This is a genomic window from [Empedobacter] haloabium, assembly GCA_008011715.2.
Lineage (GTDB): Bacteria > Pseudomonadota > Gammaproteobacteria > Burkholderiales > Burkholderiaceae_D > Rugamonas > Rugamonas haloabia.
Genome location: CP136508.1, coordinates 4479618 through 4536622 on the forward strand (window position 1 = coordinate 4479618; position 57005 = coordinate 4536622).

Consider the following 57005-nt stretch of genomic DNA (forward strand, 5'->3'; position numbering starts at 1 on the left):
GAGGATCATCGGCAGGCCGATGGCGACGGCCAGCGCCAGCGCGATGGCGCCCACCAGGCGGCGGCGCGCGCGTTTCTTTTCGGGCAACACGGGATCGGGCACATCGCGCCCGGCGGCACGGCCGCGGCCACGGGCGGCGGCGGCCTCGGCGCCGGCATGCGCCGCGCGCTTGGCGCGGGCACGTTCGGCGAGATTCCTGTCGTCGGCGGCCCGGTAATAGCCGCTGTCTTCAACAGACTCCTGCTTGTTTTTACCAAATTTCGAGAACAAGCCCATGCGTGAATTTCTCAGTGGAGTGAGGATTTACGTGCGGCCATGACGCCGGCAACGGTCAGGAACGATCCAAAGACCACAATTCTATCATTCTCCCCAGCCCTACTCATTGCATTTGCAAAAGCCGCGGCGGGATCGTCGAACACGTTGACGGTGCGGTCCTGCTGCTCCTGGCCCGCCAGCATCTGCACTTTCGCCGCCAGTTCGGAGGCGCTCGCCGCACGAGGCGACGGCAGCGTCGTCAGGCACCAGTGATCGACGTGCTCGGACATCGCCTTGATGACGCCATCGATGTCCTTGTCGTGCATCGAGCCGAACACGGCGAACGTATAGGGGTGGTAGCCCATATTCCCCAGGTTCTGGTTGAGCGCGGCGGCCGCGTGCGGGTTGTGCGCCACGTCGAGGATGACGGTGGGGCGGCCCGGCAGTACCTGGAAGCGGCCCGGCAGCTCGACGGTGACGAGACCGTGGCGCACTTCCTGCGCGCCCACCGGCAGCTCGTTCTTCAGCACTTCCAGCGCCGCCAGCGCGGCCGAGGCGTTCAACAACTGGTTGGCGCCACGCAGGCTCGGGTAGGCCAGCGAATTGCGCCGCTGCGAGCGGCCGCCGTAGTTCCACTGCTGCTTGTCGCCCGCGTAGTTGAAGTCGCGGCCCATCAGCCACAGGTCGGCACCGATGGCGGCGGCGTGGTCGATCAGCGCCTGCGGCGGCACCGGGTCGCTGCAGATGGCGGCCTTGCCCGCGCGGAAGATGCCTGCCTTCTCGAAGCCGATCTGCTCGCGCGTGCCGCCCAGGTAGTCGACGTGGTCGATGTCGACGCTGGTGACGATGGCAACGTCCGCATCGACGACATTGACGGCATCCAGGCGCCCGCCCAGGCCCACCTCGAGGATCACGACGTCCAGCGGCGCCTTGCTCATCAGGTGCATGATCGCCAGCGTGGTGAACTCGAAATACGTCAGCGGCGTATCGCCGCGCACAGCCTCGACGGCATCAAAAGCCTCTACCAGCTGCGCGTCGCTGGCCAGGTCGCCGTTCAGGCGGGCACGCTCGTTGAAGTCGAGGAAGTGCGGCTTGATGTACAGGCCCACCCGGTAGCCCGCGCGCAGCAGGATCGATTCCAGCATCGCGCAGGTGGAACCCTTGCCGTTGGTGCCGGCCACCATGATGACGGGGCAGGAGAACCGCAGCTGCAGGCGCTCCTTGACGGCGCGCACGCGCTCCAGGCCCATGTTGATGACGGTTTCGGCATGGCGCGACTCGAGCAGCGCCAGCCAGGCTGGGAGGGTGGTGGGAGTGGACATGACTTCAGGAATGCGAGGAAAGGCGCCATTCTATCAGCGCCCGGTGACACTGGGGACAGGCACCTGTCCCCGCGGGTTGAACCCTGCTGACGGCTCAGGCCAGCACTTCGGCAGCCTGGTTCTGCAGCAGCGCCAGCAGGCGCGCGATTTCCTCGCGCATCTTGCGGCGGTCGACGATCATGTCGATCGCGCCCTTGGTCAGCAGGAACTCGGAGCGCTGGAAGCCTTCTGGCAGCTTCTCGCGCACGGTGTTCTCGATGACGCGTGGGCCGGCAAAGCCGATCAGCGCCTTCGGCTCGGCCATCACGACATCGCCCATGAAGGCGAACGAGGCGGACACGCCACCCATCGTCGGGTCGGTCAGCACGCTGATGAACGGCAGTTTCTTTTCCGACAGCTTGGTCAGCATCGCGGTGGTTTTCGCCATCTGCATCAGCGACAACAGGCCTTCCTGCATGCGCGCGCCACCGGTGGCGGTGATGCAAATGAACGGCACCTTCTGCTCGACGGCCACCTGGGCCGCGCGGGCGAAGCGTTCGCCGACGACGGAGCCCATCGAGCCGCCCATGAATTCGAATTCGAAGCACGCGACGACGACAGGCAGGCTCATGATCGAACCGCCCATGCAAATCATCGCATCGGTCTCGCCGGTGGCTTCCATCGCCTGCTTCAGGCGATCGGGGTATTTCTTGCTGTCCTTGAATTTCAGGGTGTCGACCGGCAGGCTTTCCTGGCCGATTTCATAGCGGCCGCCGGCGTCGAGCAGCGCATCGAGGCGCTCGCGGGCGCGGATGCGCATATGGTGGTCGCACTTGGGGCAGACGTGCAGGTTCGATTCCAGATCGGTCCGGTACAGGACGGCCTCGCAGGAGGGGCACTTGACCCACAGACCCTCGGGCATCGTCTTGCGAGCGGCAGCTTCCGAGCGCTGAATGCGCGGTGGCAGCAATTTTTCCAACCAGCTCATATTTTCTCCTGTTGCTCTGACTGAGGGGCGAAGTGTAGCCTGTTCCGCCACACCTGTCGAACATTCCAATTTGCCAACTTTTCGCACGACCGTCAGATTTTATGCGGCTTCCAGGCCCTATAACGGCCGAGCCCGTGTTCCACATCGGTACCAGTCACCATATGCGACACGGGCTCGGCTGTGTTAGCGCTTACTCGTCCAGCGCGCGGCGGATGCCGGCCACGAAGCCCTGGACGGCGGCCGGGGCGTTTTCGGGCGTGCTGGCCTCGATTTCCTGGATGACACGGCTACCGATGACGACCGCATCCGCCACCTTGGCCACTGCCTTGGCCGTGGCGGCGTCGCGAATGCCGAAGCCGACGCCGATCGGCAGGCTGACGTGCTGGCGAATCGCCGCAATGCGCTCGGCCACCTGGGCCGTATCGATATTGCCGGCGCCCGTCACGCCCTTCAGTGACACGTAATACGAGAAGCCGCTGCCCACCTTGGCGACCTGGGCGATGCGCGCATCCGTGGATGTGGGCGCCAGCAGGAAGATGACGTCAAGCCCGGCAGCGCGCATCTTGCCGGCGAATTCCTCGCACTCTTCCGGCGGGTAGTCGACGACGATGGCGCCGTCCGCCCCCACCTCTTTCGAGGCGGCGATAAAGGCGTCGACGCCGATCCGTTCGATCGGGTTGGCATAGCCCATCAGTACGACCGGCGTGGTCTGGTTGGTCTGGCGGAACTCACGCACGTGCTCGAACACGTGGCGGATGCCGACACCCTGGGCAAGTGCGCGCTCACACGCGCGCTGGATGACGGGCCCCTCGGCCATCGGGTCGGAAAACGGCACCCCCAGCTCCAGCACATCGGCGCCGCCGGCGACGAGCGCGTGCAGCAGGGGCACGGTGAGCGCTGGCGACGGATCGCCGGCGGTAATGAAGGTCACGAGACCGGTCTTGTTCTGTTCTTTCAGGGTGGCGAAGGTTTGGGCGATACGGGACATTTTTATTCTCGGCAAAGTTTCTCAATGAATGGGACAGCCGGTGCGCCGGACCGCCCCAATTTTCAGGCAATGTTTCTGAAAAAATGGGGTCTGTCCCCATTTTTCAGGCAACTTAGCCAAAGTTCAGCCCCATCCGCTCGGCCACCGTGTGCATGTCCTTGTCGCCCCGCCCGGACAGGTTGGCCAGCACGATCTTGTCCTTGGGCAGCGTGGCGGCCAGCTTGGCCGCGTATGCCAGCGCGTGCGACGATTCCAGCGCCGGGATGATGCCCTCGATGTGGCAGCAGTCGTGGAAGGCCTGCAGCGCCTCCTCGTCCGTGACGGACACGTATTGTGCGCGGCCCGAGTCCTTCAGCCAGGCGTGTTCCGGGCCCACGCCGGGATAGTCGAGGCCGGCGGAGACCGAGTGCGTCTCGATGATCTGGCCGTCGTCGCTTTGCAGCAGGTAGGTGCGGTTGCCGTGCAGGACGCCCGGGTAGCCCTTCGTCAGCGACGCCGCGTGCTTGCCGGAATCGAGCCCCTCGCCCGCCGCCTCCACGCCGATCAGCTGCGTTTCCTTCTGGTCGATGTATGGGTAGAAGATGCCCATTGCGTTCGAGCCGCCACCGATGCATGCCAGCACGTAGTCGGGCTGGCGGCCCGTCATTTCCGGCATCTGCACCAGGCATTCCTCGCCGATCACGGACTGGAAGTCGCGCACCAGCATCGGGTACGGGTGCGGTCCCGCCACCGTGCCGATGATGTAGAACGTGTTTTCGATATTCGTGACCCAGTCGCGCATCGCCTCGTTGAGCGCGTCCTTCAGGGTCTTCGAACCGGACTCGACAGGCACGACGGTGGCACCCAGCAGCTTCATCCGGTAGACGTTCTGGGCCTGGCGCTTGACGTCCTCGCTGCCCATGTAGACCACGCATTCCAGGCCGAAGCGGGCGCAGATCGTTGCCGTGGCGACGCCGTGCTGGCCGGCGCCCGTCTCGGCGATGATGCGCGGCTTGCCCATCCGCTTCGCCAGCAGGGCCTGGCCGATGACGTTGTTGATCTTGTGCGCGCCCGTATGGTTCAGGTCCTCGCGCTTGAAGTAGATCTGGGCGCCACCCGCCATCTCGGACCAACGGCGGGCGTGATAGATCGGCGAAGGACGGCCGACGAAGTGCTTCAGCTCGTAGCGGAACTCTTCCAGGAACTCGGGGTCTCGGCTGTAGCGCGCATACGCTTCGTTCAGCTCGGCCAGCGCGTAAGTCAGCGTCTCGGCGACAAAGGAACCGCCGTACGGGCCGAAGTGGCCGGTCGGGTCGGGCAGGTGGTAATCGGTGGCGTGAAACAGGGCGGCTGGGCCGTTGGCGATCGGGGATTTCATGGCAAGCTCTCTCGTCTTGGACCTCGCCTGCCGGTGGCGGCGCCCCACGGGCGCATGGATGAGTGGCTAGGCGGAGGTCGCGGTATCGTCGGCTGCCCGCACCGCGGCAACGAATTGCGCGATCAGGCGGGCATCTTTGATGCCCTTCGCGGCCTCGACGCCACTGCTGACGTCAACCGCGTAAGGGCGCACGCTGGCTACGGCGCCAGTCGCGTTGTGTACGCTCAAGCCACCACTCAAAACGGCCCGATGCGCGAGATCTTTTGGAATGAGAGACCAATCGAAAACCTTTCCTGCGCCGCCATAGGCATCGACAAACGTATCGAGCAGCACGCCCGCGAACAGGCGGGACGATGCGCGGCATTCTGTCTCGTATTCTAGCAGCTCATTCCCGGCCGTGTCCCCTTTTACGCGGAACACGCGCAGGAACGGCCGGTTCGCGGCCGCCGCCGCCGCAGCGCACTGCGCGGCCGTCTCGTCGCCATGGAACTGCAGCAGGCCGACCGGTGCCACGGCCACCGTCGCGGCCACTTCCTCGGCCGTGGCGTTGACGAACAGCCCGACCGCCGTGACGAACGGCGGCAGCAGCGCGATCAGCTCGGCGGCGCGCGCCGGCGTCACGTAGCGCGGGCTTTTCGGGTAGAACACGAAGCCGACGGCGTCCGCGCCGGCGGCCACTACCGCCCGCACGTCCTCCTCGCGGGTCAGGCCACAGATCTTGATGCGGGTGCGCTGCATGATGGTCCTCGTCAGAAAGCGGGCAGGATGCGTGGGGTCTCCTGCGGCAGGCCCCACTTGGCATCGTATTCGATATTGGCCAGGTACAGGCCATCGGGCATGAACGTGGGCGCCGCCAGCGTGCGGTCGCGCCCCGCCAGCAGTTCGCCCAGCCAGGTCGTGTCCTCGCGGCCCTGGCCCACGTAGATCAGCGCGCCGACCAGGTTGCGCACCATGTGGTGCAGGAAGGCGCTGGCGCGCAAGGTGAACAGGATCATGTCGCCGTGGCGCTCGATGGTGATCTCCTGCATGTCCTTGACAGGTGTTTTCGCCTGGCAGCCGGAGGCACGGAAGGCCGAGAAGTCGTGCGTGCCGATCAGTGGCGCGACAGCCGCGCGCATGCGCGCCACGTCCAGCGGCCGGTGCGTGAAACCGGCGCGCCCGGCCAGCAGCGGCGCACGCACGGCGTGGTTGTACAGCAGGTAGTGATAAGTGCGCGAGCGCGCCGAGAAGCGCGCGTGGAAGTCGGCCGCCGGGTCGAACTCGGCCTCGCCATACGCGACGACCTCATGCAGCTCCTTGGCCCAGCGCACGCCGATCGAATCGGGCAGGAAGGCGTTGATGCCTCGCACCCAGGCGTGCGGCTCGCGCTGCAGGTCCGTGTCGAAATGGACCACCTGCCCCAGCGCGTGCACGCCCGCATCGGTGCGGCCGGCGCACGTGGTGCCGATACGCACGCAGGCGAACTTCTCGATCGCCTGCTCCAGCTTGTCCTGCACCGTGCAGCCGTGCGGCTGCACCTGATAGCCCTGCCAGTCGGCGCCGTTGTACTGGACTCCCAATGCGATGCGTTTCAATGCCTGCTCTTTATTAGCTGATGTGCGGAGCCGGCATTATACGCGCCGTGGCCCGGCCGGGCTTCAGCCCAGCTGCGCCAGCATCTGGTTGGCGCGTGCCACCTGGTCGTCCGTGCCACCGCGGATGACTTCGTCGAGCAGCTCGCGCGCGCCTTCCTTGTCGCCGATCTCCTGGTAGGCGATGGCCAGGTCCAGCTTGGTGTCCATCTCCATCTGCAGCGCCGACATCGGTTCGGCCGTCGGCGCCTCGATGGCTTCGGCTTCGGCCGCGGCGGCTTCCGCTTTCGCCTGGGCGGAGGTCGCATACGGGTCCGGCGCGGCCGTCTTGTCCTCGTCCAGGTCCAGGTCGATGCCGGACAGGTCGAACTCCGGCGGCGGCGCGGCCGTCACGGCTTCCTCGGCCTGCGGCAGGTCGGGCAGCGCGAAGTCCTGCTCGTCCAGGCCCAGCGTCGGCTCCTGCGCCGGTTGTGCCGCGGCCTGGCCCGGCGGCACGTCGGCCGGCAGGTCGAAGTCCATCAGGTCCAGTTCGGCCAGCGGATCGGCTGGAGCGGGTGCCGCTGCTGTTGCCTGCACTGCGGGCTGGTCCGCGCCCGGCAGGTCCAGGTCGAAATCCATGCCCAGTTCGTCCAGCCTGGACGGCGTGGCCGTTTCGGCGGCCGGTGGCGTGTCGCTGGCGTCGAACGCCAGGTCGAGGTGATCGGGCGCGGCTTCCTCGGCCGCCTGCGCCTGCGGCGTACCAGCCGCGGGACGCTCGTCCGCCAGGCCGCCCAGGTCGAAGTCGAGCAGGTGATCGCCATCGCTTTCGGCCACGGTGGGCGCCGGCGCTGGGGCCAAGGCCGAGGCCGAGGCCGGAGTCGCCGTGCGTTCGTCGGCGAAGTCGAAGTCCATCAGGTTGGCCGCCGGTTCCTGTTCCGCGTGCGCGGCCGGCTTGTCGTCGGCGAAGTCGAAATCGAGTGGGTCGGCCGTGACGTCGTCCGTGCGGGCCGGCGGCGGGCTGGCCAGGTCCAGGTCCAGGCCTTCGTCGGGCGCTTGGGCATCGCGTGCCTCGCGCCGCTCGTCCAGCATGCTGCCGAAGTCGGACATGCGGTCCGCCTCGCCAGCCGCATACGCCGCGGCGCCCGCCGCCACCGCGGCCGCACCGGCCGCCGCGGCATACCCGCCGCCGATGGCAGCGTCGCCGCCCGCGTACAGCGGATTGCGCGGGTCGATCGTGCGGCCCAGTGCCGCCGCCTGGGCCCAGTCCTCGCCCTGCCCCTTCGTCATGCCATACAGCTCGCTGGCCTGCGCTTCGAACGCGCGCGTATCCTTGCGCGTCGCGTAGATCTCCATCAGCTTCAGGCGCACCGCGTGACGCTCGGGATGCGTGCGCAGCGCTTCCTTCAGAATCTCCTCGGCCTGCAGGTCGCGGCCGTAGGCGATGTAGACATCCGCTTCCGCCACCGGGTCCACCTCGTTGGTGTCGAGCTGGCTCGCCGACGGCGCGAAGTTCGAATTGAACACGCTGTTGCTGGTGTCGACGCTCTGGCCGCCCGCCTCCTCGTGCAGCGGCTGCGCCGGGATGCCTGGGTCGGCCAGCGCCGCCACTTCCTGCTTGGCGACGACGACCTTCTTCTCCTGCGCCTTGCGGCGGCGCGACAAGGCCAGGCCGACGGCCGCCAGCAAGGTGGCCAGCGCCACGCCGATCAGCGGCATGTTTTCCGTCACGGTGTCCATCAGGCCCGGCTCGGGCTTGGCAGGCACGGTCGGCGGTGTCACCGGTGCCTTGACCGGCGCCTGCGGCGTCAGGTCGACCGGTGGCGGCACCGGCGGCGCGGCGGCCGGCTTGTCCGCCTGGGCCACGGCGGCCTTGCCTTGCGCATCGGCGGCCGGCTCGTTCTTCACCGTCATCAGCTTTTCCAGGTCGCTGACGTTCTTCTCCAGTTCCTTGACGCGCGCGGCGGCATCGGCCACCTGCTGGTCCTTGGCGATCTTGTCCTCCACGGCAGCGGCGGCGCCGCTCTTGCCGGAGCCCTCGCCCGCCTTCGACAGCTTCAGCTGGTCCTTGGCCTCGTTGACGGCGGTCGGGCGCTCCTCCACCTTGGTGGTGATCTTGCCCGTCGCGCTTTGTGCCGCTTCCGGCTTCTTCGTCGGCGTGCTGGCGGCGACCTGGCCGGCCAGGCGCTCGCGATAGGCATTGAAGTCGGCCGCGTGGGCGACGACGATGCGGCGGGCCTCGCGCGCGGTGGTGCTGCGCACGGCGTCCGCCCCCGGCACAGACAGGATCGTGCCGGACTTCAGCCGGTTCATATTGTTGCCGCTGAACGCTTCCGGATTGGCGCGGAACAGCGCTACCAGCATCATGTCCAGCGAGACGCCGGCCGGCTTGATGTCGGTGGCGATCTCGCTCAGCGTGTCGCCGCGCTTGACGCGCACGTCCGGCTGGTTCTGTTCCTCGCGGCGCTGCTGCGCCGTCGGCGCCGCCGGCTGTGTCGCCGGCTGCGCTGGCGCGGCCGTGCTGCTGCCCGGCGTGGTCGTGCCCTGGCGGGCCTGGCCGCCGCGAGCGACGTCCACCGGCGCTGCCACCTGCGGTGCCTGCGTCGCGCGCATCTCGGCGGGATCGAGCAGGAAGGTGTATTCGCGCACCAGGCGGCCCTTGGCCCAGGTCAGCTCCAGCAGCATGTCGACGAAGGGCTCGTTGACGGGCTGGGTGGACGTGACGCGGATGAAGTGCCGCCCGCCGCGCTGCTCGATCTCGAAGCGCAGGTTCAGCAGCGCGGGATTGAAGTCGATATTGGCGGCCTTGAAGGCCTCGGCCGGCGCCAAGCGCGCCGTCAGGTCGGCCGCTTCTTCCGGCGTGACGGCGCTCAGCTCGATCTCCGCCCGCAGCGGCTGGCCCAGCGCGGACAGCACCGTCAGCTTGCCAAGGCCGGCCGCATCGGCCGCAGGGCCCAGCAGTGCCGTGCCGAGCACGGCGCAAGTCATGGTGTGCAGCGCGAACGAGGCGATCCGGGAGCGTTTTTGTGCGGGCATATTGTGTCGTATAAAGTTGGCAACGGGAAAAAAGTTACTTTCCCAGACGTCTCAACATAACACCATGCCCCCTCGGCGCGCAAGTTCCGCACCTCTGCGGTGAGCGCCCGGTGTGGACGGCTCGACAACACCGAACGAGGGAGGCCGCATCGACCTTTGCTCCTGTTCGCGCCGTCGAACCGCCTCGACTGTGCATAGGGCGGGAATCAGCCCTGCTTGCGGCGCCGTGCCACGGCGGTCGTCAACAAGAGGCCGGCAACCAGCATGGCGTAGGTCGCCGGTTCCGGAACCGGGGCGATCGTACCCGCCGCGCCGACGTCCACATTGAAGCGGCCATACAGGTCGGTATCGCCGTTATTGAAAAACTCGAGGCGCACGCGCTCGTTCATGGTATCGACCGGCACAGGCGTATAGCTGTAGACCCCACTGCTGTAATAGACCTGTTGGTTATAGGGTCCCGTGAACTGGTTGTCGAGCAAGCTCACGTACACGTAGGCGCTGCCATAATCTTTTGGGTAGTCAGCACCGAAGCCGGTATAGCTGGCTGAGGCCGTACCAGTGAAGATCAGCTTGGTGTGGGCGCTCAGCGTAAAGTTGGCCCCCCAGTGGGTGTTCGCGTAAAACTCCCCGTCGCCCTCGACGGCACCACGCGAGATGATTTCGCCGTCGATAACGCTGCCGGATGCCTTGGCATTGCGCGCGCTCGCCTGGGCAAGAATGTCGCCGTACCAAGTCGACCAAGCGTGGTCGTATTGCATCAAGCCTTCACCAGCGATCGGCGCCACCCCTGCATAGCTGTGCGCCTCTGCGCTCGTGAACGTAATCGAGGGTGCGATACCGTCGTAGGGGTTCAGGTCGACGAGGCGAAAGCCGTAGTCGCTCAGGGTGGCAACCGAACTGGCGGCCTGGACGGCGCCACTGGACAGTGCGGCAAGTGCAAGGGAAAGGGCAGCGAAGCGTTTCATGACATCCTCTGTGATTGTGATTTTTGAATTATCAGAATAACAGTTTCTTTTATTCTGGGCAATAAAAAAGGCCGAGCCCCGAAGAGCCCGGCCTTGCGCTTCCACCCCGCCGGATTACTTGTCCAGCACGATGCGCAGCATGCGGCGCAGCGGTTCGGCGGCGCCCCACAGCAGCTGGTCGCCCACCGTGAACGCGGAGATGTATTCCGGGCCCATCGACATCTTGCGCACGCGGCCCACCGGGATCGTCAGGCTGCCGGTGACGGCGGCCGGCGTCAGGTCGCGTACCGACGCTTCGCGCGTGTTCGGCACGAACTTCACCCACTGGTTGTCGTTCGCGATGATGTCGTTGATCTCGTCCAGCGGCACGTCTTTTTTCAGCTTGATCGTCAGCGCCTGCGAGTGGCAGCGCATCGCGCCGATGCGCACGCACAGGCCGTCCACCGGAATCACCGAGGAGCCGAAATCGGCGCCGCGGCCCAGGATCTTGTTGGTCTCGGCGCCGCCCTTCCACTCTTCCTTCGACTGGCCGTTGTTCAGGTCCTTGTCGATCCAGGGGATCAGGTTGCCGGCCAGCGGCACGCCGAACTGCTTGGTTTCTTCAGCCGACAGGCCGTGCTGGGTGGCCAGCACCTGGCGGTCGATCTCGAGGATCGCGGAAGCCGGGTTGTCCAGCAGGCCCTTGACGGCGCCGTTGATGGTGCCGAACTGCGTCAGCAGCTCGCGCATGTGCTGCGCGCCGCCGCCGGAAGCGGCCTGGTAGGTCATCGACGTCATCCACTCGACCAGGTCCTGCTTGAACAGGCCGCCCAGGCCCATCAGCATGCACGACACGGTGCAGTTACCGCCGATGAAATTCTTCACGCCCTTCGTCATCGCGTCCTTGATGACGTTCAGGTTGACGGGGTCCAGCACGATCACGGCGTCCTTCTCCATGCGCAGCGTGGAGGCGGCGTCGATCCAGTAGCCGTTCCAGCCGGCCGCGCGCAGCTGCGGGAACACCGCGCTGGTGTAGTCGCCGCCCTGGCAGGAGATGATGATCTCGCAGCGTTTCAGCTCGTCGATGTCCATCGCATCCTTCAGCGTGGTTTCGTTCTTCGCCATCGCCGGGGCCTTGCCGCCCGTGTTCGACGTCGAGAAGAACACCGGCTCGATGTGATTGAAGTCGCCCTCTTCCTGCATGCGTTGCATCAGGACCGAACCGACCATGCCGCGCCAACCTACCAGACCTACTAGTTTCATTTGGAATCCCTCGGATTATTTTGTGTGTTCTCGTGTAACGCCGCGCGGGTCCGTCCGGCTGACCGGAACGGGCCCGCGGCGCTCAAATTATTTCGCCAGTGCGGCGACCACCGCGTCGCCCATCTGCTCGGTGCCCACCTTGGTGGTGCCTTCTTCGAAGATGTCCGGCGTACGCAGGCCCTGTGCCAGCACGGCCTTGACGGCGTGCTCGATGCGGTCGGCCTGCTCGGCGCGGCCCAGCGAGTAGCGCAGCATCATGGCGGCGGACAGGATCGTCGCCAGCGGATTGGCGATGCCCTTGCCGGCGATGTCCGGTGCCGAGCCGTGCGACGGCTCGTACAGGCCCTTGTTGTTCGCGTCCAGCGAGGCCGATGGCAGCATGCCGATGGAGCCCGTCAGCATGGCGGCGGCGTCGGACAGGATGTCGCCGAACATATTGCCGGTGACGATGACGTCGAACTTCTTCGGTGCCCGCACCAGCTGCATGGCGGCGTTGTCGACGTACATATGATCCAGCGCCACGTCCGGATACTCCTTGTGCACATCGGTGACGATGTCCTTCCAGAACTGGAACGTCTCCAGCACATTGGCCTTGTCCACGGAAGTCAGGCGCTTGCCGCGCTTTTGCGCCGCCTGGAATGCCACGTGGGCGATGCGGCGGATCTCGCCTTCGGCGTAGCGCATCGTGTCGAAGCCTTCGCGCTGGCCCTGGAACGGGCCATCCGGGCATGTGCGCACGCCGCGCGGCTGGCCGAAATAGATGTCGCCGGTCAGTTCGCGGATGATCAGGATGTCCAGGCCCGACACCACTTCGGGCTTCAGCGTGGAGGCGCCGGCCAGTTCCGGATACAGGATGGCGGGACGCAGGTTGGCGAACAGGCCGAGGTTCTTGCGCAGGCCGAGGATGGCCTGCTCGGGACGCAGCGGACGGTCCAGCGTGTCGTACTTCCAGTCGCCCACGGCGCCGAACAGCACGGCGTCGGCGGCCTTGGCCAGCGCCAGTGTGGCTTCCGGCAGCGGGTGGCCGGCGGCCTCGTAGCCGGCGCCGCCGACCGGCGCGGTCTCGAGTTCGAACTGTTCGTCCAATGCGTTCAGGACCTTGACGGCCTGGGCGACGATCTCGGGGCCGATGCCGTCGCCCGGCAGGATTGCGATTTTCATAGTTGTTCTCAGATCGAGTTGGCCAGCCAGGGCTGGCTTGCCAGATGACGCTCCTCGAAGGCGCGGATGCTGTCGGCATGACGCAGGGTCAGGCCGATGTCGTCGAGGCCATTCATCAGGCAGTATTTACGGAAGGCGTCGACCTGGAAGGGGTAGGAGATCTTGCCGTCCTGGGAGCGGATGACTTGCTGCTCAAGGTCCACCACCAGGCGGTAGCCGGGGAAGGCCTTGACTTCGTCGAACAGATGATCGATCTGCGCTTCGGTGAGCACGACGGGCAACAGGCCGTTCTTGAAGCAGTTGTTGAAGAAGATGTCGGCGAAACTGGGCGCCAGGATCGCGCGAAAGCCGTACTGCTCCAGCGCCCACGGCGCGTGCTCGCGCGAGGAGCCGCAACCGAAGTTCTTGCGCGTCAGGAGGATCGAGGCGCCCTGGTAGCGCGGCTGGTTCAGCACGAAGTCGGGATTGACGGGGCGGCGCTCGTTGTCCATGCCCGGCTCGCCGTGATCCAGGTAGCGCCACTCGTCGAACAGGTTGGGGCCGAAACCGGTGCGGCGGATCGACTTCAGGAATTGCTTGGGAATGATGGCATCGGTATCGACGTTGGGACGGTCGAGTGGAGCGACGAGGCCTTCATAGACTGTGAATTTTTCCATGGTGCTCTGCTGGTGGGCGGCGGCGCTGCCGTACGGGCGCGCCGCCGCGGTGTTATTTTCTGCCGGCGCCTTCGACGACCTGGCCGACCTTCTGCACGTCCTTGCCGATGCCGGCGATGGTGTTGCAGCCGGTTAGGATGAGGGTGGTGAGGGCGATGGCGAAGATGGTTTTCATGGTTGCTGTTTATGCTTGAGTGTCCGGGCCCGATAACGAACCCAAAGGCGTAAATCTGGGGTCAGACCCGGCGGGTCTGACCCCGGCCTGTCGCCGTTGGGTGAAACGGCAAACCTGCCCCTTACTTAATACAACGTTCAGCGGATCGCGCGCACGTCGACAAAATGGCCGGCGATACCGGCGGCGGCCGCCATGGCAGGCGATACCAGGTGGGTACGCCCGCCCTGGCCCTGGCGGCCTTCGAAATTACGGTTCGACGTCGAGGCGCAGCGCTCGCCCGGCTCCAGCCGGTCGGCGTTCATCGCCAGGCACATCGAGCAGCCCGGCTCGCGCCATTCGAAGCCGGCCGCCTTGAAGATGGCGTCCAGCCCCTCGCGCTCGGCCTGCTCCTTGACCAGTCCCGAACCCGGCACCACCATGGCCAGGCGCACGTTCGACGCGCGCCGCTTGCCGCGCACGACGGCGGCCGCGGCGCGCAGGTCCTCGATGCGCGAGTTGGTGCACGAGCCGATGAAGACCTTGTCGATGCGGATGTCCTCGATCGGCGTGTTCGGCTTCAACGCCATATAGGTCAGCGCCTTTTCCATCGCGTCGCGCTTGACCGGATCTTTTTCGTGATCGGGATCGGGCACGCGGCCGTCGATCGACGTCACCATCTCGGGCGACGTGCCCCAGGTGACCTGCGGCTTGATCTCGGCCGCGTTGAGCGTGACCACCATGTCGAACCTGGCGCCCGGGTCGCTGTGCAGGGTGCGCCAGTAGGCCACGGCCTGGTCCCAGTGCGGGCCGGCGGGCGCGAACGGACGGCCCTTGATGTAATCGATCGTGGTGTCGTCGACGGCGACCATGCCGGCGCGCGCGCCCGCCTCGATCGCCATGTTACAGACCGTCATGCGGCCTTCCATCGACAGCGAACGGATCGCCGAGCCGGCGAATTCGATCGCGTAGCCGGTACCGCCGGCCGTGCCGATGACGCCGATCACCGCCAGCACGATGTCCTTGGCGGTGACGCCCGGCGGCAGCGCGCCGTCCACCTGCACCAACATCGATTTCGATTTCTTCGCCAGCAGCGTCTGCGTGGCCAGCACGTGCTCCACTTCGGAGGTGCCGATGCCGTGCGCCAGCGCGCCGAAGGCGCCGTGGGTCGACGTGTGCGAGTCGCCGCACACCACCGTCATGCCCGGCAGGGTCGCGCCCTGCTCCGGGCCGATCACGTGGACGATGCCCTGGCGCTTGTCGTTCATGTTGAAGTACGTCAGGCCGTACTCTTTCGCGTTGCCGTCCAGGGTTTCGACCTGCAGGCGGGAGACCGGGTCGGCGATGCCGTGCGAGCGGTCGGTGGTGGGCACGTTGTGGTCGGCCACGGCCAGGTTGGCGGACAGGCGCCATGGCTGGCGGTTGGCCGCGCGCAGGCCGTCGAAGGCTTGCGGGCTGGTGACTTCGTGCAGGAGGTGGCGGTCGATGTACAGGATGGCGGTGCCGTCTTCCTCCGTCCGCACCACGTGGGATTCCCAGAGTTTGTCGTAAAGCGTCTTCATGATTGCTGCTTACTGCCTGTGTGTGAGAAGTTCCATTTTGATTATGCCACAGTTTGTGCGCTGCAAAACAAGCCGACTTTCCGCCTTGTGGGCCGATGCCTCTTGATTGGGTGCGGCGCGCCGCTGGCGCCCGTTTCTGCAATGTCCTGCCAAAAGTTGCCTTAAAAATGGGGACAGACCCCATTTTAAGGGAAACATTGCCAAATAATTGGGGTCTGTCCCCATTTCCGTGGCAACAAAAAAAAAGCCTGCGAGGCGGTCGCAGGCTTTTTTACTACTTGCTTGGCAACTTGCTTATGCTGCCATGCGCACCGCGCCCCTGCAACCATCCATCAGGAACGATAGGCCCACGACCAGCACCAGCTCGCCTTCGGCGGAGCGGGCCGTACCCGTGATACCTTCCACGGCAATCGCCGTCATCGGCTTGATGACGAGGTCGGCGGTGCCGTCCACGGCGCCCACGGCCAGGATGTACGGTTGCGGCGAATTGATGACGATGCCAACGCGTTCCGGCGACAGCTCGTAACCCAGCGCGCCGGCCAGCGAACGCACCGGCAGCGGACGGCCCTGGTCCTTCAGCACCGGCGCGCCGCCCACTTCCATGAACGTTTCCGGCAGCTCGACCACGCGCTGGACCACCGCCATCGGCAGCGCCAGCAGCGCGCCCGACGTGGAGACCAGCATCGTCGGCACGATCGACAGCTCGATCGGCAGGCGGATGGCAAACTTGGTGCCCTTGCCCAGCATCGATTCGATGTGGATCGCGCCGCGGTTCTTCTCGACGGCGGTCTTCACCACGTCCATGCCGACGCCGCGGCCGGAGACGGACGAAGCCACTTCCTTGGTCGAGAAGCCCGGCAGGAACACCAGCTGGTACGACTCGTCGTCCGTCATGTTGGCGGACGGCGAGATCAGGCCCTTCTCGGCGGCCTTCTTGCGCAGCGCCATCGGGTCCATGCCCTTGCCGTCGTCCTGCAACACGATCATGACGCTGTTGGCTTCCTGCCATGCCTTCAGCAGAATGGTCGCCTTCGGGTTCTTGCCGGCGGCGACACGCGCGTCCGGGCCTTCCACGCCGTGGTCCAGCGCGTTACGCAGCATGTGCACCAGCGGGTCGTACAGGCTGTCGACGACGACGCGGTCCACTTCCGTTTCCGCACCCTCGATGACCAGTTCGACTTCCTTGCCAAGGTCCTTCGCCAGTTCGCGCACCAGGCGCGGGAACTTCTGGAACAGGCGGCCGACCGGCTGCATGCGGGTCGCCAGCGTGGCGCGCTGCAGCTCGGTGGAGTAACGCGATGCGCGCTCCAGCGTTTCGGTCAGCGCCGACATCAAGGTGGCGGCCTGGCCTTCGAACTTGAACTGCTGCAGGCGTTCCAGCAACACGGCGGCCTGGTTGGCGGCCTGCACCGATTCGCCAGCCACTTCCAGCAACGCGTCCAGCTTGACCGCGTCGATACGGATGCTTTCTTCCTTGGCCGGGGCGGCGTGCGCGGCTTTTTCCTCGCGGCGCTCGACGCCATCCCACTTCTTGCCGCCAGCCGCTTCGGCGGCAGGCGCGGCGGCGGGGGCCGGGGCGGCAGCTTGCGCCGGAGCAGGCGCGGCAGCGGCAACCGGAGCAGCCGCGGGCGCAGGCGCGGCCGAGCGGGTCACGGAGCCAGGCGGCATCACGGCCTCGTACATGCCTTCCCAATCCAGGCCGTCGGCGGACGGCGCGGCAGCGGCCACTGGCGCGGCGGCGGCAGGTGCCGGCGCGGCGGCAGGGGCTGCGGCCGGGGCGGCGGCAGGCGCGGCGGCGGCCGGCTTGGCCGACGACACCTTGCCTTCGATCGCATCCGTCAGGATCTTGTCCAGTTCCGGCGGCATGGCCGGCAGGCTTTCCGGCGCGGCACCGTTGTTCAGCTCCGCCAGCTGGTCGGCCACGAAGCCGGACGCCATCAGCGCCGCCTCGATCGACAGCGGCGTCACCGGCGCGGCGCCGGTACGCAGGGCGTCGAACAGGTTTTCCGTCAGGTGGCAGGCCGAGACCAGCGCGCCCAGGTTCATGAAGCCGGCGCCGCCCTTGATCGTGTGGAACGAGCGGAACACGGCGTTCAGCGTTTCTTTGTTGTCGGGGTCGCGTTCGAGGCGCAGCAGATGCTCCTCGACGTTGACCGCCAGGTCCATCGCCTCGACGACGAACTCTTTAAGCATATCGTCCATTAGAACCCCAGATCGGCAAGAAGATCGTCCACACTGTCCTGGCTCAGCGCCACCGTCGGTGCCGACGGGCCACTCATCAATTCCACTTTCTCCACTTCCTTCTGCGCGATCCGCTCGCGCTTGTCCGCCGGCGCGTTGTCCTTCAACAGCTGCGCCAGCTCCTGCTCCACCGTCTTGGTGATCGTGACGACCTTCTTGATCAGCTGGCCGGTGATGTCCTGGAAGTCCTGGGCCATCATGATTTCCAGCAGGCGTGCCTTCTCGGCCTCGGTCGCTTCGGACACGGCCTGGGCGAAGGCGCGCGAGTCGCCCGCCAGCACCTTGAACTCTTCAATGCTGAGCTTGCCTTCGAACAGCGCGGCCCAGCGGTCTTCCATTTCCTTGGACTTCTTCGACAGCACGTCCTGGGCCGGCATGCCGTCGTCCAGCGTGTTGAGCACCTTGTTGGCGGCCTGCTCGGTCAGCGTGGCCACGTATTCCAGGCGGTCCTGCGCGTCCATGATCTGGCTCGAGGCCTCGGTCAGGGCCTTGTCGTAACCCAGTTCGCGCAGCGAGTCGTGCAGCAGGCGGACAATGCCGCCCAGGCGCTCGAACATCGTGCCATCGTTGGCCTGGCCGTCGCCCGCTTCGGCGGATGCGGCGGCGGGTGCGGCAGGTGCCGGCGCCGCCGGTGCTACCGCGGCCGCGGCGGGGGCTGCTTGCGCAGGCCCTTTCGCGGCGATCTCGTCGAACAGACTTTCCAGGTCGTCTTCTGCTGCGGCGGTCGGCGCCGGGGCCGGGGCTGCGGCCGGGGCGGGAGCGCTGGCGCGCTGCGCAGACACTTCCTCGAATAATGCGTCGAAATCATCAGCGGCGTCGGTCATATCCCTGCTTCTCCATAATCAATAAATTGCTGCCGTCAACGCTGCCTGTAGCGGTACTTTTGATGACGCTCGGCAATATTAACGCACTTCCGCGAGTGTAGCAGGGGCGTACCTGCTTGTTCAATCACCGATTCGACAAAGCCCGGGCAAAAATGTGCGGCGGCAGCAAAAGGGTGACTTTGTGTTGTATTTGGGCTGCTGGCATTTATGCATGCCGTTTGTCATAAACAAACATGGCATTTACTCCAAGTTTGCGCCCCGTCTAATCTACTCTTGAGAAAGATCAAATCTTTACATCCGGACAAGGGGGTGAAACCCGTTTACAATGAGCTCGTTGGACCGACACTCTGTCGACACGGAGGCAGCGATGTACCGGAAAATCCTGATCACGACTGACGGATCGGCTGTTTCCCGCATGACCGCCTGCGCCGGCGTGTCGTTTGCTCAGCAGATGGGGGCCGAGGTACTGGCCCTGTTCGTCGCGCCGGAATACCAGTATCCCATATATGTGGAGATCATTCCGCCCAGTTATCCAAGCGAAAGCGAGTACCGGGCCGCCATGCAACGCGCGGGACGCGAGCACACGCAATCGATCGTCGATGCGTGCGCCCGCAAGAACGTGCCGTGCACCAGCCTGACGGAGTTCGCGGAAAGCGCGGCATTGAAAATCGTGGAGGTGGCACAGCAGCAGCATTGCGACCTGATCTTCATCGGTTCGCACGGGCGCAGCGGCTGGGGCCAGCTGCTGCTGGGCAGCGTGACGAACAAGGTGCTGTCGCACTCGCGCATTCCCGTGCTCGTGCATCGCCTGCTGAAGGAGCCGGTCGACTGAGCCGCCGCCGCATGCGGCCGGCGGTTTGCGCAATACGGGCACTTTTTCCACAGTTATAGTTGCAGTACCAGAAACCGACAGCCAAACCTATGATCAGAATAGTCATCGCCGACGACCACACCATCATGCGCGAAGGACTCAAGCGCATCCTCGACGGTGCCCCCGACATCGACATCACGGGCGAGGCGGTCGACGGCTTCGAGGTGTTGCGACACGTGCGCCAGGGCGGGTTCGACCTGCTGCTGCTCGACCTGTCGATGCCGGGCCGCAGCGGCGTCGACCTGATTCGCCAGATCCGCAGCGAGGCGCCCAAGCTGGCCATCCTGATCCTGACGATGCACGAGGAAGAGCAATATGCCGTGCGTGCCATCCGCGCCGGCGCGCAGGGCTACCTGACCAAGGAAAGCGCCGGCACCCAGCTGGTCGGCGCCATCCGCAAGGTCGCCTCGGGCCGCCCATTATATCAGTACGGAAGTGGCGGAGCAGCTGGCACTGAACATCATGATGCCGAACGAGACCCTGCTGCACAAGCAGCTGTCCGACCGCGAGTTCGAGGTATTCTCCCTGCTTGTCTCCGGCAAGTCGATCACCGAGATCGCCAACAACCTGCACCTGTCGGTCAAGACCGTCAGCACCCACAAGACCCGTATCATGCAGAAGATGGGGATGACCTCGCTTTCGGAAATGGTGCAGTACGCAGTTGCGCATAAGCTACTTTCGCCGTTCAAGGCCTGAGCCTGGCGGCACACTGTCCTACCCTGCCGCTCACCCCGCTTCTCACTCTGTGGAGCGGGTACTCCCAGTAGGAGTATTCCTACCTCTCCCCGCCGTCTCCTACGGCATATTCAGCGCATTACCGATATTTTTCACTCGGGGCCGTTGGCATACTGAAACCACTCCAGTTGCTTTACATCTACGTCGAGAACGTCGCGGGCTGTAACAGCCCGGCAACTGGTTGCCGACAAGCCGAAAACCGAGACCGCCTTTCTGGTTTGTTATCCGAATAGCCAAAATTCATTGTCCAAACCAGGAGATCAGCATGCTCCCAACGCAAATGTCCGAAAACCGTGCCGCCGCGTCGGCCGCCCACACGCCCGCCATGGAAGCGGGCCGCCAGCGCCAGGGGCGGCTGTGGTCGAACCTGAAAGAGGTGTGCGACCTGCTGCACATCCCGTCGGCCTGCACGATCCAGTCGGAGGAGCTGCTGTTCCAGCACGTGCAATTCAAGACGGGCCAGCGCATCCATACCATCGGCCAGCCGTTCGATACCCTGTACATCGTCAATTCCGGCTTCCTGAAAACCGTGCTGATCGACGAATTCGGCAACGAGCAGGTGCTGAGCTTCCCGATGAAGGGCGACATGCTGGGCGTGGACGGCATCCACAGCCGCCAGTATGCGTCCGAGGCGGTGGCGCTGTCCGACTGCGACCTGATCCTGCTGCCCTTCAAGAAGCTGACGGCGCTGGGCCGCGTGCATCTGGAACTGGAAAACATGATGTATGGCGTGATGAGCCGCGAGCTGGTGCGCGAGCAGGCGATGATCGGCATGCTGGGCGCCCTCAGCGCGGAGGCCCGCGTGGCCCGCTTCCTTGTCTCGCTGGCCGACCGCTTTGCCCAGATGGGCTACTCCAGCAAACTGTTCAACCTGCGCATGACGCGCCACGAGATCGGCAGCTACCTGGGCCTGACCCTGGAAACCGTCAGCCGTACCTTGTCCGCCTTTAACGAAATCGGGCTGATTACCGTCGACCAGCGCACCATCGGCATCAAGGACCCGGACGCGCTGAAAACCCTGCGCCGCCTGCCGCCCTCACGCTCGCGCTCGAAGAGCGGCGCCGGTCGCAAGGCCGCGGCTGTCGAAGCCGCGGAACCCGCCGCACCCTCGACAGGCCCTTCTGTCCAGCTGATGGCCGCCGTCTGAGCGGTGCGCGCCCTCCCATTCGGGCTCCATCCTCACCCAGCTTGGACCCGCCTCGGCGGGTCTCTTTTTTTGTTGGCCACACACAGCACGGAAAGCACAAAAAGAACTTGCATTTTCGGCAGCGCTATCCAATAATGCAAATGCGAATCATTCTTATTTGAGGCCAACCACCATGCCAACCATGACCATGCCAGCCACCCCGGCAACCGCAGCGACCCAACCGTCCGCGCGTCAGCCCCAGCCTGTGCAGCGCTTCACTACCGCCGGCCTCATGCAGGACCGGCGCGAAGTGGAAATCGAACACGCCGGCCGCATCTACCGGCTGCGCATCACCCAGCTGAACAAACTGATCCTGACCGCCTGACCGTCCCGCATCACCCGCCACACCCCACCTCAGCCAGCCAACCGTCCCGGTAGCCAGCCAACGTTCCGAGGAGAGTCCCGAATGGCTATCGACCATACCGATCCGATCTACCTGACACCCGGCGCCGGCGGCGCCCAGCCCGAGCTGATGCTCTCCGCCGTGCTGCACCTGATGTCGCACTACACGGCCAGCGAAGAGTCCGCATGCGTCAAGCTGGCATCCGTCATCGAACGGCACCTGAAGGCCCTGTCCACCCTGCCTGGCATGGCGCCCGTGCTGGCCGCCACGTGCCAGCAACTGTCCGAGCAATGGGCGACGATCGTCGAGCGCTCGCTGCCGCCGGTGAAGGAAAAGGAAGAAGGCTTCCTCAGCCGCATCATGGGACGGGCGCGCCCGACGCCGCAGGTGGTATAAGCGATGTGCGACAAACATCCGATCGCCCCGCCGCCCGATGCGGCGCAGACCTCGCGCCGCCGCCGCATCTGGGAGCTGTCGCATACTTGCCACTGCCCGTTGATCGGCGTCTGCATTCCATTGGGCGCCCTGCGCAAGCTGGTCGGCAAGGTCGCGGGCGGCAAGGTGCTGGCCGACGACTATGAGGTACACGTGGGCGCCGTCAGCGAATGCGGCACGCGCAACCGCCTGTCCGAAGCCGTGCAGAAGGAACTGGAGCGCCGCTTCGCGACCGTCATCGCACGCTTTCGCGCCGCCCGCACGACCGAACAGCTGGCCGAACTGTGGCAGGGTGCGGTAGCGAGCGGCGACGTCGCCGGCGCGTTCTGGGCCGGCCTCAGCCATCCGCGCTGCGCGCCCGAACTGGAAGAAAAGATGTGCCGCGACCTGCACATGATCCAGCACCAGGCTGGCGCCTGCACGCGCGCCGACCTGCACCGTTTCAATGCTGTCGTCGACGAGAACGCCAGTTTGACTCGCGAGCTGGCCAAGCTGCAGCAACGCAACGCGGCGATGCAACTGGAGCGCACGGCGGAGCAGGACAAGCATGCCGCGGCGCTGATGCAATTACGCGCGCAACTGGTCGGGCGCGACAGCATCATCGACTCGTTGCGGCAGGAGCTGGAACAGCTGCGCAACGCCATTCCCGGGCTGGAAACCCGCGAACGGCTGGCGCAGCGCCTGGCCCAGACCGACGAGCGCGAGCGCGCCCTGCGCGGCCAGATCGCGGACTTGCGCAAGCTGCTGCTGCAAGCGCAGGCCCAGCTGGAAGCGGCCACTCCGGCCGCGCCGGCCGAAGAAGTGGACGGGCCGCCGGCCGTGGTGGAGCACATCATCCGGCTGCCGATCCGGCTGGCCGAGCGCAACGTGCTGTGCGTGGGCGGCCGCAGCGGCAACGTGTCCACTTACCGCGCGGTGATCGAGAAAGCGGGCGCGCAGTTCGCGCACCACGACGGCGGGCTGGAAGATAACGCCGGCAAGCTGGAAGCCAGCCTGGCGGCGGCCGACCTGGTGATTTGCCAGACGGGCTGCATCAGCCACAGCGCCTACTGGCGCGTGAAGGACTTCTGCAAGCGTACCGGCAAGCGCTGCGTGTTTATCGACAATCCCAGCATCTCCAGTCTGCAGCGCGGCTTGCAGGAACTGCACGAGGCTTGAGAGACAGGGGCCGGGCCGCATGGCGGACCGGCTTGCGCGGCGTTCAGTACACGTCGCGGCGATAGCGTCCTTGCGCCGCCAGCGCATCGACGGCGCTGGCGCCCAGGATGTCGCGCAGCGCCGTATCCACGCCACCGGCCATCCCTTCCAGGCTGCCGCACACATAGATCGCCGCGCCCTGCCGGATCCACTCGCCCAGCGCCGGCGCCTGACGGCGCAGCACGTCCTGCACGTACACCCGTTCGGGCTGGTCGCGCGAGAACGCCAGGTCGAGCCGCTCCAGCATGCCTGCCTCGTGCAGTGCGTGCAGTTCCTGGCCGTAATGCAGATCGTGTACCGCGTTGCGTTCGCCGAACAGCAGCCAGTTGCGCCCCTGCCGCGCCAGCACGCGGGCACGCAGGTGGCCGCGCAGTCCGGCGATGCCGCTGCCGTTGCCGATCAAGATCAGCGGGCGCGCGGCATTCTCTTCGAGCCGGAAGCGGCGGTGCTGGCGCAGCCGCAACGCCACGGTCGCGCCCACGTCGGTCTGTTCGCACAGCCAGCCGGAGGCGACGCCGCTGCTGCCGTCGCCATGGCGCTGCAGCCGCACCAGCAGGTGCACGCGGCCGTCCGCCGGCACCGAGGCGATCGAGTATTCGCGCGGCCGCTCCGGGTCGCCCGGCGCCGCCACCTGCACCAGGTCGCCGGACTGCCACGATGGCAGCGCGCCATCGGCCGGCAGCAGTTCCAGATGATAGACGGGCGCACCCGCGCTGCCGGGGTTGAGCAGGCGGCGCTCGGCCAGCCGCCACGGCGCGAACGCGGGCGCGCTCCAGTCGGGTGCGTCGCTGGTACCGGCCAGGTGGCTCAGTTGCTGGCGCCACTGGCCGATGGCCTGGGCTGAGCTGCGGTCCACCTCGATGCGGTCGAACAGCGGCTGCGCGCCCTGCTCGCGCAACCATGCATCGAGCGCACGGCCGAAGCCGCAGAACTGGGTGTAGGCGCGGTCGCCCAGCGCCAGTACCGCGTAGTGCAGGTGCGACAGCGCCAGCCGGCGCGTCATCAGGCTGCTGGCGAACGCGGCGCCCGCGTCGGGCGCGTCGCCCTCGCCATAGGTGCTGACGACGAACAGGATGCGCTCCGTGCGCTCCAGCGCCTGCTGCGTCACCCCCGCCAGTTCGCAGACGCGCACGCCGATGCCGGCCAGGCGCAAGGTCGCGGCGGTCTGCTCGGCCAGTTCAAGGCCGTTGCCGGTCTGGCTGGCATGGGCGACGATCCAGCCGTCCGCAGCCTGCGCCGCGGTGCCGGCGCGCTTGCGCCGCTGGCGCAGCCAGGGCAGCAGGCAGGTGATGCCGTAGGCGACGAAGCCGGCCGCGGTCAGCGCCAGGCGCGTGGTGTCGTTGGTGACGATATCTGCCATCGGGGTCAATCGAGCATCGCGGCAAACGCGCTGCTGGTGGATTCGCGCAAGCTGCCGTCGCCCTGGCGCACCAGGTAGCGCACCGCGATGCCGCGCCGTTCGGCCAGGCGCAGGCCAGCCTCGACGCCCAGCACCGTCAGCGCGGTGGACCATGCGTCGGCCGCCATGCAGCTGGCATCGACGACGGTGACGGATGCGATGCCGCTGTCGATCGGCAGACCGGTGCGGGGATCGATCGTATGGGGGCGCCGGCCGGCGCCATCGACGAAATAGCGGCGGTAGTCGCCCGACGTGGCGATGGCCAGGCCATGCAAGCCGACGACGATGCCGTCGTCGCCGGCGCTCGCATCCAGCGGCTGTTCCAGCGCCACCCACCAGGGCTGGCCGTCCGGCTTGACGCCGCCGCCACGCAATTCGCCGCCCACCTCGACGAGATAATTGGCGAAGCCAAGGCTCTCCAGCCGCAGTGCGAGGCGGTCCACCGCATAACCTTTGGCGACGGCCGACAGGTCGAGCTGCACGCCGCCGGGCTGCCAGGCCCGCCCCGTTTGCGGGTCGAGCCGCACGTGCGCGCGCCGCGCCAGCACGGCCTGCACCTGCGCGGGCGTGGGCGGCACGAAGCCGGGTTCGTCGTGGCGGTCGAGGGGCCCGAAGCCCCACAGGTTGACGAGCGCGCCGGCGCACGGGTCGCAGGCGCCGCCGGAGGCCTCGCACACGTCCAGCGCGAACGCCAGCACTTCCAGGAACTCGGTCGGCAGCGCGTGCCACGTGCCCGCCGGGGCGCGGTTGAAACGCCCCAGGTCGGAGGCGGGCTCCCAGTGGCTCATCTGCGCCACCACCAGGTCGAGTTCCGCTTGCAGGAGCGGGGCCAGCTCCGCCGCCGCGCCGGCGATCCGCGCCGACCAGCTCGTACCCATGCTGGTGCCGCGCAGCTCGTGGATGGCGGCGCCGGCGGGCGGCGCCGCGGACGAGATCGCGTGCGGCAGCAGGACCCGGCGCATGCTTACTGCGGCAGCACTTCGACGGTGGCCGCGTAGGTCACGCGCAGCGGCGGCATCTGTGGCGGCTGGCCCGGTTGCGCGGGCGCCTGCGCCGGCCAGCTGCTGCTGACCAGGTACATGCCGGCGGCCGGAATCGTGAACGTGATCTCGCCCTTGGCGTCGGTGCTCTGGCGGATTTCGCCCAGGGTGCCGCGATAACGCACCCCGCCCGGGATCAGGCTGAAGGCCAGGTTGGCGGCCGGCTTGCCGTCCAGCAGGAAGCGCCAGGTGGCTTTCTCGCCGGCGCGCATGTCGTTCGGGTGCGTGACGGGCACCAGCTCCAGGCCCTTGCCGGTCGGCTTGAACACGGCGTTATCGGGCTCGTTGGCGCTGACGAAGGTCTCCAGGCGGCTGTTGGTGCGGCTCACCTTCAGGTCTTCCGCGTTGGCCGGCACTTCCTTGGCCAGGTTGGCTTCCAGGCCGCGCCAGCGCTTGGTCTCGCCGTTGGCCTTCCAGCTGGCGAAGGCCGTCTGCGAGACCAGCGCGATGCGGTAGGTGCCGTTCTTCGCCATCTTGACATCGAACGTGCTGCGCAGCTTGCCGGTGCTGGCATTCTCCGGCGTGACGGCGGCGCCATCCGGACCCGTGACGACGATGCCGTCCAGTTTCAGGGGCACGTGGTCGATGTCGAACAGGCCTTCGGAGATGGCCGCGTCGACGGTTACCCACGGCTCCTTCGCTTCGACCAGCGTGGACGATGGCAGCAGCCACGGCTTGTGCGCGTGCGCGCTGAACGCGGCGCCGGCCAGTGCCAGCGCGATCAGGGTTTTATGGAGCTTCATGGCTGTCCTTAAGGTTTGACCTGCACGACGACGTTACCCAGTTCTTCCTTGCCCTTGGCGGAGAATTCCTGCGCCGACTTCGGCGGCCACGCCACGGGCACCTTGACCAATTCGCGGCCGCCCGCCTCGCGCGCGGCCTCGACCACCAGCTGGTACTGGCCGGCCGGCAGCTTGTTCAGCGCTTCCTTCGCGACCGGGAAGGTCAGCGTGTGCTCGCCCGGCGCTCGGGTGGCGCCGGAAACGCCGTCCAGCGGCAGGGCCAGGTCGCGGCCCGTCTTGCGCCACCACTGGCGCATGTCCTTGACCCACTTGGTGCCGGCGTTGTCCTTCTTCTTGGTGTCGTACAACACGGCCAGGTTGGCGACGACCTTCTGGTCCGCGTTTTCCATCCACGCGGCGATGTAGGGCTTGTGGTACTCGGCCACGTTCAGTTGCGGGATCTCGAGCTTCAGGGCCAGGTCGGCCGCCATCGCCGATGCGCTGAACAGCGGAATGCTGAGCGCGATGGAATAGCGTAATTTCATGGTGTGCCTTAAGTGTTAGTGAATGAACAGCAGTGCGATGACGACGGGAACCAGCACGCCCAGGCCGACCATCGGCCACGTGAACGGCCGGTTCGCCGCATGGAATTTGAGGATCAGGAGGCCCGTGATGCAGAACACCAGGCAGGCGCCGGCAAAGATATCGATGAACCAGTTCCATGCCGTGCCGGTGTTGCGGCCCTTGTGCACGTCGTTGAGCCAGGAAATCCAGCCGCGGTCCGTATTCTCGAACTCGGCCGCGCCATCCTCGAGGCCGATGCGGACCCAGGCATCCCCGCCGGCCTTCGGCAGCGGCAGGTAGACCTCCTCGGGCGACCATTCGGCGGCGCGACCGCCCGCCTTGACGGACCAGGTAGCCAGCAGCCAGTCTTCGGCGGCCGCAGGCAGCGGCACCTTGTCGCCGTCATGCCGCGCCGCGAAGGTCTTCAGCTGCGCCAGCAGCGGCGCCGGCGCCGTGGCCTCCTTGCGCACGATCGTCGGCTTGGCTTCGATCTGGGAGGCGTGGTTCAACGTGATGCCGGTAATACTGAACAGGAACATGCCCAGCAGGCACAGCGCGGAGCTGATCCAGTGCCATTGGTGCAGCTGCTTCAGCCACACGGCGCGGCTGGCGCGGGCGGTGCTGGCGGCCGCCTGGACTGGGTTGACGTCTTCGCTCACTGGTTCTTCCTGCTGCCGGCATTTATATGAATCATCAGATGATAATGATTATCATTTGCGGAGTCAATTATGTAACAGCCGTGGATACAAATCAGGTGTACGCCAGCGTACAGAGTCGCGCCGGGTGCGCGCGTATCGTTGGGCTTTGTTCTGGACAATACAGGAGGCCACGATGACGATATTTACCAAGGACGAACTGGACGATCTGACCAAGCGCGTCAAGGATGTGAAGTTCGGGATGTTCACCACGAGCGACGACGAGAACCGGATGACGAGCCGCCCGCTGACGCTGCAGCAGATCGACGAGGCCGGCACGATGTGGTTCTTTGTTTCCGACGAGGAGGAGTTCACGACGCACCTGGTGAACAACCCCTCCGTCAACGTCAGCTTTGCCGACGTCGACGATCACCTGTACGTATCCGTCGCCGGCCGCGCGGCGCTGGTACGCGACCGCGCCAAGATGGAGCAGCTGTGGAAGCCCTCCGTCAAGGCCTGGTTCCCGGAGGGTCTGGACGACCCGCACCTGGCGCTGCTGGAAGTGCAGATCCAGTCGGCCGAGTACTGGGATACGGGCAACAGCAAGATGGTGAGCCTGTTTGCGATGGCGAAGGCGGCGCTGACGGGCAAGCGGCCGACCAATGTTGGCGAGCACAAGCACTTGGGGCACTGAGCCAGACAAACCCGCGGTAACCCGTGGTGACAGGCTCCTATCTGGCCGCCGCCGGCGGCCAGATAGGAGCCTGTCACCTTTGGGTCTTGCCGGCGCCGAGAGTAGCTTTGCCTCACCCAAAAAAAATCCGCCAACCGGCGGATTTCATTCGACGTCCAGCCCGACTTCGGCCCGCCCCTCACATGCGGGCCGCGTCGGCGCGTTGCCGTCATACGCCGGAACTGGCTTCCGGCCCTGGCGCTCCGCCTTCCGTACCGGGCTGTTCGCCCTGGCGTGCGCCCTGATCCGTGCTCTGGCGGTTGCCCGGGATCGGCCGGTCGACCCGCCTGACTTCCGTTTCCGGAAAATCGATGTTGCCGATGCCCGGATGCTCGGTGTCCACTAGCACGAAATTCTCTTCGCTGCTTTTGTTCTTGCGGGAATTGTCAGATGGAGTCATGCCCATTCTCCTCGACGTGCTTCCTGCGCTGTTCAGCCCTGGTTGCCCTGGTCATTGCCACCGCCGGAATTACCGCCGCGTGCGCTTTGGCGATTGCCGTTCTTGTGGCTCATGGCCCCAGCCCGGCGTGCCTCCTCCGACGTGAACTCGTGCGCCGTGCCTTTCGCATGCGCGGCACGTCCCCCTTCGGATGCGATCTCGCGCTGACGCTGCGGATCCATCGACGCAAAGCCGCGATTACGCGTTGCGCTTTGCTTGTTACCCGTATTGCCCTGGGCCTCGCCTTGTCGGTTACCTCGATTATTACCCTGATTCGATGATGCCATGATCAATTCTCCTGAAGTGATGCATTGGGGGATTTTGACGTGGTGGAGTGAGGGAGGAACCCGCGCCCGATCGTTCTCACCGACCAGCGACGATCATTGTTATAACGATCGGGCAACAGGAGTACTCATCGTAGTGCAAACACTGAGCAGGAAATATAGGACGCGTACAGGTGTCCCTGTAGGACAGCACCTACCAAAACCCTATTTATTTTCCAGTGGGAAAATCGCTTCTTCCACCGCCAGGTACAGCCTGTCCTCCGCCGCCGGCTCGATCTCATGGCCGCCCGTGAAGGAACCGAACGACGGCAGGATGGCACGGCGCGGGCCGACCAGGAAACAAGGCAGGCGCATGGACTCGCGCCCGGCCCGCAGCCGGTAGACGGGATGGACGTGCCCGGCCAACACGTAGCCGTCGCAGGCGAGGTCGGGGTGGTGGCAGAACGCGAACGGCCCCAGCACGTAAGGCTCGTCCACCAGCGCCAGTCCCAGCTGCGCGGCCGGATCGCCCGCATGCTTGTCGTGGTTGCCGCGCACCAGTGTCAGCACCAGGTCGGGATGGCGCGCGCGCCAGGCCAGCATCGCCTGCACGGTAGCGGACGCATGCGCCGCTTTCGCATGCAGGAAGTCGCCCAGGAACAGCACGTGGCGCACGTCGTGCGCCGCCAGCAGCGCATCGAGCGCCTCTAGGTTTTCGGTGGTCGTCCCGCGCGGGACGGGAATACCCAACGCACGGAACGACGCCGCCTTGCCGAAGTGGATGTCGGCGATCACCAGCATCCGTTCGCGCGGCCAGTACAGGGCTTTCTGCGCCAGCAGCAACACCGCTTCGCCCGCCAGCTCGGTGGACGCCGCGTTCATGGTCCGGCCGCCTTCTCGAGTTCGCGCAGCACGCGCGCCACGCGGTCGGACAGCTTCTCCGTCGACAGCTTCTCGCGGAAGCGCTCGACCATCAGCGCGAAGCCGAACGGCGTGGCTCTTTTTGTCTCGTGGTAGCTGACGGCGCGCCCCTGCAGCTCCTCCAGCGTGGCGCGCAACCGGTTCAGTTCCAGTTCCTGCTCCAGCACTTCGCGCTGGGCCTGCGTCAGCAACAGGTTGCCGGCGTCGTGCTTGCGGAACACCTCGAAGAACAGCGACGACGAGGCCTGGATCTGCCGGTTGCTTTTCGGCTGGCCCGGATAGCCCTGGAACACCAGGCCGGCGATGCGGGCGATCTCGCGGAAGCGCCGCTGCGACATTTCGGTCGCGTTCAGGCTCGCCATCACGTCCTCCAGCAGGTGCCCGGTGCCGAACAGGCCGACGTCGCGGCCGTGCGCCGGCGCGAACACGGTGGCCCAATCGACGTTGTCCGGCGCCAGCAGCTCGAAGCCGTAGTCGTTGACGGCGATGGAAAAGGTGATCGGCTGCATACGGCCGATGCGGTAGGCGAACAGCGAGGCCAGGCCGATGTGCACTGCCCGCCCGGCGAACGGATACACGAACAGGTGATGGCCCTCGCGGCTGTGCAGGCTTTCGATGACGGTGCGCGCCGGCGTCGGCAATGCCGACCAGCGCGCCTGGATCTCCAGCAGTGGCGCGATCGCCAGCATCTCGGGCCCGCTGTAGACGCCTTCGGTGACGCGCTGCATCTGCGCCAGCGCCGCATGCGCCAGCTCGGACGACAGCGGCATCTTGCCGCCCTGCCAGCGCGGTACCGCGCCCTTGGCACCCGTGGCACGCTTCACGTAAGCCGTCATCTCGTGCACGCGGATGAATTCCAGGATGCGGCCACCGAACAGGAAGTTGTCGCCCTTGTTCAGGCGCGCGATGAAGCCCTCCTCCACCGTGCCGATGCGCCCGCCGCTCTGGTACTTCACCTGGATCATCGCCTCGGACACGATGGTGCCGATGCCCATGCGGTGGCGCCGGCCCAGCGCCACGTCCGGCACACGGTAGACGCCTTCCTCGTCCGGCAGCACGCGGCGGTATTCCGGGTAGACGGTGAGGCTCTGGCCGCCGCGCGCGACGAAGTCCAGCGCCCACTGCCACTCCTCCTCCGTCAGGTGGCGGTACGACCAGGCGCCACGCACCTCGTCGAACAACGCCTCGGAGCGGAAGCCGCCGCCCAGCGCGATCGTGACGAGGTGCTGCACCAGCACGTCCAGCGGCTTTTCGGGCACGTGGCGCGCCTCGATGTCGCGGTCCTTGACGGCCTGGATCGCGCCAGCCGCTTCCAGCAGTTCCAGGCTGTGTGTGGGCACCAGGGTGACGCGCGAGACGCGGCCCGGCGCATGGCCGGAGCGCCCGGCCCGCTGCAGCAGACGGGCGATGCCTTTGGCGCTGCCGATCTGCAGCACGCGCTCGACCGGCAGGAAGTCCACGCCCAGGTCCAGGCTGGAGGTGCAGACCACCGCTTTCAGCTCGCCCTTCTTCAGGCCCAGCTCGACCCAGTCGCGCACTTCCTTGTCCAGCGAGCCGTGGTGCAGCGCGATGATGCCGGCCCAGTCGGGCCGCGCCTCCAGCATGTTCTGGTACCACAGTTCCGCCTGCGAGCGGGTATTGCAGAACACCAGCGTGGTGGCGTGCCGCTCGATCTCGCCGATCACGGCGGGCAGCATCTGGATGCCCAGGTGACCGGCCCACGGAAAGCGCGAGGGATTCGCCGGGATCAGGGTGTCGACCAGGATGTCCTTGCGGATGCTGCCTTCCACCGTGGCGCCGGCCATGCCCGGTCCCAGCAGCACCTCCTTGGCGCGCGGCAGATTGCCCAAGGTGGCGGAGAGGCCCCACACGACCAGTTCGCCGCCCGCCTGGTGCGCCCAGCGCCGCAGCCGGGCCAGCGCCAGTTGCGTCTGCACGCCGCGCTTGTTGCCCATCAGCTCGTGCCATTCGTCGATGATGACCATGTCCAGCAGCGCGAACTGGGTGGCGGCATCGGCCTTGGACAGCATCAAGGTCAGGCTTTCCGGCGTCGTGATCAGGGTGTCCGGCAGATGCTTGGCCTGGCGTGCGCGGGCGGCGGACGAGGTGTCGCCGGTGCGCGCATCGACCGTCCAGCCGGGCATCAGCTCGGCCGCTGATTCGCTCAGCGCGCGCAGGGTATCGGCCGCCAGCGCGCGCATCGGCGTGATCCACAGCACGCGCAGGCCGCGCTTCCTGGATGGCTTGGCGCACATGGCCCGCTGCAGCGCGGCGAACCAGACCGCGAACGTCTTGCCGGAGCCAGTCGTGGCATGCAGCAGGCCCGATTCGCCCGCCAGCGCGGCCTGCCAGACGGCGCGCTGGAACGGGAAGACCTGCCAGCCGCGCTTGGCATAAAAGGTGCCGACCTGGCGGGCCGCGTCGCGCCGGTTCATGCGCGCCTGCTCATGCGCCGATGCTGGCCTGGGCCAGCAGGCCTTTCAGGGTATCGAGCGTGTCGGCCTCCTCCACGCTCTTGTCGTCGCGCCGGCGCAGGATGCGCGGGAAGCGCACCGCGATGCCGGATTTGTGGCGGGGCGACGCGGCGATGCCTTCGAACCCGATCTCGAACACCATCGTCGGCCGCACGCTGCGCACCGGGCCGAACTTCTCGATCGTGGTGCGGCGGATCGCATTGTCCACCTGCGCGATCTCGGCATCCGTCAGGCCCGAGTAGGCCTTGGCGAACGGCACCAGCTGGCGGCCGCCATTGCCGTCGCCGTCCCACACGGCGAACGTGTAGTCGGTGTACAGCGAGGCGCGCCGGCCATGCCCGGCCTGGGCGTAGATCAGCACCGCATCCACGCTGTAGGGATCGATCTTCCACTTCCACCACGTGCCCACGTCCTTGGTGCGACCCACGCCGTATTGCGCGCTGGCGGCCTTGATCATCATGCCCTCGACGCCGCGCGCGCGCGACTCGTCGCGGATGCGCGCCAGGTCGTCCCAGCTGGTCGCATGGACAAGCGGCGAGATGCGCAGGCGCGGGTTGTCCACGCGCGCCACCAGTTGTTCCAGCAGCGTGCGCCGTTCGCATTGCGGCAGCTGGCGCAGGTCCACGCCATCCAGTTCCAGCAAGTCGTACGCCACCAGCGCGGCCGGCAGCTCGGCCAGCAGCTTGGCCGACAAGGTCTTGCGGCCGATGCGCTTCTGCAGGTCGGCGAACGGCGACGGATTGCCGCTGTCCTTGTCGCCGGTCTGCCAGACCAGGATCTCGCCATCGACCACGGTGCCATCGGGCAGCCGGATCGCCGCCAGCTCCGGAAAGCGCTCCGTGATCAGGTCCTCGCCGCGCGACCACAGCCAGTTGTCGCCGGCGCGCGCGACCAGCTGCGCGCGCATGCCGTCGTATTTCCACTCGACCTGCCAGTCCTTCAGCTCGCCCAGCGTCTGCGGCGCCGCCTGCAATTGATGCGCCAGGAAGAAGGGGTAAGGCTGGCCGCCGCGCATCGCGTGTTCCTGGTCCGATTGCGCCGCGATCAGTTGCAGGAAGCCTTGCGCGGTGGGCCGCACGCTGCCGTCCGTCCAGCCCATCAGGCGCTGCGCGATCAGCTTCGAGTCGACCGCCGCGATGGCGGACAACGCGCGCGTGACGAGGAGCTTCGAGACGCCGACGCGGAAACCGCCGCCGATCAGCTTCATCAAGAGGAAGCGTTCGCGCGTCTCCAGTTCATCCCAGTAGTCGAACAGCGCCTGGCGTATCGTCTCCGGCGCCGCGCCACGCAGGGGCGCGATGCGCTGCTCGATCCATACCGCCAGCCCGACGTCGCTGCGCGTCTTCGGCTCCGGCAGGATGTGGGCGATGGTTTCGGCCAGGTCGCCCACGGCGTCGTAGCATTCGTCGAACAGCCAGTCGTCCAGGCCCGCGTATTCGGTGGCGTACTGGCGCAGCAGTTTGACGGGCACGGCCTGGCGCGGCTTGCCGCCGGCCAGGAAGTAGACGGCCCATGCGGCGTTCTCCGGCGCGGCGCTGGAAAAGTAAGCCTTCAGGGCTTCCAGCTTGCGGTTGGTGGCGGTGGTCTCGTCCAGCTCCGCGTACAGGCGGGCGAATTCACGCATCGGCATCCTCCCCGCCTGCCTCGTCCACCTGGCGACGCGCTTCGGCCGTGCCGGCGGCGCGCGCCGCGTCGGCCTTTTCGCCAACTGCCCAGCGCTGCGCGACGGGGTCCGGCTCGGCTGCCACCACGCCTTCCGCCGCCGCGCCGGCCGCCGCCGCATTTTCCGCTTCGTCGTCGCCGTATTCGGTGTCGAAGCCCTTGGCATCCAGGCCGTTCTGGCACAGCCAGCGCACCATCGTGGGAATCGAACCGTGCGTGACGACGACCCGTTCCGCCTCGGTGGCCTTGATGGCGCTCATCAGGCCAGGCCAGTCGGCGTGGTCGGACAGCACGAAGCCGCGATCGACGCCACGCCGGCGCCGGGCGCCGCGCAACAGCATCCAGCCGCTGGCAAAGGCGTCGCTGAAGTCGCCGAAGCGCTTGACCCACGGCGAGCCGCCGGCCGACGGCGGCGCGATGATGATGGAACGCTTGATGTCGGCCTTGTCCACGTCGCTGACCATCTTCGTTTCCGGCAGCGGCACGCCGGCGGCGCGGTAGACGCGGTTCAGCGGCTCTACGGAGCCGTGGCAGATGATCGGGCCGATCGAGGCATCGAGGCCGGACAGGATGCGCTGCGCCTTGCCGAACGAGTAGCACAGCATCAGGCTGGCGCGTCCCTCGGCGGCGTTCTTGCGCCACCATGCGTTGATGTCGTCGAAGGTCTGCTGCTGCGGCTCCCAGCGGTAGATCGGCAGGCCGAAGGTCGACTCCGTGATGAAGGTATGGCAGCGCACCGGCTCGAACGGGGTGCAGGTGGCGTCCCCCTCGACCTTGTAGTCGCCCGAGGCGACCCAGATTTCGCCGCCGCATTCGAGCCGTACCTGGGCCGAACCGAGCACGTGGCCGGCGGGATGCAGCGAGATCCGCACGCCGTTGTGTTCGATGGTTTCACCGTAGTCGAGACCCTGCACGGTGATCTCGCCCAGGCGCGAGCGCAGGATGCCGACGCCGGGGTTGGCGGCCAGGTAGTGGCCGTGGCCGACGCGCGCATGGTCGCCGTGGCCATGCGTGATGACGGCGCGCTCGACGGGCCGCCACGGATCGATGTAGAACTGGCCCGGCACACAGTACAGGCCTTCCTTGCGTACCACCACCATATCGGACATATGCTTTCCCTCTTCCGGCTTTTGGTCATTCTAGCTAGTGAGGGATTGCTTGTATGTCCGTTGGCGTACAGTGCGCGGGTCAGCCGCAGGCTGTTCCCGCAAGACCCATGGTGACAGGCACCTATCTGGAGGTCGGAGACCTCCAGATAGGTGCCTGTCACCGGCGGGTTTGGCGGATCACACCGGCTGCACGAATTCGGCCATGAACGTCTTCGTCGTATTCTCGGGGAACTCGATGGTGATCTGGTCGCCCGCGACGGAAAGCACGGTGCCGATGTCGAACTTCGGCACTTTCACCTGGCTGCCGACCGCGATCACGGGGCCCGGCGGCACCGAGGGCTCCGGCGGCGGCTCGAACAGCACCGCCTCGCCCTCCTCCACCTGCACCGACGGCGGCGACACGCAGTTGTCGCAGCAGCCGCAGTGTTCCAGCCCGGCCGAGGCGTCGTTGAAATAGTCCAGCATCAGCTTCCAGCGGCAGTAGCCGCTCTGCGCATAGCCGACCATCTGCTCCAGCGCCTCGCGATCGCGCTCCTGCTTGTGCTGGTAGATCGCCGAGAGCTGGTCGAAGATCACCGCGTTGGGGTCCTTGTTGGTCAGCAGGTAATCGAGCTTGCGGTTCTGGCGCAGCAGCTTGCCGTCCTTGAGCAGCTTCAGGCAGACTTTCAGCTTGCTGTCCGCCATGTCCGGCAGCGCGTCGGCGATCACGCCCGGCTGGCACGGTACCAGCGGCACCACCGCGTCGTAGACCGTGCGCAGCTCGTGCGCCGACGGGTAGTGCTTGACGAGGAAGAACTGCTGCAGGCGCTTGTCGTCCTGGAAGTACAGCAGCGTGCATTCGGCATTTTCGCCATCGCGCCCGGCGCGGCCGGACTCCTGGTAGTAGGCCTCCAGGTTGGCCGGCACCTGCAGGTGGATGACGAAGCGGGTGTCGCTCTTGTCGATGCCCATGCCGAAGGCATTGGTGGCCACCATCACGCGGCGCTCGCCGTTCATGAACAGGTCCTGGTTTTCCTTGCGCTCGCGCGCCGGCAGGCGGCCGTGGTACAGCGCGACGCTTTCGCCGGCTTCCTGCAAGGCGCGATGCATCTCCTCCGCCGCCTTGACGGTGGCGGCGTAGATGATGCCCACGCCCGCCGTTTCGCGCACCAGGCGCAACGCCTCGGCCGTCTTTTCGGCAGGATTGGTGATCTGGATGACGCGGTAATGCAGGTTGGGCCGGTAGATGCCCGTGTTCACCACGTGCATGCGCGTGCCCAGCTGGCGGCCGATGTCGTCGATCACATCCGGCGTGGCCGTCGCCGTCAATGCCAGCACGGGCGGATTGTCCAGCGCGCGCCGGGCCGCGCCGATCTCCAGGTAAGCCGGGCGGAAATCGTGGCCCCACTGCGAGATGCAGTGGGCCTCGTCGACGACCAGCAGGGCAATCTCGGTTTCCTTCAGCACGTCCAGGAACTCCGGCGTGACCAGGCGCTCCGGGGTGCAGAACACGATGTTGCTGAGGTTGTTGCGGATGCTGTCCAGCGCTTCCAGTTCCTCCTCGCGCGACAGGCTGCTGTTCAACTGCGCCGCGCCGATGCCGATTTCCTCCAGCTTTTCCAACTGGTCCTTCATCAGCGAGATCAGGGGCGAGACAACGACTGTCGTGCCCTTGAAGATCGAGGCGGGAATCTGGTAACAGAGCGACTTGCCGCTGCCGGTGGGCATGATGGCCAGGGTATCGCGCCCTTCCAGCACGCTGTCGATGACGCGGCGCTGGCCGTCGCGCAACTGGTCCACGCCGAACACGTTGTGCAGCAGGTTGCGGATCAGGCGCGCGCGCGCGGTGCCGATGCGCACGGCGGCGCGTTTCTCGGCTGCGGAGAGATTTCGGGTTACCATGATTTATCCGGTGACTATCGTAGCAACCAATGTAGGCGCCACGGGGCCGGTAATCCATAGGACGCAGCCTACAAAGTGCGTAGGAGAGTAGCGAGAGCTGAACCCGGTATCGGCGCAGCCCCGTGGCGCGCTTCAGTAATGGCTCAGGAGCGCGTAAATCACCATGCCCAGGCCTGCCAGCGACACCAGCCAGACCAGCGACCGCACCACCGGCACCCCCATTGCATACAACGGCACGTAGACGATGCGCGCGCCCAGGTACAGCCAGCAGCCCCACCACGTCAGCGTGCCCTCGGCGCCGGCGGCATGCGCCGCCAGCACGGCGGCGGCGAACAGCGGCAGCGTCTCGAACAGGTTCAGTTTCGCGCGTTCGAGGCGCGCCGTCACCTTGCCCGGCGGCGGCGCCGCGCCATCGCGCGCGCTGGCGTTGTACATGATGCCCGTCTCGCGCGTGCGCAGGGTCGAGTGCAGCAGGATCTGGACAATCGCCAGAACCAGGGTCCAGCCCAGCAGATACAGTTCCGTGCTCATGATGCCCTTTCGTCAGTGTGGATGATCGACCGGCGCTTGCGCGCGTGCCGCGTCCAGCGCGGCCTGCAGCTCCATCAGGTCATACGGCTTGCGCAGGCAGGCGGCCGGGAAGCCCAGGTGGTCGAGCGCTTCCTTGCCATAGCCGGTCGAGAAGATCACCCGCATCGGCTTGGCGGCCACCACCCGGCGCGCCAGTTCGATGCCGGACATGCCGGGCAGGCTGACATCCGTGAACAGGATGTCGAAGTCCTGCGTCTGCATCAGCTCCCAGGCCGCCTCGCCATCGGACACGCCGGACACCGTGTGCCCCAGCATGCCCACCAGTTCGCACACCATCTGTTGCGAATCGAGGTTGTCCTCGACCACCAGCACGCGCAGGGAGGCGTCGCGCTGGATGGCCGGTGCCGGCTCCAGCAGCTCGCTGGCGCCACCAGCCCGCGCTTCCAGCACGCTGCGCTGGCGCGCCTGCGCCAGCGTTTGCTGCGCGCGGTTGTTCAGCACGTGGCGCAGCTTGCGCGCCAGCTCCTCGCGCCGGTACGGTTTGCTGAGCAGCTCCAGGCCCTCATCCAGCCGGCCGCCGTGCACGATCGAATTCTGCGGATAGCCGGACGTGAACAGCACCGCCAGGTCCGGCCGCAGTTGCTGCGCGATGCGTGCCAGCTCGGGACTGCGCAAGGGACCAGGCATGACCACGTCCGTGAACAGCAGGTCCACCGGCTCGCCCGACTCGATGACGCGCAACGCCTGCTCGCCGTTCTCGGCCTGCAGCACGCGGTAGCCCAGCGCCGCCAGCATGTCCAGCACCACGTGGCGCACGCCTTCGTCGTCCTCCACCACGAGGATCGTCTCGCTGCCACCCGTGACCGGCCCGCTGCGCGGCGCGATGTCGTCCGTTTCCGCCTGCATCGTGCGCGGCAGGTAGATCTTGACGCTGGTGCCCTGCCCCGGTTCGCTGTAGATCTTGATGTGGCCACGGCTCTGCTTGACGAAGCCATACGCCATCGACAGTCCCAGCCCGGTGCCCTCGCCCTCCGGCTTGGTCGTGAAGAACGGCTCGAAGGCGCGCTGCAGCACCTCGGGCGTCATGCCGCAGCCGGTGTCCGTCACCGACAGCATCACGTACTGGCCGGACGGCACGTCGACCAGGTTGTTGACGTAGTACTCGTCCAGCACCGCGTTACCCAGCTCGATGGTCAGGCGCCCCGCGCCCTGCATCGCGTCGCGCGCGTTGATCGCCAGGTTCAGGATCACGTTCTCGATCTGCCCCGGATCGACCAGCGTGTTCCACAAGCCGCTGCCGACGACGACGACCAGTTCCACCGCCTCGCCCAATGCGCGGCGCAGCAGTTCGTCCATGTTCGACACCAGCCGGCCCAGGTCCGCCACCACCGGCTGCAGCGGCTGGCGCCGGGCGAACGCCAGCAGCTGCGACGACAGCTTGGCGCCACGCTCGACGGCGCCGATCGCCATCTCCAGCCGGCGCCGCGCCACCTGGTCCGCCTGCACATGCTGCGCCAGCAGGTGCAGGTTGCCCGAGATGATCTGCAATACGTTGTTGAAGTCGTGCGCGACACCGCCCGTCAGCTGGCCCACCGCTTCCATTTTCTGGGCTTGGCGCAGCGCTTCCTCGGCCTTGTCCCGCTCGGCGATCTCGCGCGCCACGCGCTGCTCCAGCGTGTCGTTCAGGTCGCGCAGCGCCGCTTCGATGCGGCGCCGCTCCGTGATGTCGATCTTCACGGCGATCAGCGCGACGGGCTGCCCCGCCGCATCGTCCAGCCGGCTCATGCTGCTCGAGATCCAGACCCACTCGCCGTCGGGGCGGAAGTAACGCTTCTCCAGCGTGAACGGTGCGCCCGTCGCCACTAGGTGCGCCACCAGTGCGGTGTTGCCGGCCTTGTCGTCCGGGTGGATCAGGTCGTCCATGTGCAGGCCCAGGATCTGCTCCTCGCCGCGGCCCAGCATGCGGCACAGCGCCCCGTTGACGCGCTGGAAGCGCCCGTCCAGGCTCAGTTCCGTCAGGCCGACGGAAGCCTGGCCGAAGATCGCCGCGAGCCGGTCCTGGCTGGTGCGCAGCTCCTGCTCGATCTGCCGCCGCTGCGTAATGTCGAATGCCACGCCCACGTAGCGCCGCTGCGCCTCCGTCGCCCCCTCGATCACCTCGCCCTGGCGCGCCACCCAGCGCACTTCGCCGGTATCGGCACGGCGGATGCGGTACTCCGAGTAGGCCAGCGGATTGTCGCTGCCCAGCCGGTTCGGACCGACGCGGTCGCGGTCCTGCTCGTCGATCATCGCCACCAGCAAGTCTTGCGTCACCTCGACGTCCTCGGCCAGGCCCCACACGCGCCGGAACTGGCCCGACACCATCATCTTGCCCGTGGCGGGGAACCACTCGAAGCTGCCGATGCCGCCGGCCTGCTGCGCCATGCGCAGGCGCTCCTCCGTGATGATGCGATCGGTGACGTCGACGCCGTCCACGAACACGCCGGTCACGCTGCCGTCCGGGGCGCGCAGCGGCTGGTAGACGAAGTCCAGGTAGCGCGGTTCCAGCGTGCCGCCCGGCTGCTTCAACAGCTCCACTTTCTGCTGCCGGCCGACATAGGGCTGGCCGCTGGCATAGACGCGGTTGAGCAGGTCGATGAAGCCCTGCGAACGCACCTCCGGCAGCGCCTCGGCCAGGCGCTTGCCGATGATGTCGCGCCCGCCCACCAGCTGCTGGTAGGGCCGGTTGGCCAGCTCGAACACGTGCTCCGGCCCGCGCAGCACGGCCATGAAGCTCGGGGCCTGCTCGAACAGCTCGCGCAGCAGCGTCGTCTCTTCGCGCAGCCGGCGGTTCTCCTGGTCCAGTTCGGCGCGGTCCTGCGCGGCCAGGCGTTCGCGCCGGACCCGCTCCGTCACTTCCACCACGGTGCACAGCACGCCGCCGACGGCGCCGCAGCTGTCGTAGACCGGCGTGTAGAACAGGTCGAACCACACCTCTTCCGGCGCGCCGTTGCGCAGCACGGTGAAGCCGGCGCCCAGGTGCTGGCGTGTCTCGCCGCGCAGGCCCGCGTCGAGGATCGCACGGTTCCAGTCCCATATCTCGGGCCAGGTGCCGGGAACCGTGCCGCCCAGCGCGGCCGGATGGCGCGCCGCCGCGATTTCCGCGTAGCCGTCGTTGTAGATCATGACGTGCTCGGTCCCCCACATCAGCACCATCGCGATGGGGGAGTTGAGCACGATGTCGACGGCCGTGCGCAGTGCCGGCGTCCACCCGGCCGGCGCGCCCAGCGCGGTGGTGCTCCAGTCGAAGGCGCGCACCAGGTCCCCGGTGGCACCGCCGCCACGCGGCACGTACGAGGCGATGCCGCCCAGGGCGGCGCTGTCGGGGCAGTTCATCGTGGCGGTTCCTGCATAGCCGGCCGCGGCGCACGCGGCAACGTCACCGTCAGCGTGGTGATGCCATGCTCCGATACCGCCGCCACGTCGCCGCCGTGGGCCCGCACGAAGGTACTGGCCGTGTACAGTCCCAGACCCAGGCCCTGGCCGGACTTGCGGCTGCTGTCACGGTGCTGGAACGGCTCGAAGATGTGCGCCAGCCGCTCGGCGGCGATGCTGCCACGGTTGACGATGACGATGGCGACACGCTCGGCGCCGCGACCGTCCACGCGCACCTGCACCGGCTGGTCCGCCTCGCCATGCTGCAGGGCGTTGCCCAGCAGGTTGGACAGGGCCTGCGCGAGCAGGCCGGCGTCCACCGGCGCGACCGGGTCGCCACTGCATTCGACCTGCACACGCGAGGGCCGCTCGGCCACGGTGAATTCGTCGGCAATCGCGCGGCACAGCTGCTCGAGGTCGTGCGGCGCCGTTTTCAGGTGCATGTCGCCGCTGCGGATGCGCGCCAGGTCGAGCAGCTGGTCCACCATCGAGGCCATCCGCTTCGCGCTGCTCTGGATGCGCTGCGCCGTCACGGCCACTTTCGGATGGTCCGTCATCATCGGCAGCAGCATGGCGCCGTTCATGACGACCGACAGCGGCGTACGCAGGTCGTGCCCCAGCACGGCGGTGAACATCTCGTTCAGGTGCAGCGCCCGGCGCAGTTCCTCCAGCTGCTGCGACAGCTGCTTCTTCTGCTGGTACAGCTCGACGAACACGTTGACCTTGCTGACCAGGGCCTTGGCGTCGATCGGCTTGTACAGGAAATCGACGGCGCCGGCCTCGTAGCCGCGGAAGCTGTAGCTCGGCTCGCGCGAGGCGGCCGTCAGGAAGATCAGCGGGATCGAGCGGGTGCGCTCGCTGCCGCGGATCAGCTCTGCCAGTTCGAAGCCATCCATGTTCGGCATCTGCACGTCCACCAGCGCCAGCGCCACTTCGTGCGCCAGCAGCAGCTCCAGCGCCTCCGCGCCGGAGGCCGCCTTCAGCAGGGCGATACCGGGCCGGGCCAGCAAGGCCTCGATGGCGATGAGGTTCTGCGGGACGTCGTCCACGACGAGGATGTTGATCAAGGCTGTCACAGCGGGTCTGTACTCTGGTAACGGTTCGTTTCGACAGGGCGTAACGAGCCGCCGGCCCGGCGGTGGTTCCCGTGGGCCGGCGGCTCGCTGCGCCCTTTTTCGGCAAGGACGAATGGTACCAGCATTTGTCAAAATGACAGCGCATGGTTGAATCCGGCAGGCCAGTCAGGCGTTCAGCCCCTTCATGCCCTCTGGTGAGTATCGTTCCCCACTGGCAATCCCAGGCGGGAAGGCCGCATCGATCGCCGCCAGGTCGGCGGCATCCAGCCGCACCGCCAGGGCGCCCAGGTTTTCCAGCAGGCGGTCCGGGCGGCGGGTACCGGGAATCGGCAGCACGTGTGCGCCGCGTGCCAGCAGCCAGGCCAGCGCCAGCTGGGCCGGCGTGCAGCCCTTGGTCACCGCCAGCGCCCGCACGGCATCGGCCAGGCCGGCATTGGCCCGTGCGTGAGGCCCGGTGAACCGCGGGTTGAAGCTGCGGAAGTCGCCCGGCGCCAGGCTGGCCGTATCGACACTGCCGGTCAGGAAGCCACGTCCCAGCGGGCTGTACGCACAGAATGCCGTGCCCAGGTCGCGGCAGGCCTGCAGCACGCCGCCCTCCGGGTCGCGCGTCCACAGCGAATACTCGCTCTGCACGGCGGCGATCGGGTGGATCGCGGCGGCGCGGCGCAGCGTGGCCGGCGCCACCTCGCACAGGCCGATGGCGCGCACCTTGCCTTGCTCCACCAGGCGCGCGAGCGTGCCGATGGTCTGCTCCAGTGGCGCGGCCGGGTCCAGGCGGTGCGCGTAATACAGGTCGATCGTCTCCACGCCCAGCCGGCGCAGCGACGCCTCGCAGGCCGCGCGGATGTACGCGGGACTGTTGTCGATGCGGCGCGCGTAGCTGCCCGGCGTGCGCACCAGGCCGAACTTGGTGGCGATGCGCACGGTGCCATGGCGTCCGCGCAGGAAGCGGCCCAGCAGTTCCTCGTTGTGGCCGCAGCCATACGTATCGGCCGTGTCGAACAGCGTGACGCCTTCGTCGGCCGCGCGGGCCAGCGTGCGCAGCGACTCGGCATCGTCGCTGGGGCCGTAGAACTCGGACATGCCCATGCAGCCCAGGCCCAGGGCCGATACTTCCATCTCCGCCAGTTTGCGTGTCTTCATCGCTTCCTCCTTGATCGATGCAGGCATTGTGCGGCGCGGCCGGCAGGGGAGGAATGTCGCAAATCGTGATACCTTTTCGGTATGAGAGCCCTCGATACCCGCGCCCTGGAGCTGTTCGTCGCCGTGGCCACTTGCCTGAACTTCCGCCAGGCGGCGGAGCGGCTGCACATGACGCAGCCGCCACTGAGCCGCGCCATCCGGCAGCTGGAGGAACGCCTGGGCCAGCGCCTGTTCGAGCGCGACACCCGGCACGTGGCGCTCACCAGCGCGGGCAAGGCGCTGCTGCCGCGCGCACAGCGCATCCTGGCGCTGCTGGACGAGGCGCTTGGCACCGTGCGCGCGCTGGGCGACGGCACGGCCGCGCCACTGCGGCTGGGATTGACGACGGCGGTGCAGGCCGGGCTGTTCCGGCCATTCACGGAAGCGCTGGCGCGCGCGCTGCCGCAGCCGCCGGTGCTGCACGCGGACGCGTCGCCGAAGCTGGTGGCGGCGCTGCGGGCCGGCAGGCTCGATGCCGCCGTCATTGCGCTGCCCACCCGCACGTTCGAGCTGGCGGTGGCGCCGCTCGGGCCGCAGCCGCTGCTGGCCGCGCTGCCGGCCGCGCATCCTTTGGCGCGGCGGCGCCAGGTGGCACTGGCCGACCTGGCGGACGACAAGCTGTTCTGGTTCGAGCGGGCCCGCCAGCCGGCGTTCTTCGATCATTGCCACGCCGTGTTCGCGCGCCATGGCTTCGCCCCGCGCCTGTTGCGCGAGCCGCAGGACCATCACGTGCTCCTGGCCGGGATCGCGGCCGGCCAGGGCATCGCCTTGCTGCCTGCTTCGTTCGCGGCGTTGCGCCTGCGCGGTGTCGTCTACCGCCCGCTGCGCGAAGGGATCGAGCTGGCCGTCGGGCTGGGGCTGGCGAGCGGTGCGACATCGCATCCGGCCAGCGCCACGCTGCGGCGCATCGCCCAGCAGCATCTGGCTCAGGCGCGGGGGCGCAAATCAGGGTAACATCGCGGCTTTCCCAACATTGCTGCACACGTCATGACTTTCCATCTCAGCGACACCACCTACGGCACCGACACGCCGCAAGCCAAACAAGCCATGTATGCCGACCTGCGCTCGCAGCTGGCGGGCCTCGTGCACGGCGAAACCGACTGGATCGCCAACACGGCCAATTTCAGCTCCCTCGTGTTCAACACGATGCCGGGCCTGAACTGGGCCGGCTTCTACTTCCTGAAAACGCAGGACGAACTGGTGCTGGGCCCGTTCCAGGGCAAGCCGGCCTGCATCCGCATCAAGCGCGGCCGCGGCGTGTGCGGCACGACGGTGGAAAAAGGCGAGGCGATCGTCGTCGCGGACGTGCATGCCTTCCCTGGCCATATCGCCTGCGACGTCAACTCGCGCTCGGAGCTGGTGGTGCCGGTGTTCTCGAAGGGCGAGATCATCGGCGTGTTCGACCTGGACAGCCCGCTGCCGAACCGCTTCGACCAGGTGGACGCCGAAGGCATCGGGTCGCTGGTGAAGATCCTCGAGCAGACCCTCGAGGCTTGATTTTGTTTTCCTGAAAACCCGGGTCTGTCCCGGGTTTTTCAGACCAGCAGCGCCGCGCTCATCGACTTGGCCTGGTCGGCCGCCTCGTCCAGCAGCGCGGCCACGTCGGGTTCGTTGAGGTAGCGCGTCAGGGCTGGCGTGCGGGTCAGCGCCAGGTCGTCCGTGTACGGCAGCGGCGACGCCACCGGCGACAGTTGCCGCGCCAGCAGCAGCGTATCGCGCAGTCCCTGCGGCGGGATGCCGATGGCACCACCGCGCAGCGACACGATGGCGATCGCCACCGGCTCCGGCACCTGCAGCTTCTTCATGATTTCGCGCGCGATGATCTCCTGCGCCGCGCCCATCCACTCTTCCGGATCGTCCAGCAGGCCGGGCAGCGCATCCGCGCGGCCCAGCAGATAGAAGCCGCCCACTTCGTGCATGATGCCAGCGAACAGCGCGGTGTCGGCGTCGATCTTCGTGATGCGCTGGGCGATCACGTAGGCCAGCGCCGCCACGTGCGCGGTGTAGCGCCACAGCTGCTCGGCCTGGATGCGCAAGGCCGGGTCGGCGATGCGGGCGCCGAACTGGCGCACCACCATCGCGGCGGCCAGCGAATACAGGTTGCGATAGCCCAGCCGCATCACGGCCGTGCGCACACTGGTCGCCAGCGCGGCACCGTTCGAACGGAACACGGCCGAATTGGCCAGCGCCACGGCACGGGCGGCCAGCACCGGCTCGGCCAGCAGCTTCCTGATGACGTCTTCGTCGTGGCAGGCCGGATCGGCCAGGCACAGCTGCAGCGACAACGCCGCGTTGACGCTGGTGGGGAACACCAGCTCACCTCGCTGCGCCTCGGCGACGATGGCGGCGAAATCCTTCAGTTTTTCCTTTTCCATGGCGCCACTATACCTGTGAATACCATCTCTCAAGTAGTGCGCCGAACGAAACAGCGCCAAATCCGCCGGGCACATCCGGTACTGCCATCTATCGCAGATGATTGTTACCAAGAAAAAGTATACATTATTGCTTTCAGCAATTTATTTCTTGCTACCAAATCCGCCGATGACTGCAATCCCGCCTTCGCTGCTCCATCGCCTGTACTTTTCCCCGCTGCGCTGCGTGCCTGGCCACCGTCATTTCATCGCCAGCGGTCTCGTCCTGGCCGCTGGCACGGCAGCGTTATGGCTGGCCGATGCGCAGCGCGGCCGCTGGGGCGGCGCCGTGGTCGCGCTGCAGGTCGTCGTCACGCTCGGGTATGCGCTGCTGGTACTGATGCGCTATGGCTGGTCGTATCCGGGCACGAACATGATCGCCCACGGCAACGGCCACCGGCGCTGGACCATCCACATGGGCCCGGCGGTTTCGCTGCTGCCGTGGTACTACGCGCGCCAGCAGCCGGCCTTCATCACGGAAGACATTTACCGTATCCTGCATCGCATGGACGACGCCGGCATGACGGCCACGATCAGGCTGGAAAGCCACCTGCTGGCCGATCTCGCCACCCGGCGCGCCGGCGCGGCCCGGCTGCGGCGAACATTTCCACACTGGCAGGTGACCGATGAACTGAATCCGTCGCCGCTCGCCGCGCTGACGGCATGGCAGCTGACGCGGCTGCATGCGGCGTTGCGGCGGCGGCGCGGCGAGGGCCGGCCGGCACCGTTCCGGGCCGGGGCGCCGGTGGGGCTGATCGTGCTGGAGGTGCGTACGCGCGCGCGGGATGAAAATGGCCGGCAGTTCGGCTGAGTCCCGGCCGCGGCGACGCGACGGCCATCGTCGAGTTGTTTAAATGTCGCTGGACCGCTCGAACCGTCCTGCGGCGCGGCTTCCTGCGGTAGCATGCACGGGCCAGCGCAGCAAGCCCTCGCGCGGGCTCGTTTCCCCATCACCGACCGGAGGCATTGATGAAATCGCCGTTTCGTCTTCCAGCCGCGCTCGCGGCATCCTGCCTGGCCCTGCTGGCCAGCCCCGTCCTGGCCGATGGCAACGCGGCATCCCGCCTGTCGAACGTGCAGTTCAGCACGCTGGACCTGACGCCCGATGACGGTGCCGCCGCAGGCTACGAGATCGTTGCCATCGCCAACTCCCAGGTGTTCGCGTCCTACTCGCAGCGCGGCAATCCGGGCGAGCAGAATTTCTTCCTGGAGCCTTACCAGCCTGGCGTGGCCCGGGTCGACTACGGTCCGTCGTTCGGCGAAGGCAGCACGAGCGGCGCGATCGGCGCGCTGGACACGCGCGCCCGTGGCACGGCCGAGCTAGACACCTTCGGCCACGCCGGCGCCCACAGCATCCAGCGCGTCCTGCTGACGTTGCGGCCCAATACAGTGCTGATCGTGGGCGGCCACGTCGATACGCTCGCCACGGCCCATTTCGACCAGATGCGCTACGACGCCGTCAGCAGGGTCGATGTGGGCCTTATCGATGCCGCCGGGCGTCGGGTGGACATGGCGCAGATCAGCTACACATCGGTGGATGGCGGAATCGACGAGCTGCACGACGACTTCGCCCTGCGCTACGAGAACAGCAGCGCCAACGATCTTGCCGTGACCCTGGACCTGCATGCGCAGGCGGCGGTATTCGCGATTCCCGAGCCGGCAAGCTGGGCCATGCTGTCGGCCGGGCTGCTGTTGCTGGGCGCGGCAGGCAAACGCCGGACAGCATCCCGCGGCAAGTAATACCCGGGCTGCGGTAATTGCCTGGGATGTGTTTTTCGTGTTCCGTTGGGACAGCTGCAAAGATGACGGGCGCGCTCGCGCGCGGCAGCGTGGCCCGACGCGTTCCAGCCGAAATCAGCGCCACCAGAAGCGGGCTCCGCCGTGCGTCGCGACGTTTCGGGGGTCCCAACGGGGAGCATGGGAGGCGTGACGACCTCAACAAAATGAAGCTATACTGCGAAAGGCAGCATTATTTAAATATTAACTAGTATAAGGCAAGTAATAATGAAAATCCGCGCCAGTTTGTTTGCTACGGTCGCCCTATTGAGCAGCGCATGTCCCGCGATGGCCGAGTCAACCGTACATTTTTCTGTCGGCCCCGTCACATACACGCTGGTCGACCTGGCGCCAGACGATGGCATTGCGCCATCGCTTACATTCGGCAATTTTGAAACACCACGGATCCGGGCCGAGTACAGCAAGATCGGCGCAGGTGCATGGGACGGCGTCCTCGCGGGTAGCAGCACGGTCTACGGCGACCCACTGCTGCCGGGAGAGGATGCAACGTCCTTCAAGAGCAGCGGCAACTCGACAAGTCATGCCGCTATCAGCGACTGGCGCGACCCTGCGACGCTGCGGATTTCACTCGACGGACACATCGATCGCCGCGGCGAGAAGGCCAGCGCGGAGGCAAAGTTGTATACAGGCGCGATGGTATTCGAGCTCTCGCCCAACACCGCTGTCAGGTTCGCAGTCAAGACCAGGGTTGACGCGCTTCTGAATGAAGATCCGCAGGCATTGTCAGGCCTGTACACTTACGCCAATCTGGCCGTGCATAGAGCCGGTGAAGACTGGTGGCCGGCCGAAGACGCGTTCCACGGTTACTACGGCACAAGCGAGAATCCCGTCGTCCATCAATCGGTCACTCTGGTCCAGAGCTTGCACAACGCAAGCGCAGACTTTCTGTTCGGCGCGGTCGAACTGAACACGGAAATATCGTTGTTCTCACAAGGCCGGGTGCCATCGGTCCCGGAGCCGGCAACCTGGGCAACGCTGGCAGGCGGCTTGGGCCTGCTCGGCTTGTACCGCCGTCGGGTGCACCGCTCTTCTACTCGCTGACATCGAGACCGCAGCGCAGGCGCACCCGATCGCACCTGCGCTGCGCGCCGTCCAAAGCGCGCCTTCTGGCAAGGCTCATGCAAGCTCGTACCCTGGCCAGCGTTGGGCGCGCTCGGACACCGTAATCGCTCCCTGCGGTTCTTGCATCGAGCGCTCTCCAAACGAGTGAATCACTCCTGCCGGTCGCGCGCCTGTACAGCGCACACAACAACCAGGTAACGCAGCGCGCCTTCTGTCGCCCCGACCCAACCATCCGCCCGGAACAGGTAAAATGCACCCCTGACAACCTGCGCCACCCCGGCGCGCCAGCCTTGCCGACTTCCAGAAATGAACGTTCCGGCCGAAATCAACGCCGCCGCCGTCAAGCACAGCCCTGCCGAAAAAGTGACTCCGATGATGCAGCAGTGTGTTCTCGATCGGAATGCAGTGATGAGCTAAGTTTGCTACGCTGAAAACTACGCCTGTGGCGCATGGGACATAGGAGCATAAATGGAAGTTCTGTTCGAGCGTGAATCTCTCTACAAAGAAGTGTGGGCCACGCCTATGACTGCACTTGCGAAGAAGTACCTACTTTCGGACAGTGGGATCCGCAAGGTGTGCGTGGCCCTTTCAATCCCACTGCCTGGAAAAGGTCATTGGGCGAAAGTTCAGGCCGGCCATCGGTTGCCCATCCCTCCGCTGCCCCCGACAGATGGACGCACGCACTTTTCTTCACGTGTACCTGACTCCACCGACAAAGCTCCATTTGACACCGACGACTGGCTCAGAGATCGAATCGCTTTCGAAGCCGCCCCTGCAAATGCGATTGTGGTATTCCCCGATCTAGTGAAACCTCATCCACTTGTAAGATCCGCCGCCGCTGCGGTACGTACTGAGATCAACGGCCTACAGCGTTCACGCGCGCATGCTGAGAGACCCAAGAAGCGAAAACCAGGGGCTCCGTGGGAGCCGGATTGGGGGGCGCTCTCTAGACCAAGCTGGCGCCGATATTTAGAGACGGGGGTCATGGAGATCGATCCAGCAGTACTTCCGCTTCGGGTATCGATCGAGTCTGCAGACCGAGCACTGCGCCTATGGGATACGTTACTGAAAGCATGCGTAGCACGTGGGCTACGCATCGAAATGGGCGACCGACGGGTCGAAGTGAGCGATGGCGCCGAGACCGTCAAGCTGCGGATGTCCGAGAAAGTTGAGCACGAAAAGCGGCCCGTCGAACTAGGCGAAAATACCGTTTTGGCACGAGCGCCGACTGGTCGCCTTCGAATATTCCTTGGCGTGATCGCTTCGGAAACGAGTATCGAAGACAGTCCCGATCAGGCACTGGAGCAACAGCTAAACGATTTCATGGCTCGCATATACCGCGCACTCGCTTCTAGCCGCCGATGGCATGCGGCATTGGCGGAGCGAAGACATCGCGAGGAACAAGTAGCCCAGTTGAGAGCGCAGGAGCGTGCTGCCGCCGAGGAAGTAGCCCGGCTCCAAAAAACTGAAGTCGAGCGGACACGTGAGTTGGTTGCAGAGGCAACCGCCTGGAAAGACGCTCAGCGCATCCTGGCGTATGTCAACCACATCCGAGGTTCTGCCAGTGCACGCGGTATGACGCTGCCTGCTGAATGGGCAGCATGGGCCGAGTCTGTGGCCGCGTCGATGGACCCAACGCGAAAAAGGCTCGAATGAAGAGGTCTGCTCACTTCACTCCGGCGCCTGGGAGCACGGACACCGTCTAGTTAGTCGCAAAACGCGCACGAGCTGTCTAGCAGTTAAACGCGGCGGGATTCGGTACCAGCTCTCAGACCCGTCATATACGCCATCATAACGATGACAGCCGGAGAGCACCCCGTTGTTACCCTACGGTGTCACATAGTCTCCAGTCGAGAAATCCATTCATGGGGCCCTCTACTGTATACGCGTACAGCATATCGCACAGGGCAATGCCGCTGCCTTCATCGCCTGATCTTATTGCTTGATCGATGGCACTGTCGCGTTTACACTTCGGTGATGGTGCATTTTTTATAACATCGCGGCTGGCTGTGCATCGCCATGGTCGTCATCTCATCCGTTCCGGTCCTTTGGCTGCCTAATAACTCTATCAAGGAAGAAAAATGAAACAGCTCCTCGCTCGTCTGATCTTGCTCGCCTGCAGCCTTGCTGCCGGTACCGTGCAAGCCGTACCCGTCACTTTCACCACTGTTTCCACCGGCGATGCGGGGGAATTCGACTTTTACTCGGGGGACCGCGGTTTAGGCACTTTCCAAGGTATCGGGCCGTACACGCTGACTGTGAGCGGATCGATCGACAATGCCGAGTCATGGCAAAGGACTGTTCTCGACATTACGTTGACCGTCAACGGCAAGACGAATCGCATGCAGGCGGAAGGGGTAGCTGTCACCACGCTTGCCACCCGCCACGATGGGTCAGGCAGTGCCACAACGGTGCTGAGCCAGAGCTTCACATCGCCCTACAACGAGTACGGCCCGGTGTTCTACTTCCACCATTCATTCAGATTTGATCCGCAGGTTCTTGGCACGTCGCTGCCGTCTGACACGGGCGATGCGCCTCTGCAGAGCCTGGGCGGAAGCTTTTCGCTGAGCTTCGAATACAACAATGATGCTTCCGGCTTCGTGTTCGGCACCGCTTCGGGCAACTACGACCACGGCACGTTACAGGTCATCGGCGCGGTACCGGAGCCGGCATCATATGCGACGTTGCTCGTCGGGCTGGCACTGGCCGGCGCGTTTGCCAAGCGCCGGGCGCCAGGCACAGGGTGCCTCAAGGACGCTTCCCTGACAGGCTAGTCCATCTTCTCGGCCAGCACGGTCGCCCGACAAACGTTGTACTGCCCCGCCACCTGGATCAGCTTAACCGTCGTCGCGCCAAACGACGGATCATTGAGCGGGGTCAGCTCCGGACACGACGCTGTCACCAGTGGCTCCGGCCCGACCGGTGATGGCCTCGTTGATGTTGCGCAGCTGGTCAGGATCATGGCGGCAATCGCGATACACAGGATTGTCGCGCACGATCGTCTCGACACGGCCTTGAACGGTGGTGTTGCGCACCACGATTTTTGATATGGCATCTGCTGCCCCTTCCATTGCGAGTTTGCGGGTTTCGACAGTGGCTTTGTCGACGGCGGACTGCTTGGCGATCTCGCCGTCGCGGCCAACGCCGGTGCCGTACCAGAAGGCCCCAGCCGCCGACGCCAGCCAAAGCACGCCGGCGCCCAGAAGAACGTACGGGTTCATGACAGCACCGCCAGGCAGTGCCGCGTTAGGCTCAGCCGCTTGTCGTAGCCGATCGAATCGCCCACTCGCTCGGTGCCGTGGCCCAGGTTGATCAGGTCCGAGATCGCGTCCACGTTGCCGGCGTCGGCCAGCTTGTTGCAGCCGATCTTCCACCAGAACCAGGCCGCCGACAGCGCGGCGCCGGGCACCGTCTCCAGCCAGGCCCAAACATGCCGATCACAGCCAGCGCGCCGGCCACCTCTCGGTGCGCGTTCCGGCCGGTCAATTGGAACATCTACCAGCGCGAAGGCGACAGCCTGGCCGGCTTCCCCGCCGAGTTCCTGACGCTGTTCCAGCTCGAGCAGCGGCTGGCGGCGGCCCGAGCGGCGCAGCAGGACGCAGGCGGCGCAGGAGCAGCCCAAGAGTGCAAGTGCAGCGAAAAACCGCAGGTGCTGCAGGTGCCGCTGACGGAAGTCATCGTCGAGGCCGCACACGCTGCGGACGCGACAGGCCGCATCGCCCTGACGTACACCGACCAGGCCGGCCTCGATCGCGCGACCGGCATCGCAAAGGACTTTGTACGCGAGCTAGTCAGCACCCACCGCGCGTTGCAGCAGGCCGTCGAGCAAGACCCGCCGACCGGCGTGAGCGTGGCCGAGCTGACGCAGTTGCGGCGCGACCTGGAGCGCTCCGCGTGCTGGGGCACGGCTGAAGCCGCTGACGTGTGCCGCCGGGCCGGCAACGTCATTGAGCGGCTCCTGGGCGGCCTGAGCGCGTCCCAGCTGGCGCCCGTCGCGCGAGCGGCAAACTGAACGAACCGGAGTACTTGATGAAACCGATATACGTTGAGCTGGAGGATGTCGCCAGCCTGGTGACGCTGGCAGCCACCACCATCCAGCGCCTGGTACGCGAAAACGAGTTCCCGCGCCCGCGACAGCTGTCCGGCCGGCAGGTAACCTGGCTGTTGCGCGAGGTCGAAGCCTGGGCGGAGGAGCGCCCAATATCGATCCTTCCGCCACCACCAAATACTGGTCGTCGATCCTCCGACAGCGTGGTAGATTAGGCTTTTTTCTTTGTGCGGGGATAGCTATGAACGAAGGTGAGCCAGTGGTGCTGCGGGATGACAGACGTTTAGTCTACTCGGAGTATGCATTCTGGCTCGCCTGGGCATTAATTTTCGCCCTCGCAGGCGCCTACGATATAGCAGCGAGACACGGCTCCAAAAGCACTGGGATCACTATCGATCATTGGAATCCCGGGCTTCTTTGGGGATTTTTCCCCCTGTTTATAGTCTTTCTAAGCAGACTGGTTTTTGGGGATAATCCAATTGCTGCTGCGCGAAAGGCAGTAAGAGAAGTGGCTCGCGCTGATGCAAACCGCAACACCGTTGAGAAATTAAATTACTCGGCGTTGTCTGCACTCACGCCTACTGAACTCTTCGCCTATTACGCCGCGCATTCGCGCTCCTTGGCTTCGTCGCTTCACAATAGAGCAGGCGTGTTTTTATTCATCGGAGGCACGATGGCAGCGGTAGGAATAATGCTCTTCTACAACCTCGTCGATCTCGATAAGTTGAGCGAAAAGATTCCTCATATGACTTTTGCGGACTGGATCATTATCTCAGCTCCAAAGTTCGGCCTATTTCTCTCAGTCGAGGTGATTGCGTTTTTCTTTCTGCGCCTGTACAGGTCGGCCATGGATGAGTTCCGCCATTTTGAGCACATTCAACGGCGACGTGAGGAAATGGTCGTCGCATTAAAGATTTGCCAGCACTCACCTGATCAGAGTGCCACTGAGAAACTTGTGCATTCGAGCGCCTTATTCTCGAGCCCGTTTTACACTCAAAGAGGGCGAAACAAACGAGATTCTCGAATCACGTAAACTCGAGAAAAGTGAACTAGAAATCATCAGCAAAATGATCGATGTGATAGCCGGCAAGAAATAGATTCGTTGCTCAACTCTGTCAGGCGATTGTGCAGGCACGTCAACCACTCACGCCTTTCGCGATCGTACGCATGGCGGTTGTAAACGCCTTTGACTCCGGGCTTCATGTGCCCCAGGATTGCCTCGCCGACCTCATCCGGACAGCCCAGCGCGGCCAGCACCGTGCGTGAGCTGCGGCGCAGGTCGTGCGGCGCCCATCGCTCCACCGGAAGACGCGGCCTCTCGTACGTTGGCCGCGTCTTCGAATATGGCATGTGCATCCACACCGCGCAGCCGATCGTCTTCTGCTCCACGTGCCCAACGTCGCCCGACGACGGGAAGAGGTACCCGCCCTTCGCCACGTCCAGCCGGCGCCGCACAATCGCTTCAGCACGACCAACCAGCGGCACCCGAAAATCAGCGGCCTGCTCCCGCCAGCTATTCTTCGTCTTTTCCTTCGGTACCGTCCACCACAGCCCGTCCTCCTCGTTGGTGATCTCGCTGGCATGCATCGCCATGATCTCGGAGCCGCGCGCGCAAGTCCATAGGTACAGCGTCAGCGCGTCCTCCACCAGCCGCGAGAAGTTCGGTAGCCAGGGCACGAGCGCCGCCAGCTCGGTCTCGCTCAGCACGCGCTTGACCACTCCCGTAGCCGCCCCCTGAATTGTCCTGCCCTTGCTGCGCAGCTTGCCCCGCAGGATGAGGCGCCACCAGTTCGGCGCCGATTCCGGCAGGCGGCCGCTGTCGAGCGCATATTCCCAGGCGGCGCCAATCTCCGCGCGCAGTTTCCCCGCCTGAACGGGCGTGTGTGCGTGGGACTCGATCAGATCGAAGGCGATCGACCTGGTCACGTCAGCCGTAGGAAGGTCGGCGACGTCGCCCAGCATCGTCTCGAACATGCGCCGCACCTCGGCCGCTCCCTTCTCGGCCCAGTTCTTCTCAACGTGGCGGGTGAGGTACGTTTCGCACATCTTCCCGACGGTCAGGGCAGCCAGCACCTTCTGCTCGCGCTCGGCGGCATCCTGCTTCTTCTCCTCTGCACGCGCTTGCCGCTTCGCCGCGCTGACGTCCGCGCCCTTCAAGCGGTCGGCGCGCAAACGCTCCCATTCCACGGTTGCGGCCGAGATAGACGTCGCTGGCCATTCGCCGATCTTCGTCTGTTTCATCCTCTGGTCGACCGGGCTTTTGTATCGGTAAATCCATGTCCGCTTGCTGGCGGTCGCCTGCAGGCGGAGACCTGGGCACTCGGAAATGGTAAAGTGTTGACCGGCCTCTAACAGTTTGGCCGCGCGTACATCGAATGGCATTTCTTCCTCATGTGGCGCAGGCCCGGCGTAGGTTTTGACCAATTCGACGGGCAATAGAGGATTGTAGCGTAGCTTCTACTTTCGATCATGGGAAAAGTTACGCCGATTAGCAGAGTGATGCGGAGTATACCGGCATGTAGCGACTAGAGCGACGAGCAACCTACACCGACGCATTCACCAAGGATTTCAAAGACTTACGATGAAAATTGCATCAATTCAAGAGGTTAGCGGAACCTCGAAAGAGAAGATCACCCCAATGATGCAGCAGTACCTGCGCATCAAGGCCGAACACCCGACGATGCTGGTGTTCTACCGCATGGGCGACTTCTACGAGCTGTTCTTCGACGATGCCGAGAAGGCAGCGCGCGTGCTGGGCATCACGCTGACCGCGCGCGGTTCGCAGGGCGGCGTGCCGATCAAGATGGCCGGCGTGCCATTTCACTCGCTGGACGGCTACCTGGCCAAGCTGGTCAAGCTGGGCGAGTCGTGCGCCATCTGCGAGCAGATCGGCGATCCCGCCACCAGCAAGGGACCCGTCGAACGCAAGGTCGTGCGCATCGTCACGCCCGGCACCCTGACCGATTCGGACCTACTGCCGGAAAAGTCGGAACGCCCGCTGCTGGCGATGTTCGTGATGGGCCAGCGCAAGCAGCACACCGCCGGCCTGGCCTGGCTGTCGCTCGCCTCGGGCAACCTGCGCCTGATGGAGTTCTCGGGCGAGCAGCGCGCCGTGCAGGCGCGCCTGCAGCAGGAACTGGAACGCATCGCCCCGGCCGAGATCCTGCGTGCCGACAGCGGCGAGCTGTTCGACGAGATTACGATCTGCCACGTCAACAACGTGCCGGAATGGCACTTCGACGTCGTCCATGGCTATAAAGCCCTGCTGGACCAGCTGGGCGTCGCCACGCTGACGGGCTTCGGCGCGGACGGCCTGGGTGCCGCCTTCGGCGCGGCCGGCGCGCTGCTGCGCTATGCCCAGTCCACGCAAGGGCGCGGCCTGCAGCACGTGAAGAGCCTCGCGTGCGAGACGGAAAACGAATACATCGGCCTGGACGCGGCCACGCGCCGCAACCTGGAGCTGACCGAAACCATCCGCGGCCAGGAATCGCCCACGCTGTTCTCGCTGCTGGACGGCTGCCGCACCGCGATGGGTTCGCGCCTGCTGCGCCATTGGCTGCACCATGCGCGGCGCGACCAGGCCGTCGCCCGCGCACGCCACGATGCGATTTCCGCGCTGATGCAGGATGACGCGACGGGCTCGCTGTCGTACCACCTGCAGCACGTGCCGGACATCGAGCGCATCACCACGCGCGTGGCCCTGCTGACGGCCCGTCCGCGCGACCTGGCCGCCCTGCGCGACGGCCTGCAGCAGTTGCCCAAGCTGCAAAAGTCCTTGCAGCGCGTGCTGGAGCTGGACAACGCCGACAGCCTGCTGCGCCGCACCCACGATGCGCTGGCCACGCCGGAAGCGTGCGTGGACCTGCTGATGCACGCCGTGATGCCGGAGCCGGCCACGATGGTGCGCGACGGCGGCGTCATCGCACGTGGCTTCGACGCGGAGTTGGACGAGCTGCGCGGCCTGTCGGAAAACGCCGGCCAGTACCTGGTCGAGCTGGAGGCGCGCGAGCGCGCCCGCACCGGCATCGCCAACCTGCGCGTCGAGTACAACCGCGTGCACGGCTTCTACATCGAGGTCACCAACGGCCAGGCCGACAAGGTGCCGGACGACTACCGCCGCCGCCAGACCTTGAAGAACTGCGAACGCTACATCACGCCGGAGCTGAAGGCCTTCGAGGACAAGGCGCTGTCCGCCCAGGACAAGGCGCTGGCGCGCGAGAAGATCCTGTACGACCAGTTGCTGGCCGACCTGGCGCCGTTCATCGGCACCCTGCAATCGATCGCCCAGGCCGTGGCCCAGCTGGACACCCTGACGGCGCTGACGGAGCACGCCCTGCGCAACAACTGGTGCGCGCCGCAACTGGTGCCGCATGCCTGCATCGACATCGTGGCGGGCCGCCACCCCGTGGTGGAAAACCAGATCGAACGCTTCATCGCCAACGACTGCAAACTGGTCGACGAGCGCCGCCTGCTCTTGATCACGGGCCCGAACATGGGCGGTAAATCGACCTTCATGCGCCAGGTGGCGCTGATCACGCTGCTGGCCTATATCGGCAGCTACGTACCGGCCGAACGCGCGACGATCGGCCCGATCGACCGCA

53 protein-coding genes and 1 pseudogene (2 of these 54 cut by a window edge) are annotated in these 57005 nt (G+C 66.0%); 18 read left to right on the plus strand and 36 right to left on the minus strand.

Translation table 11 applies throughout. From position 1 onward, the window contains the following. The 16 genes from E7V67_019580 to E7V67_019655 form a co-directional block, all read right to left on the minus strand. Window positions 1–276, minus strand: partial view of an SPOR domain-containing protein gene (locus E7V67_019580; GenBank protein WUR11885.1) — the 5' portion only. 786 nt of this gene lie to the left of the window's left edge; only the first 276 of its 1062 coding nucleotides appear in the window; its start codon is at window positions 274–276; its stop codon lies beyond the left edge, outside the window. A gap of 11 nt (window positions 277–287) precedes the next feature. Further along, complete coding sequence (folC, locus tag E7V67_019585; GenBank protein WUR11886.1) at window positions 288–1577, minus strand: bifunctional tetrahydrofolate synthase/dihydrofolate synthase; 1290 nt, start codon at window positions 1575–1577, stop codon at window positions 288–290. Between the two features lie 94 nt (window positions 1578–1671). Continuing rightward, window positions 1672–2544: an acetyl-CoA carboxylase, carboxyltransferase subunit beta gene (gene accD / locus E7V67_019590; protein ID WUR11887.1), complete on the minus strand. Its 873-nt coding sequence runs from the start codon at window positions 2542–2544 to the stop codon at window positions 1672–1674. A gap of 190 nt (window positions 2545–2734) precedes the next feature. After that, window positions 2735–3532, minus strand: coding sequence for a tryptophan synthase subunit alpha (trpA, locus tag E7V67_019595; GenBank protein ID WUR11888.1), 798 nt, complete (start codon window positions 3530–3532; stop codon window positions 2735–2737). Between the two features lie 112 nt (window positions 3533–3644). Beyond that, on the minus strand, window positions 3645–4889 hold the full coding sequence (trpB, locus tag E7V67_019600) for a tryptophan synthase subunit beta (GenBank protein WUR11889.1): 1245 nt from the start codon (window positions 4887–4889) through the stop codon (window positions 3645–3647). 66 nt (window positions 4890–4955) lie between these two features. After that, complete coding sequence (locus E7V67_019605) at window positions 4956–5627, minus strand: phosphoribosylanthranilate isomerase (protein ID WUR11890.1); 672 nt, start codon at window positions 5625–5627, stop codon at window positions 4956–4958. Window positions 5628–5638: 11 nt separating this feature from the next. Then, window positions 5639–6463, minus strand: coding sequence for a tRNA pseudouridine(38-40) synthase TruA (gene truA / locus E7V67_019610; GenBank protein WUR11891.1), 825 nt, complete (start codon window positions 6461–6463; stop codon window positions 5639–5641). Between the two features lie 63 nt (window positions 6464–6526). Further along, window positions 6527–9472, minus strand: a complete 2946-nt coding sequence (locus tag E7V67_019615) for a FimV/HubP family polar landmark protein (protein ID WUR11892.1) — start codon at window positions 9470–9472, stop codon at window positions 6527–6529. A 206-nt stretch (window positions 9473–9678) separates the two neighbouring features. Continuing rightward, entirely contained in the window at window positions 9679–10437 is a 759-nt protein-coding gene (locus E7V67_019620; GenBank protein WUR11893.1) for a PEP-CTERM sorting domain-containing protein, read from the minus strand. A 114-nt stretch (window positions 10438–10551) separates the two neighbouring features. Further along, window positions 10552–11679 carry an aspartate-semialdehyde dehydrogenase gene (gene asd / locus E7V67_019625; GenBank protein WUR11894.1) on the minus strand — a complete coding sequence of 376 codons (1128 nt, stop codon included), beginning with the start codon at window positions 11677–11679 and terminating at the stop codon, window positions 10552–10554. 87 nt (window positions 11680–11766) lie between these two features. Beyond that, a complete protein-coding gene (gene leuB, locus E7V67_019630; GenBank protein WUR11895.1) occupies window positions 11767–12840 on the minus strand; it encodes a 3-isopropylmalate dehydrogenase in 1074 nt (357 codons plus the stop codon). 8 nt (window positions 12841–12848) lie between these two features. After that, window positions 12849–13496, minus strand: coding sequence for a 3-isopropylmalate dehydratase small subunit (gene leuD, locus E7V67_019635; GenBank protein WUR11896.1), 648 nt, complete (start codon window positions 13494–13496; stop codon window positions 12849–12851). 52 nt (window positions 13497–13548) lie between these two features. After that, the gene (locus tag E7V67_019640; GenBank protein ID WUR11897.1) at window positions 13549–13671 is read right to left on the minus strand and encodes an entericidin A/B family lipoprotein; all 123 of its coding nucleotides are present in this window, start codon (window positions 13669–13671) and stop codon (window positions 13549–13551) included. A 137-nt stretch (window positions 13672–13808) separates the two neighbouring features. After that, window positions 13809–15212: a 3-isopropylmalate dehydratase large subunit gene (gene leuC / locus E7V67_019645; protein ID WUR16316.1), complete on the minus strand. Its 1404-nt coding sequence runs from the start codon at window positions 15210–15212 to the stop codon at window positions 13809–13811. 291 nt (window positions 15213–15503) lie between these two features. Then, a complete protein-coding gene (locus tag E7V67_019650) occupies window positions 15504–17411 on the minus strand; it encodes a chemotaxis protein CheA (GenBank protein ID WUR11898.1) in 1908 nt (635 codons plus the stop codon). Then, the gene (locus E7V67_019655; protein ID WUR11899.1) at window positions 17411–18274 is read right to left on the minus strand and encodes a protein phosphatase CheZ; all 864 of its coding nucleotides are present in this window, start codon (window positions 18272–18274) and stop codon (window positions 17411–17413) included. The genes E7V67_019650 and E7V67_019655 overlap by 1 nt, the downstream gene beginning before the upstream one ends. Before the next feature lie 367 nt (window positions 18275–18641). Here E7V67_019655 and E7V67_019660 point away from each other — a divergent pair, with 367 nt between their 5' ends. The 6 genes and pseudogenes from E7V67_019660 (at window position 18642) to E7V67_019685 (ending at window position 23002) form a co-directional block, all read left to right on the plus strand. After that, entirely contained in the window at window positions 18642–19106 is a 465-nt protein-coding gene (locus E7V67_019660; GenBank protein ID WUR11900.1) for a universal stress protein, read from the plus strand. An 89-nt stretch (window positions 19107–19195) separates the two neighbouring features. Then, window positions 19196–19841: pseudogene (locus E7V67_019665) on the plus strand (response regulator transcription factor). A 364-nt stretch (window positions 19842–20205) separates the two neighbouring features. Then, a complete protein-coding gene (locus E7V67_019670; GenBank protein ID WUR16317.1) occupies window positions 20206–21027 on the plus strand; it encodes a helix-turn-helix domain-containing protein in 822 nt (273 codons plus the stop codon). Between the two features lie 172 nt (window positions 21028–21199). Next, window positions 21200–21391, plus strand: a complete 192-nt coding sequence (locus E7V67_019675) for a hemin uptake protein HemP (protein WUR11901.1) — start codon at window positions 21200–21202, stop codon at window positions 21389–21391. Window positions 21392–21472: 81 nt separating this feature from the next. Then, window positions 21473–21805, plus strand: coding sequence for a hypothetical protein (locus E7V67_019680; GenBank protein ID WUR11902.1), 333 nt, complete (start codon window positions 21473–21475; stop codon window positions 21803–21805). Window positions 21806–21808: 3 nt separating this feature from the next. Next, a complete protein-coding gene (locus tag E7V67_019685; protein ID WUR11903.1) occupies window positions 21809–23002 on the plus strand; it encodes a DUF2325 domain-containing protein in 1194 nt (397 codons plus the stop codon). Between the two features lie 43 nt (window positions 23003–23045). Here E7V67_019685 and E7V67_019690 read toward each other — a convergent pair whose 3' ends face one another. From E7V67_019690 to E7V67_019710, 5 genes are read right to left on the minus strand one after another with little or no spacing between them, the layout of a single operon-like run. Then, a complete protein-coding gene (locus tag E7V67_019690; GenBank protein WUR11904.1) occupies window positions 23046–24401 on the minus strand; it encodes a sulfite reductase subunit alpha in 1356 nt (451 codons plus the stop codon). 5 nt (window positions 24402–24406) lie between these two features. Then, window positions 24407–25402 carry an FAD:protein FMN transferase gene (locus E7V67_019695; protein ID WUR11905.1) on the minus strand — a complete coding sequence of 332 codons (996 nt, stop codon included), beginning with the start codon at window positions 25400–25402 and terminating at the stop codon, window positions 24407–24409. A gap of 2 nt (window positions 25403–25404) precedes the next feature. Then, window positions 25405–26223 (minus strand): DUF4198 domain-containing protein, encoded by an 819-nt coding sequence (locus E7V67_019700; GenBank protein WUR11906.1) that lies wholly within the window; start codon window positions 26221–26223, stop codon window positions 25405–25407. An 8-nt stretch (window positions 26224–26231) separates the two neighbouring features. After that, window positions 26232–26747, minus strand: a complete 516-nt coding sequence (locus E7V67_019705; GenBank protein ID WUR11907.1) for a DUF2271 domain-containing protein — start codon at window positions 26745–26747, stop codon at window positions 26232–26234. A 15-nt stretch (window positions 26748–26762) separates the two neighbouring features. Beyond that, a complete protein-coding gene (locus E7V67_019710; protein ID WUR11908.1) occupies window positions 26763–27425 on the minus strand; it encodes a PepSY-associated TM helix domain-containing protein in 663 nt (220 codons plus the stop codon). A gap of 172 nt (window positions 27426–27597) precedes the next feature. Here E7V67_019710 and E7V67_019715 point away from each other — a divergent pair, with 172 nt between their 5' ends. After that, window positions 27598–28095: a pyridoxamine 5'-phosphate oxidase family protein gene (locus E7V67_019715; GenBank protein WUR11909.1), complete on the plus strand. Its 498-nt coding sequence runs from the start codon at window positions 27598–27600 to the stop codon at window positions 28093–28095. A gap of 208 nt (window positions 28096–28303) precedes the next feature. Here the strand turns inward: E7V67_019715 and E7V67_019720 are convergent, their stop codons facing one another. The 11 genes from E7V67_019720 to E7V67_019770 form a co-directional block, all read right to left on the minus strand. After that, entirely contained in the window at window positions 28304–28534 is a 231-nt protein-coding gene (locus tag E7V67_019720) for a hypothetical protein (GenBank protein ID WUR11910.1), read from the minus strand. A gap of 32 nt (window positions 28535–28566) precedes the next feature. After that, window positions 28567–28860 carry a KGG domain-containing protein gene (locus E7V67_019725; protein WUR11911.1) on the minus strand — a complete coding sequence of 98 codons (294 nt, stop codon included), beginning with the start codon at window positions 28858–28860 and terminating at the stop codon, window positions 28567–28569. Window positions 28861–29061: 201 nt separating this feature from the next. Further along, window positions 29062–29718: a ligase-associated DNA damage response endonuclease PdeM gene (pdeM, locus tag E7V67_019730; GenBank protein ID WUR11912.1), complete on the minus strand. Its 657-nt coding sequence runs from the start codon at window positions 29716–29718 to the stop codon at window positions 29062–29064. Further along, window positions 29715–32192: a ligase-associated DNA damage response DEXH box helicase gene (locus E7V67_019735; GenBank protein ID WUR11913.1), complete on the minus strand. Its 2478-nt coding sequence runs from the start codon at window positions 32190–32192 to the stop codon at window positions 29715–29717. Before E7V67_019735 ends, pdeM begins: the two co-directional genes overlap by 4 nt. A gap of 10 nt (window positions 32193–32202) precedes the next feature. Next, on the minus strand, window positions 32203–33855 hold the full coding sequence (locus E7V67_019740) for an ATP-dependent DNA ligase (protein WUR11914.1): 1653 nt from the start codon (window positions 33853–33855) through the stop codon (window positions 32203–32205). Further along, window positions 33848–35002, minus strand: coding sequence for a ligase-associated DNA damage response exonuclease (locus E7V67_019745; protein ID WUR11915.1), 1155 nt, complete (start codon window positions 35000–35002; stop codon window positions 33848–33850). The genes E7V67_019740 and E7V67_019745 overlap by 8 nt, the downstream gene beginning before the upstream one ends. Window positions 35003–35179: 177 nt before the next feature. Next, entirely contained in the window at window positions 35180–36883 is a 1704-nt protein-coding gene (locus E7V67_019750; GenBank protein ID WUR11916.1) for an ATP-dependent DNA helicase RecQ, read from the minus strand. A 132-nt stretch (window positions 36884–37015) separates the two neighbouring features. After that, window positions 37016–37414 carry an MAPEG family protein gene (locus E7V67_019755; GenBank protein WUR11917.1) on the minus strand — a complete coding sequence of 133 codons (399 nt, stop codon included), beginning with the start codon at window positions 37412–37414 and terminating at the stop codon, window positions 37016–37018. A gap of 12 nt (window positions 37415–37426) precedes the next feature. Next, window positions 37427–40789, minus strand: coding sequence for a PAS domain-containing protein (locus tag E7V67_019760; GenBank protein ID WUR11918.1), 3363 nt, complete (start codon window positions 40787–40789; stop codon window positions 37427–37429). Next, a complete protein-coding gene (locus E7V67_019765) occupies window positions 40786–41904 on the minus strand; it encodes a hybrid sensor histidine kinase/response regulator (protein ID WUR11919.1) in 1119 nt (372 codons plus the stop codon). The genes E7V67_019760 and E7V67_019765 overlap by 4 nt, the downstream gene beginning before the upstream one ends. A 165-nt stretch (window positions 41905–42069) precedes the next feature. Then, complete coding sequence (locus E7V67_019770; GenBank protein WUR11920.1) at window positions 42070–43047, minus strand: aldo/keto reductase; 978 nt, start codon at window positions 43045–43047, stop codon at window positions 42070–42072. An 81-nt stretch (window positions 43048–43128) separates the two neighbouring features. Between E7V67_019770 and E7V67_019775 the strand changes: the two genes are divergently transcribed. After that, window positions 43129–44040 carry a LysR substrate-binding domain-containing protein gene (locus E7V67_019775; GenBank protein ID WUR11921.1) on the plus strand — a complete coding sequence of 304 codons (912 nt, stop codon included), beginning with the start codon at window positions 43129–43131 and terminating at the stop codon, window positions 44038–44040. Between the two features lie 33 nt (window positions 44041–44073). Beyond that, a complete protein-coding gene (locus E7V67_019780; protein ID WUR11922.1) occupies window positions 44074–44583 on the plus strand; it encodes a GAF domain-containing protein in 510 nt (169 codons plus the stop codon). Window positions 44584–44621: 38 nt separating this feature from the next. Here E7V67_019780 and E7V67_019785 read toward each other — a convergent pair whose 3' ends face one another. After that, window positions 44622–45461 carry an HDOD domain-containing protein gene (locus E7V67_019785; GenBank protein WUR11923.1) on the minus strand — a complete coding sequence of 280 codons (840 nt, stop codon included), beginning with the start codon at window positions 45459–45461 and terminating at the stop codon, window positions 44622–44624. A 166-nt stretch (window positions 45462–45627) separates the two neighbouring features. Here E7V67_019785 and E7V67_019790 point away from each other — a divergent pair, with 166 nt between their 5' ends. The 5 genes from E7V67_019790 (at window position 45628) to E7V67_019810 (ending at window position 51130) form a co-directional block, all read left to right on the plus strand. Next, window positions 45628–46308, plus strand: coding sequence for a hypothetical protein (locus E7V67_019790; GenBank protein ID WUR11924.1), 681 nt, complete (start codon window positions 45628–45630; stop codon window positions 46306–46308). A 158-nt stretch (window positions 46309–46466) separates the two neighbouring features. Further along, on the plus strand, window positions 46467–47237 hold the full coding sequence (locus E7V67_019795; GenBank protein WUR11925.1) for a PEP-CTERM sorting domain-containing protein: 771 nt from the start codon (window positions 46467–46469) through the stop codon (window positions 47235–47237). Window positions 47238–47501: 264 nt separating this feature from the next. Continuing rightward, window positions 47502–48335, plus strand: a complete 834-nt coding sequence (locus E7V67_019800) for a PEP-CTERM sorting domain-containing protein (GenBank protein WUR11926.1) — start codon at window positions 47502–47504, stop codon at window positions 48333–48335. Window positions 48336–48824: 489 nt separating this feature from the next. Further along, entirely contained in the window at window positions 48825–50012 is a 1188-nt protein-coding gene (locus E7V67_019805; GenBank protein WUR11927.1) for a hypothetical protein, read from the plus strand. 425 nt (window positions 50013–50437) lie between these two features. Then, complete coding sequence (locus E7V67_019810; GenBank protein WUR11928.1) at window positions 50438–51130, plus strand: PEP-CTERM sorting domain-containing protein; 693 nt, start codon at window positions 50438–50440, stop codon at window positions 51128–51130. A 90-nt stretch (window positions 51131–51220) separates the two neighbouring features. Here the strand turns inward: E7V67_019810 and E7V67_019815 are convergent, their stop codons facing one another. Next, window positions 51221–51577, minus strand: coding sequence for a hypothetical protein (locus E7V67_019815; protein ID WUR11929.1), 357 nt, complete (start codon window positions 51575–51577; stop codon window positions 51221–51223). Beyond that, on the minus strand, window positions 51574–51765 hold the full coding sequence (locus tag E7V67_019820; protein WUR11930.1) for a hypothetical protein: 192 nt from the start codon (window positions 51763–51765) through the stop codon (window positions 51574–51576). Before E7V67_019820 ends, E7V67_019815 begins: the two co-directional genes overlap by 4 nt. Before the next feature lie 21 nt (window positions 51766–51786). On the opposite strand from E7V67_019820, the gene E7V67_019825 reads away from it, so the two are divergent. Genes E7V67_019825 through E7V67_019835 form a run of 3 tightly spaced genes read left to right on the plus strand, consistent with a single transcriptional unit; the run spans window position 51787 to window position 53437 of the window. Next, window positions 51787–52368 (plus strand): hypothetical protein, encoded by a 582-nt coding sequence (locus E7V67_019825; protein WUR11931.1) that lies wholly within the window; start codon window positions 51787–51789, stop codon window positions 52366–52368. A gap of 17 nt (window positions 52369–52385) precedes the next feature. Further along, a complete protein-coding gene (locus E7V67_019830) occupies window positions 52386–52619 on the plus strand; it encodes an AlpA family phage regulatory protein (protein ID WUR11932.1) in 234 nt (77 codons plus the stop codon). Between the two features lie 26 nt (window positions 52620–52645). Further along, a complete protein-coding gene (locus E7V67_019835) occupies window positions 52646–53437 on the plus strand; it encodes a hypothetical protein (GenBank protein ID WUR11933.1) in 792 nt (263 codons plus the stop codon). A gap of 26 nt (window positions 53438–53463) precedes the next feature. On the opposite strand, the gene E7V67_019840 is transcribed toward E7V67_019835, so the two are convergent. Continuing rightward, entirely contained in the window at window positions 53464–54786 is a 1323-nt protein-coding gene (locus E7V67_019840; GenBank protein WUR11934.1) for an integrase family protein, read from the minus strand. Between the two features lie 256 nt (window positions 54787–55042). Between E7V67_019840 and mutS the strand changes: the two genes are divergently transcribed. Further along, window positions 55043–57005 carry the 5' portion of a DNA mismatch repair protein MutS gene (gene mutS, locus E7V67_019845; GenBank protein WUR11935.1) on the plus strand. It continues 668 nt past the right edge of the window, so only the first 1963 of its 2631 coding nucleotides appear in the window; it begins with the start codon at window positions 55043–55045; the stop codon falls past the right edge of the window.

Excerpts from the sequence above, each read along its gene's own strand:
- folC (WUR11886.1), bottom strand. The coding sequence starts at position 1,577 with ATGTCCACTCCCACCACCCTCCCAGCCTGGCTGGCGCTGCTCGAGTCG.
- accD (WUR11887.1), bottom strand. The coding sequence starts at position 2,544 with ATGAGCTGGTTGGAAAAATTGCTGCCACCGCGCATTCAGCGCTCGGAA.
- trpA (WUR11888.1), bottom strand. The coding sequence starts at position 3,532 with ATGTCCCGTATCGCCCAAACCTTCGCCACCCTGAAAGAACAGAACAAG.
- trpB (WUR11889.1), bottom strand. The coding sequence starts at position 4,889 with ATGAAATCCCCGATCGCCAACGGCCCAGCCGCCCTGTTTCACGCCACC.
- E7V67_019605 (WUR11890.1), bottom strand. The coding sequence starts at position 5,627 with ATGCAGCGCACCCGCATCAAGATCTGTGGCCTGACCCGCGAGGAGGAC.
- E7V67_019615 (WUR11892.1), bottom strand. The coding sequence starts at position 9,472 with ATGCCCGCACAAAAACGCTCCCGGATCGCCTCGTTCGCGCTGCACACC.
- E7V67_019620 (WUR11893.1), bottom strand. The coding sequence starts at position 10,437 with ATGAAACGCTTCGCTGCCCTTTCCCTTGCACTTGCCGCACTGTCCAGT.
- asd (WUR11894.1), bottom strand. The coding sequence starts at position 11,679 with ATGAAACTAGTAGGTCTGGTAGGTTGGCGCGGCATGGTCGGTTCGGTC.
- leuB (WUR11895.1), bottom strand. The coding sequence starts at position 12,840 with ATGAAAATCGCAATCCTGCCGGGCGACGGCATCGGCCCCGAGATCGTC.
- leuD (WUR11896.1), bottom strand. The coding sequence starts at position 13,496 with ATGGAAAAATTCACAGTCTATGAAGGCCTCGTCGCTCCACTCGACCGT.
- E7V67_019640 (WUR11897.1), bottom strand. The coding sequence starts at position 13,671 with ATGAAAACCATCTTCGCCATCGCCCTCACCACCCTCATCCTAACCGGC.
- E7V67_019650 (WUR11898.1), bottom strand. The coding sequence starts at position 17,411 with ATGGACGATATGCTTAAAGAGTTCGTCGTCGAGGCGATGGACCTGGCG.
- E7V67_019655 (WUR11899.1), bottom strand. The coding sequence starts at position 18,274 with ATGACCGACGCCGCTGATGATTTCGACGCATTATTCGAGGAAGTGTCT.
- E7V67_019660 (WUR11900.1), top strand. The coding sequence starts at position 18,642 with ATGTACCGGAAAATCCTGATCACGACTGACGGATCGGCTGTTTCCCGC.
- E7V67_019670 (WUR16317.1), top strand. The coding sequence starts at position 20,206 with ATGGAAGCGGGCCGCCAGCGCCAGGGGCGGCTGTGGTCGAACCTGAAA.
- E7V67_019675 (WUR11901.1), top strand. The coding sequence starts at position 21,200 with ATGCCAACCATGACCATGCCAGCCACCCCGGCAACCGCAGCGACCCAA.
- E7V67_019680 (WUR11902.1), top strand. The coding sequence starts at position 21,473 with ATGGCTATCGACCATACCGATCCGATCTACCTGACACCCGGCGCCGGC.
- E7V67_019685 (WUR11903.1), top strand. The coding sequence starts at position 21,809 with ATGTGCGACAAACATCCGATCGCCCCGCCGCCCGATGCGGCGCAGACC.
- E7V67_019690 (WUR11904.1), bottom strand. The coding sequence starts at position 24,401 with ATGGCAGATATCGTCACCAACGACACCACGCGCCTGGCGCTGACCGCG.
- E7V67_019695 (WUR11905.1), bottom strand. The coding sequence starts at position 25,402 with ATGCGCCGGGTCCTGCTGCCGCACGCGATCTCGTCCGCGGCGCCGCCC.
- E7V67_019700 (WUR11906.1), bottom strand. The coding sequence starts at position 26,223 with ATGAAGCTCCATAAAACCCTGATCGCGCTGGCACTGGCCGGCGCCGCG.
- E7V67_019705 (WUR11907.1), bottom strand. The coding sequence starts at position 26,747 with ATGAAATTACGCTATTCCATCGCGCTCAGCATTCCGCTGTTCAGCGCA.
- E7V67_019715 (WUR11909.1), top strand. The coding sequence starts at position 27,598 with ATGACGATATTTACCAAGGACGAACTGGACGATCTGACCAAGCGCGTC.
- E7V67_019720 (WUR11910.1), bottom strand. The coding sequence starts at position 28,534 with ATGACTCCATCTGACAATTCCCGCAAGAACAAAAGCAGCGAAGAGAAT.
- E7V67_019725 (WUR11911.1), bottom strand. The coding sequence starts at position 28,860 with ATGGCATCATCGAATCAGGGTAATAATCGAGGTAACCGACAAGGCGAG.
- pdeM (WUR11912.1), bottom strand. The coding sequence starts at position 29,718 with ATGAACGCGGCGTCCACCGAGCTGGCGGGCGAAGCGGTGTTGCTGCTG.
- E7V67_019735 (WUR11913.1), bottom strand. The coding sequence starts at position 32,192 with ATGAACCGGCGCGACGCGGCCCGCCAGGTCGGCACCTTTTATGCCAAG.
- E7V67_019740 (WUR11914.1), bottom strand. The coding sequence starts at position 33,855 with ATGCGTGAATTCGCCCGCCTGTACGCGGAGCTGGACGAGACCACCGCC.
- E7V67_019745 (WUR11915.1), bottom strand. The coding sequence starts at position 35,002 with ATGTCCGATATGGTGGTGGTACGCAAGGAAGGCCTGTACTGTGTGCCG.
- E7V67_019750 (WUR11916.1), bottom strand. The coding sequence starts at position 36,883 with ATGGTAACCCGAAATCTCTCCGCAGCCGAGAAACGCGCCGCCGTGCGC.
- E7V67_019755 (WUR11917.1), bottom strand. The coding sequence starts at position 37,414 with ATGAGCACGGAACTGTATCTGCTGGGCTGGACCCTGGTTCTGGCGATT.
- E7V67_019760 (WUR11918.1), bottom strand. The coding sequence starts at position 40,789 with ATGAACTGCCCCGACAGCGCCGCCCTGGGCGGCATCGCCTCGTACGTG.
- E7V67_019770 (WUR11920.1), bottom strand. The coding sequence starts at position 43,047 with ATGAAGACACGCAAACTGGCGGAGATGGAAGTATCGGCCCTGGGCCTG.
- E7V67_019775 (WUR11921.1), top strand. The coding sequence starts at position 43,129 with ATGAGAGCCCTCGATACCCGCGCCCTGGAGCTGTTCGTCGCCGTGGCC.
- E7V67_019780 (WUR11922.1), top strand. The coding sequence starts at position 44,074 with ATGACTTTCCATCTCAGCGACACCACCTACGGCACCGACACGCCGCAA.
- E7V67_019785 (WUR11923.1), bottom strand. The coding sequence starts at position 45,461 with ATGGAAAAGGAAAAACTGAAGGATTTCGCCGCCATCGTCGCCGAGGCG.
- E7V67_019790 (WUR11924.1), top strand. The coding sequence starts at position 45,628 with ATGACTGCAATCCCGCCTTCGCTGCTCCATCGCCTGTACTTTTCCCCG.
- E7V67_019795 (WUR11925.1), top strand. The coding sequence starts at position 46,467 with ATGAAATCGCCGTTTCGTCTTCCAGCCGCGCTCGCGGCATCCTGCCTG.
- E7V67_019800 (WUR11926.1), top strand. The coding sequence starts at position 47,502 with ATGAAAATCCGCGCCAGTTTGTTTGCTACGGTCGCCCTATTGAGCAGC.
- E7V67_019805 (WUR11927.1), top strand. The coding sequence starts at position 48,825 with ATGGAAGTTCTGTTCGAGCGTGAATCTCTCTACAAAGAAGTGTGGGCC.
- E7V67_019810 (WUR11928.1), top strand. The coding sequence starts at position 50,438 with ATGAAACAGCTCCTCGCTCGTCTGATCTTGCTCGCCTGCAGCCTTGCT.
- E7V67_019815 (WUR11929.1), bottom strand. The coding sequence starts at position 51,577 with ATGAACCCGTACGTTCTTCTGGGCGCCGGCGTGCTTTGGCTGGCGTCG.
- E7V67_019825 (WUR11931.1), top strand. The coding sequence starts at position 51,787 with ATGCCGATCACAGCCAGCGCGCCGGCCACCTCTCGGTGCGCGTTCCGG.
- E7V67_019830 (WUR11932.1), top strand. The coding sequence starts at position 52,386 with ATGAAACCGATATACGTTGAGCTGGAGGATGTCGCCAGCCTGGTGACG.
- E7V67_019835 (WUR11933.1), top strand. The coding sequence starts at position 52,646 with ATGAACGAAGGTGAGCCAGTGGTGCTGCGGGATGACAGACGTTTAGTC.
- E7V67_019840 (WUR11934.1), bottom strand. The coding sequence starts at position 54,786 with ATGCCATTCGATGTACGCGCGGCCAAACTGTTAGAGGCCGGTCAACAC.